This is a genomic window from Maridesulfovibrio ferrireducens, assembly GCF_900101105.1.
Lineage (GTDB): Bacteria > Desulfobacterota > Desulfovibrionia > Desulfovibrionales > Desulfovibrionaceae > Maridesulfovibrio > Maridesulfovibrio ferrireducens.
On sequence record NZ_FNGA01000005.1, the window covers coordinates 115,343 to 173,013 of the forward strand.

Here is a 57,671-nt window from a genome sequence, read left to right on the forward strand (position 1 = left end):
CATTTTAATGAAAGCATTATGTGAAAGTTGCGGCACTGCCGAAGTGGCCATCTCCACTTGTGAAAATTCACCTGAAGCAATTGCCGAAGCAATAAAAAGACACTCAGCCTGCGACCTGATCATCACCACAGGGGGAACAGGACCGGGGAACAGAGATTTTGTTTTTGATTCGATACGCAACGCAGGCGGCACACCGCTATTCAAAGGACTTTCCATACACCCGGCCAAATCAATTTTTGCTTTCAAGCTTCAAGACACTGCCATATTAGGACTTCCGGGACCGCCGAATGCGGTTCAATTAGCTTTCCATACGGTTATAAAACCAACTCTCAATATTCTTCTGGGACTACCGGACATCATCAGCTCGACTTTCGCAATACTCGGAGCCTCTGTAAAAGGAGCCGAGGAACGCGAAAAACTAATTCTCTGCCATATTATTGAAGAAAACGGTTCAATTAAGGCGACCCCACTGAATAACCGCAACTTATCTTCAAGAAAATTAATGTGCCTCGCAAACGGCATCATCACAATCGCCCCGAATTCAGGAAAACTTAATGCTGGGGAACTTGTTCAAATTATCAAAACCGGTTAGCCGCAACAGGTTTATGACATCAAAAGAAAAGGCCTGACTAAAAGTAGTCAGGCCTTTTAAATATCAACTTAAATTTTAAAAATAAAATATTAATCTTTTCGGAAGAGCCGCAAAAGCAACTCATCTAAATTATCACCGTTATCTATTGCAAATTCAATTTCTTCTTCAAGTTCAGCAGCACCGGCTTTCACTTCTGAGACAGTACAATCCATATTCAAAGCAACCTCTTCAGGAGGGATGTCATATCTGGCACACAGGTAGTACAAGGCCCGTCTGGCCAGAACAGCATGGTCAGTTTCCTGCACCATAATTTCCCTGAAGCTTACAGCAAAAGCCTCTAGAACAGCATCAAGAATTGAATCAAAAGTTTGTGCTTCAAGTTCAAGCGCCGGCAATGGATCAGCCTCAATCGAACCAGATACATTTATGGACTCAAGCCCATACCGATTATGAACAATAGTTCGCAATCGGTTAATACTGCTTAAAATATCTTCAACAGCGTAATAAGCGGTCACATCTGTAATGAATTCACGGCTATTCGGCACACCTTCATCATTCGTACTAAGTGCGATTGTAACTCCAACCTCAGCGGAAAGCACTTCCTGCGCGGCATCTTTAATCGATCCCAGAAGATGTTCCTGCACCCAGTTCATAACAAATTCATTAGGCGCAGTAATTTGAACCACACCATCTTCATATCTGGCGGATAAGGGATCAACCCATACCCGAACCAAAATCGGATTTATGCGGACCTTTAATTTCTTTTTAATCGAATGCCACAAATCGGAATTCATTTCCTACCCCTGAAAGTTTCGTTTCAGTTTAAAACAAGGGGGCTGGTATTACGACAAATCAAAGCCGGATGCAATGAATATCCTTTAGCAACAAAAACGCATAAAGCGCCGTTCTGCTATGGAGTCAAGCGAGCTACGGTATCCTGCAACTGCCTTCCCAAAGGCGTTTGCAAAGAAATTTCCCGTTCAATATTAGTAATGCCTTTAATGACTGTGGAATGTCTGCGACAAAGCCGGACTCCGATATCTTTCAAAGAGAGTTCGGTATATTTGCGGGCGAGAAAGAAAGCTGTGTTTCTGGCAAGAACAATCTGACGTTTCCGACTTTTGGAACGTAACTGGTCGGCTGAAAGTTCATAAGAACGACAGATATGGTCTACAATTGAATCGTAACTTGGATTTTTATTTTCCAAAGAATAATTTTCAAGAACCTGCCAAGCTAAATCCTGAGTCAAATTTTTGTTGAGCAGTCTTGCTTTAAGTACGAGGTTCTGCAAACAGCTTTCCAACTGCCTTACATCGGTCGTAATTCGGTCTGCCAGCAGTTCCGAGATAGAATCCGGAACCTGAGTACCAAGACGGATAGCTTTGCTTTGTACAATGCGTTTTCTGGTCTCAAAATCAGGAGTGGCTATTACCGCGAGAAGTCCTGAACAAAATCTGGATACAAGCTGAGGATCAACTTTTTCAAGTTCACGAGGCAGAAAAGAACTTGTCATAACGACTTTTGAACCGCGCAATTGGAGGCATTTCAGAGTTTCGAGAATCTCGTCCTGCATCTTATGCTTGCCCTGAAAGAAATGAACATCTTCAAGAAGAAGACAGTCAACATTATCTCTGAATTCAGATTTAAATCTTGATATTTCACCTGCTTTAAGAGCCATTACCATTCTGTTTGCAAACTCTTCTGCTGTAAGGCAGGCAATGGAAACGTGCTGTTTATTACTTGTCGCACAAAGTCCCTTACCTATAGAATGCAGTAAATGTGTTTTTCCCAGTCCCGGAGTTGAACTCAGGAAAAGCTGATCACCGGGCAACGAGTTATCGCAAAGACTTCTCGAAGCGGCACATGCCAATTGGTTAGAATCTCCAACGATAAAGTCATCGAAAGAAAAACGCCAGCGCGGCATCTTTTTGGTTACAGCTGGGTGCATCATGGGAAGACCCATGCTTGTTTGGACCTGTCGAGGGGTTTTAGGGCGAACTAAACCTGCTGGTTTCTCAGCAGATTTTTTAACGCCGACTTCAACCTTCGGACGAGCTCCTAGGACCTGAGTCCCGGCTTCAGTAATATTGTCTATAAGACGGTCTCTAACCCATGCAGCAACAAATTCATTAGGAGCATATAGCTTAATGGAGTTGTTACTTACTTCAGCCTTCAAAGGTTTGATCCAAACTTTGAATAGACCGGGGTTAAGACCCTTCTCAAGAAAATTTAAAATTTTATTCCAGCTGTCTGTCATCATGGAGCGATAACTAAGACAAAGGACATCAATACATCAACTCGCAATATAGCACTGGTCACCCGATGTTTGAGTCTTCTTTTTCTACAAGATAAACTACTGTATTATTGATGATTTTTAACTATACAAGCGTTTATGGCTGGATATTTAAAATTCTGAAAACCTGCGTGTTTCTAAGGCTCCCGAGTGTCAACATCATTTTTATCAACACCTGTTGAAAACTTTTTAAACAGCTACAAATCAATTTATCTCGATTTTTCAAAGAATTTCGCTTTTTCTCTCGTTGTAGGTAAAATATCTTCTCATTATTATCATTTTGAACTTATACTGATAAAACATTTTATCACCTTGTAAAATTCTAATATAATTGAATAATTAGAAAATAACGCCATAAATCAGCATATCTTATAAAAAACAATCTTTAAATAACAGTGCGCTAAACCCAATAAAACAAAGGGCTGACAGATTTCGGACTTTAGAACATTTGTCAACTTACTGATTTAATTGAATTTACATTCACTTGACATCGCTAAAGGCATACAAATCAAAGGATCATGGGCATATAGATTTACACCAATCAATTTTAAACAAAAGTCTATCCACACCATAAATTTTATTTAGACAACACTATGCTGCGATTGCACACCCATCCAGTATGATTAAAACGACAAAAATGGTATTTCAACTAACAAAATTGCTAAAAAATCAAAAAAATGACGTTTGATTATCTTTTGCGAATAATAATCAAAAATATTTAATTAAAAATGAAAACAGCCCAAAACAAAAAAACCTGCCCAAAAATATGGGCAGGTTCAGTATAAGCTATATGCCTTTTATTTTTTTAGGCATGCTATATATAATGTAGAGATTACTTTTTCGCAGTCAGCTCTTTTAAAGTTGGATATTTACCGCAAGCAAATTTTTCAGCCTCTGGGCAATAACCCAATTGCTCACACCTTGCTCCGCCGTTGCGGAATATTGCAGGAAGACTTTCCTTACAAAGCTTCAACATTTTATCGGCCATAATGCGAACTTCCCACTGCGCCCTCTGGCAACAGCGCAAATTAAAAAAGTGCATAAGCGAACGGCAATTCATGGTTATCACTATTTTCGTTTCAGCAGCCTGAGGAAGCACAAATCTGGCATCTTCATTAGCTTTGCTTTCACGCCCGGCTGCAACGAGAATCTCGCGCAAATCTTTATATGCGCTGCCGACTTCTTCCATAAACTTTTCAAAACGTTCACGAGCTTCGGGAATTTTCTTTATTGCCGGAGGAATTATGTAATCCATATCATTCTCAGTAACGTAGCGCTGGCTCTGCTGCGAATAGGACGCTATGCGATGCCTGACTATCTGATGAGAACAAGCTCTTGAGATACCCTCAATTGCAAACGTAAAGCTGACATGTTCAATAGGGCTGTCATGCCCGGATTCAAGAATAGCGGAAACAAAGGCATCCTGCTTATCCTTAGCAATCTCGCCGCTTATAAGTCTTGGCCACATATCGGCAGTAAACCCTGCGTGATAGCACTGCCTGAACGATGCGTATATCAGTTCAAGGGCATTAGGGGTCATGGATAACAACTCTACTCGTAAATCTTTCTCAGGCATATGAGCTCCTTCAATTTATGGCTCTTCATAAAGTAAAAGATCTATGGGTGCAAGACAGCAATAATGGGTCAAAAAATACTTGGAAATTTCTACTCAAATCTACACTCTAAATTAGAAATAAAATCAAGAAGTTACACATCTGTCACAAAATTAACTTTTTTTTTACTTGCCATAGAAGGGAATATACCCTAACTAACCATCCCTTATCAAACCAACTCTATAAATCAAACCGACCGCTGATCTTCCGCATTCTTTTTTAGCATTGTAACCCGTTAAGGGAAACTAAGCTTGCGGCAGTAATGTGCCGGAGGAATCCGTGAACAAACTTACTATTAATGATAAAATCAGAAATATCGCAATCATAGCCCACGTTGACCATGGTAAAACCACACTGGTTGACGGAATGTTCAAGCAAAGCGGACTCTTCCGTGAAGGCCAGAAAGTCGATGACAGACTCATGGACAGCATGGACCTTGAGCGCGAACGCGGCATTACCATTGCAGCTAAAAACTGTGCTGTTGACTGGAAAGGCACAAAAATCAACGTCATCGACACCCCCGGCCATGCCGACTTTGGTGGAGAAGTTGAACGTTCCTTAAGCATGGCTGATGGAGCAATCCTTTTAGTTGATGCCTCTGAAGGACCTCTGCCTCAGACAAGATTCGTATTGAAAAAAGCTCTTGAAGCCGGTCTGAAAGTCATCGTTGTTGTCAACAAAATTGACCGCAGTGATGCTCGCCCTGAAGAAGTTCTTGACGAAATTTACGACCTCTTCATCGATCTAGACGCAAACGAAGAACAGCTTGAATTCCCTGTCATGTACGCAATCGGCAGAGACGGAATTGCACAGCATACTCTCGAAGAAAAAGGCGAAAATCTTCACCCTCTCATGGATATCGTTATCGAGCATATCCCCGGGCCTTCTTATGATGAAAATGAACCTTTCCAGATGCTTGTTTCCGACCTCGGATACTCCGACTACCTCGGTCGTCTCGCAATCGGTAAAGTAATTCACGGCTCCACTCAACAAAACGTGCCTCTTGCTTGTATCAATGAAGAAAATCAAGTCGTCCCTCTTAAACTGACCAAAGTTCAGACCTACGAAGGTGTCACTTTCACCGAAACAGACATCGCTCACCCTGGTGATATTGTTGTTGTTTCCGGTATCGAAGGAATCACTATCGGTGACACAATTTGTACAAGAGAAGCTCCTAAAGCTCTTCCAAGAATCACTGTTGATGAACCAACAGTATCCATGCGCTTTGGAATAAATACTTCCCCAATGGCCGGACTTGAAGGTAAACTCGTTCAGTCTTCTAAAATTCGTGAAAGACTCGAAAAAGAAACTCTGTTGAACGTTGCTATTAAGATCGAAGAAAGCGAATACAGAGATAGCTTCATTGTTAAAGGACGCGGTGAATTTCAGCTCGCTATCCTTATTGAAACTATGCGCCGTGAAGGTTTTGAGCTTACTGTTGGAAGACCTGAAGTTATCTTCAAAAAAGTAGACGGCAAAAAACTTGAGCCGATGGAACAGGTTTTCATCGACTGTGAAGACGCCTTTATGGGTGTTGTAACTGAAAAACTTTCTTCCAGAAAAGCAAAAATGACCAACCTCGTTAACAACGGCAAGGGCCGTGTTCGCATGGAATTTTCTGCACCATCACGTTCACTTATCGGTTACCGCGATGAGTTCCTTACCGACACTAAAGGTACTGGAATCATGAACACTCTGTTCGCCGGATACGACGATTACAGAGGCGATTTCCCAGCACGTTACACAGGTTCCTTAATTTCTGACCGCGCAGGGAAAGGTGTTGCTTACGCAATCTTTAACCTAGAGCCTCGCGGTGAAATGTTCGTTAGACCAGGCGACCCTGTATACGAAGGAATGATTGTAGGTGAGCACAACAAGGATACTGATATCAATATCAATCCTACCAAAGAAAAAAAGCTCACCAACATGCGTGCATCAGGTAAAGATGAAGCTGTTATCCTTACTCCATGCAAACCTATGAGTCTGGAAAGAGCTATGCACTTCATCACCGACGATGAAGTAATTGAAGTCACCCCGCTTTCAATCCGTCTGCGTAAAACAGAACTGAATTCTGCCAAACGTCACATGGAACGCGGTAAAGAACTCAAAAAGAAATAATCAGCTGAACTAATAAAATCACTCAAAAAGCCTCTTGGACTAATAAGTCTGAGAGGCTTTTTTATTGCCAATTAAAGTTTGGTACGCTACCTGACTTGCTCAAAGTCTAAATACATTTCCGGAGATAAAAAATGGTTGCGAATAATATTTCAGGCGAAGTTGTCCTCATATTCACCGGCGGGACAATTGGAATGAGTGAAAAGCCTGATGCCGGAGGAGTTGTTCCCGACGACAACTTCAACAAATTACTTTCAGAAATAACTCCTGACGATAAAGACATTAAAATCCGTCCTGTGCTGTGGTCCGATGTTCCCAGCCCGCACATGTCTCCTGAAATGATGCTTAAACTGGCGCATGACGTAGACTCATACCTTTCCGAAGATCAAGTCCTTGGAGCAGTCATTCTGCACGGCACAGACCTTATGGCTGAAACAGCATATGCACTCGACCTGACCGTAAACTCCCCGAAGCCGGTAATTCTGACCGGAGCCATGCGCTATTTCAACGAATCAGGATATGACGGAATACGTAATCTGGTAGATGCCGTCAGAGTATGCCTGCTGCCGCCGCCCAAAGGAACAGACGTTATCATCCAAATGGCGGACAAGCTTTTTGCAGCCAAGAACGCAATCAAATCAAGTTCCCTTAACGTGGACCCATTTATAGGTCAAAACACAGGCAGAATAGGTTTTATAGCCGGAGAATCAGTAATCCTGACAAGAGCCGACTCCTACAGAAGACCGAGATTCTCTTTTCCGGTCACAGGCGTAAGTAAAAACGTACATCTGGTCGGCTGTCATCCGGGAATGAACTCCACAATTTTAGAAAAATTACTAGAAACGGATGTGAAAGGAATCGTGCTTGAAGGATTCGGAGCAGGAAACACACCTCCCGAACTGGTCGCAGGCATTGAAAAATGTATTGAAGCAGGTGTACTTGTAGTTCTATGCACCCGATGTGTGGAAGGCGGAGTATGGCCCATCTATGCTTACCCCGGAGGAGCCGCGAATTTAAAACAGAAAGGTGTCATAACAGCCGGAGGTCTTTCCGCGCTGAAAGCGACACTGCTGTTACAATTACTACTCGGCAGCAACTGCCCGATAGACCAGATTAAAACAATTTTCGCAGAAGAAAGCGTTTAAAAACATAAAACAAAAAAATTCTAATCTAACCCCCTCCCCCTTAAAAGGGAGTCCAGAGGGCCGCAAGCCCTTTGGTCCAGCCGAAGGCGAAATCCCAAATAACATCAGTCTTAAAAAAAGCGCCGCAGGTAAATCTGCGGCGCTTTTTTATTAAATATCTTCCAAATCGATTCGCGATATAATTTCTATTAAAGTTCTGACTCCGAACCCCGTTCCGCCGGCTGTCAAAGTTGCCGTCTTCTTCTTTCGCCAGGCCGGTCCGGCAATATCCAGATGCGCCCAAGGTACATTTTCGGGCACAAACTCTTTCAAAAACATTCCGGCATGAATGGTCATACCTTCCCGTGACCCGATATTTTTTAAATCTGCCACATCACTTTTAAGCTCTTCTTTATAAATATCCCACAGCGGCATGGGCCAGAATCTTTCACCGACTCTCATACCCGATTCAATAATAATATTCTCAAGCTTCGGTGAATTATCCATAACAGCAGCAACATTCCAGCCGAATGCAACTATGCACCCCCCTGTGAGAGTCGCAAGGTCTATTATGGCGGCGGGTTCAAACTGTTTCGAATATGCCAGAGCATCGCAAAGTAAAAGGCGACCCTCGGCATCAGTATTTAAAATTTCGATAGTCTTACCGGAAAAAGAAGTCACAACCTCACCGGGGCGGGTTGCTAATCCATCCGGCATATTATCCGCGCATGGCAATATCCCCACAACCGGCAAATCAGGATTCAGCTCGCCCAAAGCATGAAAAAATCCAAATATAGCCGCAGCTCCAGCCATATCACATTTCATGTCTTCAATGTGTCCGCTAGGCTTTAGCGAGATTCCGCCGGTATCAAAAGTGACCCCTTTACCGACCAGCACCAGAGGTTTATCCCCTTCTCTTCCTTTAGGGCAATATTCAAGAGTAATCAGGCGCGGTTCATCAATACTTCCTTTAAAAACGGAAGCATAAGCCCCCATCCCCTTATCAATGATTTCCTTGCGTTTCATGGCCTTAAATTTAAAGCCGTATTTTTTTGCAAGCTTCTTTGCTTCTTCGGCAAGAAAAACCGGATTTGCAATATTCGGAGGAGAATTAACCAAATCACGGGCATAGGAGACCGCTTCTCCAACAGTCTGTCCTTTATGGATAGCTTCAATAAAAGTCTCGGAAGGTTCAGCGTCTGTCAACATTTTAACGACTTCGGGCAGCGCGGCATTATCTTCTTTTTTAGTCTTAAACTCATCATATGAATAAAGCCCGCTCATTGCAGCAGCGACGAAATGTTCGTGCATATCCTCAAGAACGATACCTTCAAAAGCGGACAGCGGAGCACCGACAATTCTGAATTTCAACTCCCGGCATTTACAAAAAGCCGAGGACACAGCCTGACTGAACTGCTCAATTCCAAACTCATTCTTATCGCCGAGCCCTACAATCATAACCCGCTGAATTGAAGTGGAAGAACCGTAAATTACAGTTGTACTGCCGAGTTCTCCAGTAAAATCAGTGAGCCCCGGAGAACCTGCCACCCAGTCTGCCTGCGTCGTTATCCATTTGGAAAATCCGGGCAGAAACTCTTCTGAACCCTTAAATGCGAAAAAAATTACAGCATCAGCAGACCATGCGGACGCTGGTTCAACTACAATATTAAATTCCATTTCCCTCTCCGGCATTTATTTGATGAGTGAACAAAAAATCCATTTTAATTGGGAGAAACCTGCTCAACAAAAGAAAAAGTTCCATTGCTAAAACGTACAATATCAACAGTTTTATTAGGAACTCTTACACCTTCAGGATAACTGATATCTCCAGTAACACCCTTAAATCCGACAGTTGCCGATAAAGCGGCCCTGATTGCTTCCGTATCGGTAGAACCGGCTCTTGTAATAGCCTGAGCAAGCAGCATGACGGTGTCGTATCCAAGTGCGGCAAAACCGCTCTCCGGCGCAACTCCGAACATCCTTTTGTAGCTATCCACAAAATCACGGACTTCAGGATCAGGATTATCAAACGCAACATGGGTCGCAAAATAAATTGAATGAGCATATTCTTCAGGAATCTTTAATAACCCCGGAGTATCAAACCCGTCACCGGAAACAATCGGCTGGTTAAATCCGGCTTTACGGGCTTCTGTCACATACCCCGCCGCATCAGGCGGTGTGATGGACATAAAAAGCAGGTCAGGCTTATCCCCTTCCTTTGGTAGCGGATAAGTGGTGTCTCCGGCATTATACCAGACCTCGTCAACAACAACTCCACCATATTTGCGATATCTACGCTTAAAATACTTAGAAAGAGTTTTGGCAAACTCACTGGAAACATCTGTCCCGACAAAACAGCGTTCAGTTTTCAATCTGCGCTTTGCAAACTTAGCAATAGCACGGGCCTGCATATTGTCACCAAAAGCAGTCATAAAAAAGTTTTTGCCGTACATATAAGGTAAATTTTGCATCGTGGCGCCAGCCGTGATGAACACAAGCCCTTTAGTTGTTACAGCAGGAGCCGCCGCTGTGACGTAGTCAGTATCATTAAGTCCTAAAACCGCGACGATTCCATCCTCATCAGCTATAGATTCAGCTGCGGTTGCAGTTGAATCAAGATTCGAACGGCAATCTGAGATTATTAAGCTTAATTTTTTACCAAGCACACCGCCTTCACTGTTTATCACATCCCTTGCGAGCTCCATTCCGTGCAGGCCGGGCTGATCAACTGCCGCCATAGCCCCCGTAAGATTATAAAGAACTCCGATTTTAACGGTATCATCGGCTGCGAATGCGCTACCGAAGCAAAGCCCCAAAGTAATCAGACATAAAAGTACTATTTTTTTCATATTGCCTCCAAATATTTACAATGCGAAAGCCACACCTGTTTTTACTGCCCACATAAGTAGCAGATATACACATGATATTTTTCCAACATTGCAACTGTATTACAAACTCAGCAAATTTAGCAGCTATAATTTAACCGCCAAGCTTAATTCTTTGTGCCGAGCTTGGCTTGTTGAGCTTCAAGAAACCGCTGGAATTTGTTTATTTCTTCTTCTCTTTTTTCAGGAACAGTCGGGGAGTCTGCTTCCTGACGATATCTTTTATCAGCGAGACCTCTACTGACTGCGGCTTCAGCTCCCAGCCCCTGCCAGCCCGAAGTGTCCTGAGAAAATTTTTGAATATAACTTATCCCCATAAAAGCACGGGTGATTTTAGTATTATCACGTAATTTCCGCATATCTTTAAATTCAGCTTTTGCAGAAACCTGCCGGATTGATTTATCAAGTGAAACCATTTTTTCCGGCATTTGAAGCGGCTCGAAAACAGCGCCGTGATTATTTAAAATATGCCCTTTGTCTCCGGCTGTGGCAGGATCGATATAAAAACCGGCATACAATCCGGCTGGATCAAAGACTGAAAGATCACACGATAAATCAACACCTACCCCGCAAGTAAGACAGGTAACGTTCCGGTGTCTCGGAATGCTGTCCCGACTCCACCACTCCCCGCTATTAAGGGGATCGATAATAGTCCTGCCGTTCGCAGGAGCAAATTCATCTATAGGAGAACGCATCAAAGTTCCTGCCATCAACTCGCTTACCTGCGTCCACGCCGCTACACCTATTATCCCTTTGAAATCCCTGCGCCGTCTTCTAGCCAGCAAAAAAAGCCCTCTATAAAGCTTATCCAGAGTTGTGCCGCCTTCTTCCGTGGAATTAAACATCACATACTCGTTAAATCCCCCGGAAATAGTCAAATTGAAAGGAGTCCTGATAAGCACGGACCCCGTATCGTTTTGAGGAACCAGAAAATCTGCCAGATCATGTCCATCTGTCGGAAGCCAGGCCATAGTTCCGCCGATAGTAATCATCGCGCCGAGAACCTTCATATAATCTTCTGGAACATCTCCGAGTCCGCCTACTCCGAGAGAATATTCGGTCTGTGAAAATCTACGGGAGAACATGCGCTTTTCAGTTACCCTTGAATGCAGAACCTCCGCCACCGAGCCTATAACTTTGAGTTCAGCCTGACTGTTCTCGCCCGGAATAAACTTGAACCCTCCGATGGGAGAATCCATACTTTCGAGATTATCCCAGTTTTCAAGAGCCTGCCGTTCCCATTGCACGGATTGCAAAAAATTCATGGCCTCACTTTTTGAGACAAAAATATCTAAAGAGCGAGTCATACCGGCAGTATCAAGAACATTTTTACAATATGAACGCAGACCGCAAAGAGCTAACGCCCCTTTTCTAAGGCGTAAAATTTTAAGAGTTCTCACTATGCTGCGAATTCCGGCACTGCTTAAATAACGGACATCGCTCATATCAAACGCCATACAGGCCAGTGATTCTTCCGCTAAAAGATCTGCAAGTACTTTATCGAGCTCTACTGCACCGTAAGCATCTATCCTTTCTCCTATGCTGACTACAACACTCTCACCGTGTCTGCGAACTGTAATTTCCATTCTATCACTCCTGCAAAATATCTTTATCTCTCATGATATCAGGTACAAGTGCAACATAGGCATAACCCGTTCATCTTGTGAAGTTACTTCGAGAAAACCTGTACTATTTTTTCAGGCTCTGCTAATTTAGTTTATAAGAGGACCAGACATGAAGAAAGTTATAAATAAATTTATTCCGGACACTGGAACCGGAAAATTCCTCAAGAAAGCCCTTGAGGATAAAAATATGACCATCAAAGATGTTCTTCATGGTTATATGTATATACGTTGGCCTAAAGCATATATCGGTGCCGCTTTGGGTGAAAACAATCTTGCCCCGATTGCAGACTTTATTTCAAGTCTTATCGCCAACCCCGCCGATAAGACAAAAAGAGAGCAATTGAAAAAAGACTTTGCAGACACGTATCACGGCAAAATCATTATAACTGAAGAAGCCATTAAACTTATACATATCGGACGCGAAGTTTCGACAACCCTGCCTGAGAGAGTTTTGCCCTACAGCAAGGCCAGAGACATCGTGCTTAGTGACCCCGATCATATCGTAGCCCTTGAATGTCCTTGCCGCGCATCCAGAAAGAACCCGTGTCACCCACTCGATGTATGCTTAATTATTGGAGAACCTTTTGCTTCATTTGTTGTAGAAAATCATCCGGATAAAGCACGGAGCATCACAATAGATGAAGCTGAAAGAACCCTTGAGGCGGAAAATGCAAGAGGCCATGTGCATCACGCATTTTTTAAGGATGTAATGCTCGGCAGATTTTATGCAATCTGCAACTGCTGTCCTTGCTGCTGCGGCGCAATGGAGGCGATGAAAAATGGTATTCCCATGCTGGCCCCTTCGGGATACATCGCCATTGTCGACCCGAACAAATGTATCGGATGCGGTCAATGTATGGAATATTGCCCATTCGGAGCTATGAAGGTCCGCGACAAGCGCATGCACATTGACCCCAATAAATGTATGGGTTGCGGTGTTTGTGTTAATAAATGTCGAAAGAGTTCGCTGTACTTGGCGAGAAATAAAAAACATCCCGAACCGTTTCTCGTAGAAAAACTGCTCAAATCATCCTGACTACTGTTTTCTCAAAAAAAAAGGCATTGAAATTATTTCAATGCCTTTTAAAATTTATATGAATAAAAAAATTTAGCCGTCAGGGTACATCTTACGCAGTTCAAGAATTTCTTCAAGATTTTCAAAAAATAGATCCGTTAAAACGGGATCAAACTGTCTACCCTTTTCCTGCTCGAAATAACCTTTGATCTTATCAATTGACCACGCCTTCTTGTATACCCGGTCACAACCCAGAGCATCAAAAACATCGGCAATTCCGGTTATCCGCCCGTAAATATTTATATCTTCTCCGGCAAGCCCGCGAGGATAACCCTTACCATCCCAGCGTTCGTGATGCTCATAAGCAACGATTGCAGCGGCTCTAATAATAGGCCGTTCTGAATGCTTCAAAATTTCATGACCGATAGTAGTATGCGTTTTAATCAAATCAAATTCTTCTGAAGTTAACTTACCGGGTTTGTTAAGCACAGTATCCGGTATGCCTATCTTTCCTACATCATGCATAGGAGCGGCAAGCTTGAGCAGATTTGCCTCTTCAGGACCAAGCCCAGCCCGCAGTGCCAGAATTCCAGTATATTCAGCGACTCTGCGAACGTGTTTAGCTGTTTCATTTGAACGGGTTTCAACAACTTCGCCAAGAGTCATAATAATTTCTTTCTGAGTCTCAATGACCTCAACCTGTAAAGCCATCAAGGCATCTTGAGTTTCTTTTCTAACCTTTATTTCACTGCGCAGATCTTCAGTTCTTTTAAGAACTTCTGACTCGAGATGCTCTTTGTATAATTTATTTTCTTTGATTAAAGCGGCTCTCTCAAGTCCCTGTTTCAAAGCATGTTCAAGAATGCTGAGATCTACAATAGGCTTGGTGACAAAATCCCAGGCTCCGAGACGCACAGCTTTTATGGCATCCTGAATAAGACCCGCACCGGAAACAACAAGGATCGGAACATCAGGCTGTTCTTCGCGCACGGCTTTAAGAACTTCGAATCCGTCAACGCGAGGCATATTTAAATCAACGAGGACGGCGTCAGGTTTCTTTTCCCTGAAAACTTCAAGACCTTCCTCACCATCTCCGGCATTTAATATATTGAAACCGGAATCGCTGAGATAATCGCTGATTGTTTCGCGCACAAAAGTTTCGTCATCAATAACCAGGATTGTCAATTCAGAATTATCCAACTTCTACCTCTGCGACTTATTAGACTTAATAATTACGATTTAGACCAGTATCAAAACTTATACCAAAAAAAGGAAACTTTTCAAAGAACATATCTATCACGTTCACTTTAGAACAGGATAAAAAAAAAACGCCGAAAAGGATATTCCTTTTCGGCGTTAAAAACGAACTTGTCAGTAATAAAGAATTAATCTTCAAAACGGACCATAGAAATGATGCTGATAGGTTCAACTGGCACATCATCCATAGGGCCGTGACTACGAGTGCGCACTTTCTTAATTTTATCTACAGCTTCCATTCCATCAACAACCTTACCGAATACACAATATCCCCAACCCTGAGGGTTCTTTGCGGTGTGATTCAGGAAACCGTTATCTTTCACGTTAATGAAAAACTGTGATGAAGCGGAATGAGGGTCCATGGTACGAGCCATAGCAAGAGTTCCCACTTCATTTTTCAAGCCGTTATCAGCTTCATTCTCAACAGGAGGATTACTTTTCTTTTCTTTCATTGAAAAGTCAAAACCGCCGCCCTGAACCATGAAGTTATTAATAACTCTATGAAAAATGGTTCCAGCGTAAAAATCTTCGTCCACATATTTCAGAAAGTTTGCAACAGTTTTAGGAGCCTTATCTTCGTAAAGCTCAATTAAAACGTCACCTTCAGGTGTTTCCATCATTACCATAGGATTAGCCATATCGTATTCCTCCAATTTTTTATTTCTTAACCTCGTAAGGTCTGAGTGTACTACACCAAAACGAAAAAGTACGCTACTCCCAGACACAGCAAAGCAAGGCTGGGAACCACTATCCTTTTCCATGCTGAAAACAAATCTACCTTAAAATACTCACAGGTCAAAAGAAAACATATATGAAGTGGAGAGGCCATCAAGCCTGCAAAACCGGAGAACATGCAAAGCATAGCCCATGCCGGAAGCTGTGAGGTAATCCCCATAGAATCAACCAGTCCCACAACGAGCGGCATTGCAGCCCCTACAAAAGCCATCGTAATACCTGCAATAAAGCCTATCAAAAACGGAACAAAAACCGCGGCTGCAATCAAAGCCGCTTCTCCGCCTGCAAGGCGCGAAAGTTCCCCGACCAATCCACAATCACCGAGTACATCTTTAAATATAAACACACATAGTATCAAAAAGATCATGCTTATAAATCTTTTTTGAACCAGCAAAGAGCAAATAATTGCAAATGATCCTGAATTAGAAAATGCCGCACAAATTACAGCTAAAAATAATGCAACAACAATCCCTGCTTCGAATGGAATGTTTGGAGATATAAGAGAAAAAACACCTTCAAAACACAATGCTCCACCAATTGCCAAAAGAAGTGGCATCCCTTCTTTTACAGCTATTAAGGCGCTGCCCGGTTTAATTTCTACATTATCATGAACGCCGTTTTTAAGAGGTAAAATGGAAGGTCTTAAAAAAAAGAAATACCCTAACAGGATACAAGCTAACGATCCGGGAGCAGTATAACTGATAAATTTAAACACCGGCATTCCGCTTAAGGCCGCCCCGAGAAGCATTCCGGGATATAGCGGCCATGCTAATTCCCACACATGCCTGAACCAGTAATTAATTACGACCTTATCTTTATCAGTAACATCAAGCCCTTCTGCGGCTTCACGAATCATAGGTGCAGAAAAAATTGCTCCGCCCGGCATAGGAAGCAATCCGATCAAAGCCGGAAAAAAGACCAGCCGCAACCGGGGACTTTTAAGGTATCCTGTCAAAGAGTCCATAATTCTTCCGGCCTGCCCGGTACGCTCGAGCAATCCGCTGAGAAGCATGATCAAGGCAACAATTAAAGCCAGATATATAGTTTTTTCGTCTGTCACCGCGGACTGAACAGTCTGTAACAATGCATCCATTTTCATATCAGTTACAAGCGCCAGAACAAATCCACCGATAAGCACCGACAACCCCACCCCTAATTTAAATCTGATGCCTATCAGCATACAAATAAAAACAAACAAAATTTTAAATAAAGGCAGCATGTTAATGAGGGAATCCATGAAGTGTCTCCAATAAAAAAGTGCGTAAACAATAGTCGTTATAACTCACGCGAAGATAGCACATCCTGATCAGGCTACTGAACAGTAGCCAGACATAAAAACCAATAACTACTGAACTAAGCTCAAATTTTTCCGGGCTGCTTTATTATCGGGATCGATATCAAGAGCCTTGCGGAACATCGCACGCGCTTCCGAATTTTCTCCGCGCATGTAATAAAGTATTCCCATATTCACCATTGAATCAGCCAAGCGGGGATCAAGCTCCAAGGCCTTCTTGTAATCGCGCAGGGCTTCATCCAATTTTCCCTGTTTATGATTAACAATCCCCCGGTTTGCATAGGCAGTAGAATAGTCAGGATTAACCTGTAAAGCCCGATGATAAAGCTCCATAGCGCTGACCAGCTCTCCGCGTTTACTGTAAATATTCGCAAGATTTGTCATAGCCTTGTAGTGCGAGGGATCGGCTTTTATTGCAGCTCTGAAATGCTGCGCCGCCTTACCGGATTCTTTTTTACGCTCAAGAAGATTTGCGTAGTTGTAGTGCATATGATGGTTATTTTCGGTCACGGACAACGCACGCTCATAAAGAGATTCACTGTTCTGCCAATATCCGGCCTGAGTATATGCTCCTGCCAGCAGAACCAGAACAACTATCGCTCCGGCAGACACTGCAACTTTCGCAGGTATGCACCCTTTTTTTACCAGACAAGCAATCCCGAAACAGATCGCCATATAAAGCCCGATAAAAGGGATATACGCATAACGATCAGCCATAGCCTGATCACCGACCTGCACCAGTCCGATAACAGGAACGAGCGTTCCCACATACCAAAACCAGCCCACAGCGACAAAAGGAGCCTTCTTTATATAGCGGATACAAACAGCCGAAACTGCTATTATAAAAAGTGCGGCACAAATAGGTTTCCATATCGCAATGTCCTGCGGATAAGGATAAAAAACTGCCAGATCAACAGGAAACACAAGCTCACGCAGGTAGGAAACCCACGAAACAAGCGCATTGGAAAATCGCAAGCCCAAAGGAAATGATTCACTGGACTGCATGGCTCCGTCGCCCTTCTGCGCCATAAAAGTAAGAACTGAAGACAGCACCGAAAGGAATACCAATGGCAGCTTTTCAACGGCGAGTTTAATAAATTTTGCAACAGGATTCTTTTTCAGATCAATCCTGCCGAGAGGCCAGAAATCCAAAAGAAGCAATGCGGCGGGGAGAGTTACAACCATAGGTTTGGCGAGTATGCCCATACCGGTAAAGAAAAATGTCAGAGCGTAACTGCTCATATTTTTGGACTTCACCCAGTCAAGCCAGCTGATCATACCCAGCAGCCAGAAAAAAGTACAAAGCACATCCTTTCGCTCAGAAACCCATGCTACAGATTCAACATGAGCCGGATGCACAGCAAAAAGCGCGGCAACAAAAAAAGACGGAATAAGTCCGCCCTCTTCAAGCCCGGATGTTGCTTTGAGCAGAAAAAAGAAAAGCAGCAGCACATTAACCAGATGCAGAAAAACATTCACCAGATGGCGCGCTCCGGCAGAATCGCCGAAAAGCGAGGTGTCGATCATATGTGAAACAACGGTCAGCGGATGATAATTGGAAAGTTGAAAGGAACTGAACGCCCAACTGACATTTTCAGCTGAAACGCCCTGCATAACCCTTTCATTATCGGTGACGTAACTTGTGTCGTCATAAGTAACCAATTCGAATTTTCCGCACTGGGAATATACAATCAAAACAAGCGCAGCCAGAATAACTGCCGCCGCCATTCCTTTCCTGAAATCATTATCCGCTATAAAACCGGGCATATCTAGGCCTATCTGTCCTTACGAAATTCTACAGACTTAAGAAACTCACTTTTCATCCAGCCCAGCCTGTGCAAAGCCGTTTCAACGGAACACCTGAGCACTCCTATTCCGTATTTAACCGAACGCTTAAAACTTATGGACGAAGAATCATCCATATACCGTGTGGGACAAGTCACTTCACCGATATCGTAACCAGCGTAAATAATCTGACAAAGCATCTGATTATCGAAAATAAAATCATCACTGTTTACACCGTACGGAACCTTTTCCAGCAGTTCACGAGAAAAAGCGCGATAGCCAGTATGGTATTCGGAGAGATGGTAACCGACCATTACATTCTGAAAAACGGTAAGAAACCGGTTTGAAATATATTTATAAAGAGGCATTCCGCCCTTGCGCGCTCCGGTTCCGAGGATACGTGAACCCAGCATACAGTCGAAAACACCGTTTGCAATGGGAGAAACCATGGCTGAGATAATAAGCGGAGTATACTGGTAATCCGGATGAACCATAACAACAACATCCGCACCCATTTTAAGAGCGGTGTCATAACAGGTTTTCTGATTACCGCCGTAACCGGTATTGCATGTGTGAGCGACTATTTTAATACCAAGACTTTCAGCCTGCGAAACAGTGTCGTCTCTACTGCAATCGTCTACCAGCAAAATCTCATCAACAACGCCGTCAGGCAATTCGTCCAAGGTTCTTTTTAATGTTGATGCTGCGTTATAAGCAGGCATTACCATTACAACTTTTTTTCCATTAACCATCTGTTCATTATCTCCTGTGAATGAAACGGCCTTACGCATCCGAATATCTATCAGTATAAAATTTCAAAAATTTAGTATAGTTGATTACAGCTTCAAGCGGCTTACCACCAAAACACAGACTCAATCAACAGCTATCACTGCGGTTGCCTGCGCAGTTGCCTGTAAGGAAGCTTTCTAGTAACCAGTCCGCAAGGTAAATAAGTAACAGCAATAGTAATTTTGCAGCATGAGGTAATATAGAAATGGAAAAAGCAAAAATCAGAGAATATATTCACGCGATCATAATGAAAAAATGTACTCACGATGAATCTGCCAGACAGAATGCCATCGGTGAATTCATAACTATGACCATGCCCAATATTGATGAAGGATCTGCTAATAATATAAAATTAATGATCCCCACCATTGCCGAACTATACGATAAATGGGCCGTCATGTTCATCGACAGACTGCTTGAAACTGTACCTGAAAATCAGATTGAAGAACTTTGCAGCGGAACCCCTGAAAACGATTCTGCGCTCGTCCTTGTATACATCATGTTCATGGAATCGGAACGCATGGAAAAACAGATTGCAGAAGATATTTCCACCTACGCCCCCACTCAGAATGACGAGCAGGGAAACATTGCCAGCGAATATATCCGCGCAAAACTTTCGCAGATTGCCGCTGATCAGGAAAAGGAAAAAAAAGGGACTCCGATTCAATAGCGTAAAAATAAAATCCGTCAGATCATTTAATATCTCTACATTAGAAAAAGAGCAGCCTGTGTCATTTACACAAGTTGCTCTTTTTTAATATATTAAATCTATTATATTTTAATCTGTTTCTAAAAAAAATACCGAACTGCCGCTACCATCCCCATACCGAATGCAACTGTCCCGAAGAAATTTCGTGTAAACATTGCCAGAGCAAAAGTAGGGACCGCAACCCACAAATATATATTGTCGAAGCCTAAGTTTATCACCCCTTCAGGGGCTAAAAGCGAAGGGACGAGCATTGCAGACAATACCGCAGTAGGAACATATCCCAACCAGCGTGTAACTACAGGTGAAAGTTCTCTCGAACTTAAGGTCAGAACAGGAAGCAGACGCGGCCCGTAAGTCACGACCATCATACCGATAATTATAAATAAAACTATTTTTTGGTCCACGACAATGCCACTCCAAGACTTGCGCCGATAAGCGTTGCGATTATAACATTCCACTGCCCTGCACCGCCGAGAGCAAGTGCTGTGGAAAGCAGACCCGTGATCACACCTACTATGACATGACTTCTGTCTTTAATCTGAAATATTAGCAGAGCAATAAACATGGCCGGAAGCGCGTAATCAAGCCCCATAGGTTTAATGTCGGCAATCAGCGAACTCGAAATAACTCCCAGAACAGTCCCGCCGACCCACGCCAACTGGGAAATACTGTTAATAAGATAAGTTTCGCTTTTTCCAGTCTCTCCTTTGCCGAATCTGATCGAATTCACTGCAAAAGTTTCATCGGTAAGCTGAAAACTGAATGCAACCAGCTCCAGCTTGCTCCACTTACGTAAGTATGGAGAGAGAGCCGCCGACATAAGGAGATGTCTAAGATTAACTACAAAGGTTGTTACTATAATAGAAACGGCTGAAGCGCCGGATGCAAAAAGTCCGACCGCAATAAACTGTGCTGAGCCAGCAAAGACCAAAAGGGACATCAGCACGGTGTTATCAACCGAAATTCCAGTCTTGCGGGCCAGAACTCCATAAGCAAATCCGACGGGCAAATAGCCAAGCACAATAGGCAGAGCCTGCTTCATTGCCGACATCAATACGTCATTAAATCTCATTTTACGGGAACTCATTACGGATTCCACACTTACCTCCAGCGACATTAATACTCAAAAAATCAAGACTAAAATTTTCCTTGAAGACAACTATAAAAGAACATACAATCTGTAACCAGTACAGACACAGTTTATATAAATCTGAATCATAACAGATTAACAAAACAGGACTCAAAATATGACAAGTCAGCGTGGCGAAGACGAATACAGATACAAAAAGGTTGAGCAGGAAATCTCCAAACATATCATTGCTGGAGATTTAGTTCCCGGAGACAAGCTTCCTTCTCTGAGACAGATGAGTACAAACCTCAAAGTATCAATTTCAACGGTCAGCCATGCTTATGAAGAGCTGGAAAAAAGAGGATTAATAGAATCCCGTCCCAGATCCGGATATTTTGTACGCAGCGAATTCCGCAAGATTCCTACGCCTTTGGTTAACACAGCCCAAAAACTTGAACCGCACACCGTCACCAAAAACAAATTGATTCAAACCGCTCTTGAGACTGTAGGGAATAAAAATTTATTGCCGCTGGGAGTTGTCTGCCCCAGTAGTGAGCTGTTGCCTACAAAACACCTCTCGAAGATAATGAGCGCTGTAATCAGAGAAAACCCGGATCTCTCAATAAATTACGAATCCATTTCCGGTAATATGCAACTGCGCAGACAGATTGCCTTCCGCTCGGTGGACTGCGGTTCCAATTTAACAGCCGAAGACCTGATAATCACCACCGGAGCAATGGAAGCACTATATATATCCCTGCGCACACTCACCCGCCCCGGTGATTTAGTCCTTATTCAGTCGCCCACATATTATTGTTTCCTGCAACTGGTAGAAAGCCTTGGACTGCGTGCAATAGAAATTCCTTCGTGTCCTAAAAACGGAATAAACACGAAAGAGTTCTCCGCGGCAGTAAAAAAATTCGACCTGAAAGCCTGTATTCTTTCACCCAATTTCAACAATCCTGACGGCGGCCTTACTCCCGACCATGCAAAAAAAGAAATAGTTGAACTGCTCGCTGAAAAAAATATTCCACTGGTTGAAGATGATGTTTATGGAGATATTTATTTCGGAGATACCAGACCGCGAACCTTCAAATCTTTTGACCGCAAGGGCGGAGTACTGCTCTGTTCCTCTTTTTCCAAGACCATTGCCCCGGGATACCGCGTAGGCTGGCTGGCTCCGGGCCGTTATCTCGAGAAGGCCATGGAAATAAAAGCCACTACAAACGTATCCTGCGCCTCCCCTACTCAGATGGCTATAGCCAGATACCTGAGAGAAGCTCATTTTGACCGCCATCTCAAAAAACTGCGCTCGGCCATGAAAGAACAAATGAATAAAATGCGCACGGAGATAGCCCTGTCATTCCCCAAAGGGACAAAGGTCACCGATCCGAAAGGAGGCTCTGTTCTATGGGTAGAACTTCCTGCCGGAACAGATGGTATAGATCTTTTTTTCAAGGCCAGAGAGGAAGGAATCGGAATAATACCCGGCTCTGTATTTTCAACCCGCGATGCTTTTTCAAATTACATCAGACTCAGCAGCGGAGCCCTCTGGAGCGACAAAATTCAGAAAGGTCTTAAACGGCTTGGCGAACTTGCCACGAAGTAAAACTATCCGAGACTTTCGCTTAAGACTTTTTCAACCATATCGGCGGCGTCTTCCAGTGAAAATTCAGGATCACTTTCAATTAGTGCCATCTGCAAATTAACTTCGCGCTGCACATCAATTTTTTCAGGATTAAAATATCCTTTCCATACAGACAGAACTTTATCCCCGTTGCCGATACGACAAAAAACTAAACCTAAATATAGTGAAGAAAAATTATCTTCACCTAATATTTTAATAGTCCGCTCAAGCTCCACCTTCGCCTGAATAAACTTTCCGCACAGGTACAGACTGTGCCCGTATCTTTTTCTGGCATTTGCATTGTGAGGCTCTGACTTAATAAAATCTTTATATTTATCTGCGGCTTCAGAATACCTTTTGCTTTCATAAGCAACATTTGCGGCGGCAAGAACATCAAGGTCAACTTCAGTCGCAGCTATAGGCTTTGCCGCACTCTGAATCTGTTCCTTGTCATCCTTGGGCCTGAATCCGCCGAAAAGAAACCCTCTTCTGGATAACTTTTGAGGCTTTTTAACTCCGGACATCTAAATACCTCCAATTTTGTAACAAATCGGAGTGTAACGACAAATCCATTCGGGGCCAAGCCTAATATGAGTGTCAGCAGTAGACTTATTTTCATCCTCAATGTAAATTGCAGATATCACAATCTATACAAAGGATTACCGATGAAAAAATTACTACTAATACTGCTCGCGTTAATGACGTTTATATCCTGCACAGCCGCAGCCGGCTATGACACCCCTTTCGAGACAGGTGGTAAAATATATAAGGTTGCCCTTCTGCCGTGGCGGGCAGACACTATGGACTTTACAATGAAACACCGCTGGACAATGACACAGGCTTTGAAAAAAGCTTGTAAACAATCCGGCGCTTTTGTTTTCTCCAACTCAGCCTATTCAGTTAACGGGGGCAACATTCCTGTTCTTGAAAACGTGGATAACCAAAAGTTGTGGGTAAGAAAAAAATACGGTAAATATGAACCGAATATTGATGAAGTTTTAAAAGTTCTCGGCAATACAGATGCTGACTTTGCATTGCTCTATGTTATCAGCGCAGACAACGGCGGCACTGTGGATCAAGGTTCTTCATATTCCAGATCGGACTACATCAGAGCCTTTTTGATCAATAGAAAATCAAAACAGATGATAGTCGAATTTATCAAGACAGATTTTTTGCGGGGACAAGCTTTTGCTGATGCGAAAAAAATCAACCTGCTTGCATTCAGTAAGTGGTTGTCTGAAAAGAAATAGACCTAAAAAGGAGCTTTTAAGTGCTTAAGAAAGTTAGTTTGAAATTATTAACATTACTCTGCCTGACCATTCTGGCAGCAACTGCTGCATGTGCTTCCGATATGGACATCAAAGGATGGGAAAAAGGCGGAAAATACGACAAGCTTTACGACAATACAGATCGTGACGTTTTCAAAGGAAGATTGCTTAAAATTGTCGACATCACCCCCTTGGACGGAATGGCAGAAGGGATCGGAATATTAGTCAAAGATAAAGAAGACGGAGAAAAAGTCCTTGTCCATCTAGGACCTAAAGATTTCGTAGAACCAAGAATCACGGACCTGAGACCGGGCGTAACCGTAAAAGTTTACGGAGTGTTAATAGAAATCGACGGTGAATATGAATACGTAGCCGCAAAGCTCAAGGCCGGAGAAGAACGTAAATATAAATTCCGCCTGACAAAGAACGGAGAACCTTTCTGGTCTCTCAGCCCGGAAGAGCTGGCAAAAGAAGAATCTGACATAGAATAGATCTCAATATTTAAATCGCTTTCAAAAAAACAGCCCCGACGCATTATGTGTCGGGGCTGTTTTTTTTGATCTTTTTTAAAGCCCGGACCTGAGTCGGCTTATTCATGTCCGCTTTGTCCAATATCCTTTCTTTATAGGCGAAACCGCCATGCCGTTTAAACGCAGAGCAGGTCTGTGTTTTGTCGGGCAGGCAATAAAGAAAGGGAGAACCTTGTGAACAGATTAAACTCTTATTGGTTACGTAAAAAAGATCGCGGAGAATTGTCAGCAGGTGCTCGCTTGTATGGCAAATCCATGAAGCCGGAAGCCCAACTCGAAGAAATGTATGAGGTCATGCAAAACGTAGGACTTGGTGAAGAGCTTGATCCTGAAGACATGTCGAGCCTTTTTGCAGAATTTTCCAATGATGAAAAAATGTATCCAAGCATGATGCCACCTGAACGCCGAAGTCTTTGGGAGCAACGAAAAAGACAAATGGAACAGATTCAGGAAAGACAGAAGAATGCTAAACGCCAACTTCACGCGCAGTTCATGATGAAAAATCCAGAACTTCCACTCGCTCAGGAACTTCGCAAAACTGAGTACGGGCAAGAATTGCTGACTGAAATTGCAATGAATCAGCCCCGTCAACCCGAGACAGGCACGGGGCAAAATATTGTAGATGAGCAGAAACGAGATTCCGTGGATATGGAAGCGGTCGAACAATTTGAAACTAAGCCGTTTATTGTTCCCGGAATGGAAGCTCCTTTTTCTTTGCTTGCAACTGAAAGAGATGAGAACGGCAGAATTATTCAAAAAGCACTGGCACTCGCCCCTAAAGCCATAATGCGCGAATATGAATACGACAATGGCGGTAGACTCAGCAAAGTTCTTTGCGATGAATCCATCATCGAGCAATATCAGTACGGTAAATATGGTGAAAGGCTTACCTCGGAAACTCGGCACACAAAACCGCAACTGTTAAAGTATAACAGCAGATTACAACTTATCGCAGATGGCAACGTAAAATATTTCTACGACAACCAAGGCCGTATGATTGAAAAAAACGAGCTTGGAAAGATTACTCGTTATTCGTACTTGGAGTCAGGGCCGTTGCATGAAGTTGTATTGCCGGATGGGCGCAGGGTTGAATATACCTCTGACCCTGCGGGAAAAAGGATTTCTAAATCAATTAACGGTAAAACTGTAGAAAAATATCTCTGGCAGGATTTGACTACTTTAATCGCTGTCACGGATGCCGAAGGCTTACGCCCCAAAGTATTCACGTATGACGAAGAAGGCGATCCAGTTGCAATGACTTACGAAGGAAAAACCTTTTATTTCGCGACCGATCAGGTCGGTTCAATCTTCATGGTTGCGGATGAAAGGGGTAATGAGGTAAAGCGGATTATATATGATTCGTTTGGCAATCTGCTATTCGATAGTAATGAAAAATTTGATACTTGCGTGGGGTTCTCCGCAGGATTGATCGATAAAGACACTGGATTGATTCACTTCGGATATCGTGAATACGATCCAGCCATTGGTAGATTCATAACTCCTGACCCAATCGGCTTTGCTGGCGGAGATGTGGATGTTTATGGTTTTTGTTTGGATGATCCTATTAATTTTGTGGATCGGACGGGGTTGGCTCAAGTTTATGAAAGAAGATTAAAAGGGCTTGAATTTTTAGATGATTCCGTTGTTAAAAACCTAAAAAAAGCACTTAAAAGAACCCCACAGGGGATGATGTTAGCTCCTTTTGAAGACGTCGCAGACCAAATTGTTGATGCTGCAAATATTAAACTTAAGCATGAATATATAAAATATGACAAGGCGAATGAAAACAAAGGGGAGGAGACTAATTCAGGTTTCTCTAAAAGAGGCATTATTCATGACGAAACGGGCAAGGACACACCTATAGGAAAACACTATGATGATGTCATCATGCGGCAAGCAGAAAAAAACATCGACAAAACGGGGCAATATAAAAAAGGTAAATATATAGGACTGGGGCATAACTGCCAAAGTTATACTGAAGCTGTAGCAGAGGAAAGTAGCAGGCTACAGCAAAAAAAATAATCGCGAAATGATTTCGCAACATAAGGGGGAAGGTCACATAACCTCCCCCCATGTAGGAGGTTATGTGAAGCGTTTTGCCGTTTTAAGCGTTATCTTGATTGTAATGTCTTCCATTTATAACACTAATGTTTTCCAAGCATACTTTATGTCTGACCAGTACTATAAAAGCATTTTTGAAGGTTCTTTTGATGCGTCCATAAAAGGGGAGCGTTTGCTGATACCAATCAGCTTTAAATATAAGACAGAGTATGACCTTTTAATATCAATACCTAAAAATGATAAAAAATGTTTTTTTTCAGAAAAGGGTGCTTTAAATTATAAATTTACATCTAGAGGAAAAATTTTAGAAGAAGGAATAACTAAATCCCCTTCAAACACAGCCCACTATTGCGCATCTAGTGAAGGGCCCCTTTCTGCTCTCCTGTTGAGGTTTAATTTACCTTTTCCCGAAGCAGGAGATGATTTAGTTTTGGTGCTGGAAGCAGTCAATCCGTTAAAGTCTTTTAGTAAATATTCAGGTTCTATTATTTGCACAGTTGAACCAGCTTTAATGAACTAGTTTTTAAACGAATACGACCCCGCCATCGGCAGATTCATAACTCCTGACCCAATCGGCTTTGCTGGCGGAGATGTGGATGTTTATGGTTTTTGTTTGGATGATCCTATTAATTTTGTGGATCGGACGGGGTTGGCTGGGGAGAGTGAGGAGAACGAAAAAGATGATCAGACTAAAACAAATACACGTAGCAAGCTTGCCGGAGCTGATCGAGATTACAAAGAAAAAAATCGGAAGAAAAATACTAAAAAGAAAGGAAGAGAAGATTCTGAAAAAGACGATTCATATTTAGTTAAAGAGCTTCGTGCTTATCACGGAAATAAAACCCTTGAAATTTATTCTGACGATGGTCCCCGAGAGACTTACAAATATACTTCAGGACGGCCCGGTGAAACGGATCAAACAATAAAAAACAAAGGTCCGATCCCAAGTGGCGAGTACGAAGCTGATCCTAAAGAAATCTCTGAAGTTGAGGGACTAAGTTATTTGAAACGAAGAATTATTGGAGGAGACTGGGGGCATGGACGAGTTCCACTCCATCCTTCTAATGAAACAGACACTCACGGAAGAGACGGCTTTTATATCCATGGAGGGGACACAAAAGGATCAGCTGGGTGCATTGATATAGGTGATAAGGATAGGACTTTTTTTAAAAATTTCAGAAAAACAAAAAATAAAGTTAAAGTAACAGTTCACTAATAACGCGGGGCAGGCTGTGCTAGCATGGTCTGCCTTTAGGATAAATTGAATGGATATATTGTTATCATTTTTTATAGGAAATTTGGGAAAATTTAGTGGTCATCTATTGTTTCCCCTTGAGGAAATAGAATTTATGACCACATTTCCATTGAGTTGCATTGTCGTTTATATGATATCTAAAAGACGTATATGGGCTTATTTAGCAGCAGCTTTAGGGTTTGCTGGGCATGAATATATATTCTCATCTGTCGGAGTATCTATGGGACTAGTTTATCAACAGTATCCTTGGGATAGTTTTGTGTTGTCTTTCGTTTTTTTCCTAATTTTACAGATAATTGTCCACGGTATATTTGTATTTGGCAGGCGTAGTTTCCATTTGATCAGAACTCGTTTGAAAAAGCAGAAACCATAACCGAGACCTTTTTGCAAGAGGCCATCGGCAGATTCATAACCCCCGATCCAATCGGTTTCGCTGGCGGGGATGTTGATGTGGATGTGGATGTATAAACAACATTGACTGAAAACGGTTAACAAGCGAAAGTGATTGGGTTGACTGATTCTGTATCAATACTCAATAAACAACTAAAAATGGCTGAATAAATGACCACTGCTAATATATCTCGCATCGCTTCCGAACTGAATCTACCTGTTAAAAATGTACAAGCTACTGCTGCTCTTCTTGAGGAAGGCGCTACTATTCCGTTTATCTCCCGCTACCGTAAAGAGGCTACGGGCAGTATGGATGAAGTCGCAGTGGAGGCTGTCAGCGATCTTCTAGGTAAGCTTAATGAACTTGATAAAAGACGTGAAACCGTTCTTAATTCGATTGAAGAGCAGGGAAAACTTACTGATGAGTTACGCAGTAAAATTAATGCAGCCAAGAGTATGCGGCAATTGGAAGATTTGTATATGCCTTACAAGCCCAAGCGTAAAACAAAAGGGCAAGCTGCTATTGAAAAAGGTCTTGAACCTCTCGCTGTTAAAATTTTTGCGCAAAAATGTGAGCCCGAAAAAGAAGCGGAAAGTTACATATCCGCCGATAAAGGGGTAGAAACCATTGAAGACGCATTAGCCGGAGCGCGCGACATAATAGCGGAACGAATAGCCGAAAATATGGGATTGCGACAATCTATACGTTCTCTTTTTGAAAGCAAGGCTACACTTGAATCCCACGCTACGAAGACTGCACTTGCCGCTGAATCCGCAGATAAAGCTTCCAAATTCAGAGACTGGTTTAACTGGCACGAACCAGCGCGAAAGGCTGCCGGACATAGAATCCTTGCCATGCTTCGCGGTGAAAGAGACAAATTTTTAAAAGTATCCTTCCGTCCCCCCGAAGAAGAAGGATTTGATACCCTTAGCCGCAACATTGTGAAGTCTACTTCTGCGGCATCAAAACAGGTGGAAAAAGCCGCTGTCGACAGTTATAAACGGTTGCTTGCTCCGCAGATGGAAACAGAGCTTCGTTCCAACCTTCTGGAAAAAGCTGAAACCGAGGCCATCAAAGTTTTTGCCTCAAATCTTAAAGAAATATTGATCGCCCCGCCGCTCGGCAGTAAAAATATTCTCGCTCTCGACCCCGGATTCAGAACAGGCGCAAAGCTTGTCTGTCTGGATGCACAGGGCGGACTTAAGCACAACGATACTATCTACCCCGTAACTTCAGAAGGCAAAAAGAAAGAGGCGGCTGAAAAAGTTGTAGCTCTTGTTAAAAAATATTCCATCGAAGCAATCGCCATAGGCAACGGTACTGCCGGACGCGAAACCGAGCAGTTCATCAAAGGGCTGGATCTACCCGAATCACTGCCGATCATAATGGTTAACGAATCCGGTGCATCCGTATATTCAGCCTCGCCCATAGCGCGAGAAGAATTTCCTGATTATGATATCACAGTGCGCGGCGCAGTCTCCATCGGACGCAGACTTATGGACCCGCTGGCTGAACTGGTTAAAATTGATCCTAAATCCATCGGAGTCGGACAGTACCAGCATGATGTTGATCAGAAAAAACTGGCTGAAAGTCTTACCAGAGTTGTTGAATCCAGCGTAAATATGGTCGGAGTTGAATTAAATACGGCCAGCGCCAAACTTTTGGAATCAGTTTCGGGCCTCGGCGCAACCATTGCCGCGAATATCATCAAATGGAGAAACGAGAACGGACCTTTTGCTTCCCGCAAGGCTCTTATGAAAGTCCCGAGACTCGGACCTAAAGCTTATGAGCAATGCGCCGGATTCCTGCGCATCAGAAATGCTGAAAACCCACTTGATGAAACCGCCGTTCACCCTGAACGATATAAGACTGTCGCGCTTATGGCTAAAGATCTTGATGCCAGCGTTTCCGACCTTATAACATCACCGGAACTCAGGAAACAGATCAATCTTGAAAAATATATCTCCGACGATCTGGGACTGCCGACTCTCGAAGACATTCTGAAAGAACTTGAAAAACCGGGCCGCGATCCACGCAAGCAATTCGAACTTGTCCAGTTTGATGATGACGTAAAAGAAGTTCAAGACCTCAAAGAAGGCATGATGCTGAATGGCATTATTACTAATGTAACAAACTTCGGAGCTTTTGTTGATGTGGGAGTACATCAGGATGGACTGGTACATATCAGCAGATTGACCGACGACTTCGTACGCAACCCTTCCGATGTAGTCTACCCCGGTCAGGCCGTTCTTGTTAAAGTAATGGAAGTAGATCTCGCACGCAAAAGAATAGCCCTGTCCATGAAAGAATCAGACAGATAAACTAAAAATAATCACAGCTAGACCCAGTCTGCGGCGCGTGCTATATAACCTGCACGCATCTTTAAAACACTGTTAACAATTTTTTAACAGGAACTGCCGGAGGCTGGGTATGAAATTTCTCATTGCAGACGACAATGAATTACACCGTGAGCTCATAACAAAAACAATACAGAATCACGGTAAATGTCATATTGTCAGTGATGGAGATGAAGCGGTTAAAGCTTTCACAGATTCTTTAGAAAAGAATGATTTTTTCAGCGCTATTTTCATAAAATCTAAAAGAGGCTCGCTGGACGGACCGCATGCTTTGCGTAAGATAAGAGAAATAGAACAAAAAGAAGGTTTGGAATTAAGCAAAGAAATTCCAATAATCATGACAGTTCTGGATGACGAAGAACAGATATCGGAAACATATCTGCGAGGAAACTCAACAAGCTTTATAATTAAGCCTCTCACTAAAGACAAGATTGTGGAAGAAATGACTCTTTTCGGCCTGCTTTAACGGACAACGGCTGGACCGCCTACATACCGGGCAGCATCAGATGATTTTTCTCAACCTGCCTTTTTCTCCTTCTCTTAATCGTTCTGGGATGAACCCCGAACCGGTAAGGACGGAGAACACATTCCTTTTCAGGACATGCTCGAATAGCCTGCCTGTCTCCCACAGTGCAAGCAAGACAATGCCTTCTTATTGTACGCAGACAAACTCGCTCAGCTTCATCGGATTTAGGTCCTCTAAGCTGATAAAGTGCGCAACTCTCGTCCAGACATTCTCTGACAAGCTGAGAACTTCCACCCATGCACCACAAACAGTGTGCTCGAATGCTCTGCTGAGGATTTCTTTTACGCTCGCTCAAGTAAGGCTCCATTAATCATACGGTTAGTAATGTGAAAAAAATCAAAAATTCGTCGCGAAGTTCATCCTTACGTAAATCATCTGAAAAAATAAAGAGGTTGAGAGAGGATTCAAAAAGTATTTCTTGATTAATTAAGCCTGTGCTGCTTTTTCATGTAAAAAACGTGCTCCGCAACCGGAACACGCTTCATATTCTACCGTTATCTGAAAAAATATTCTCGTTAACTTTTGATATTTTCCCATTCAATAGTAACTTCCCTTTTGCCCCAATCCTTAGCGGCTTTGGTATCAAGTCCCATGTATATATCAATCTTATCAGTCCAGCGCTTATTCATTTTATCTTTAACTAAATACTTGCCTTCGAGACCTTCAATTTTAACAGCAGTTCCGCGAACCAATCCTTTTTTAATCAAATCCCTTGAAACTGCGATAGCCTTCATACCCGGTTTCAGTTCATCGCCCCACGCACCTATAAAAGGAGTGGAAGAGGTTTGCGCAACATGCGAAGTATATGCGCTTGCAGCTACTTTCATAGTCATTTTATTATCATCGGAACAACCGGATACAAACAAAAGCGCCACAACAACTAATAGAAGCAATTTAAACTTGGACATACATTTCCCCCTTAAATAAAACTACACTTTGCAATTCATATAACTCTTATCTTTGCTGAATACCGAGGCTTCCTTAAGCACAGCGCCATCATGACAAGAATATTCCAGACTGGTAACTTTCTTCAAGAAATTAAGATCATGCGAAACAACAAGCATAGCGACATCCAGCGAACATAATATATCAGCAAGCCTGTCCCGCATCGAAGGATCAAGATCATTAGTCGGCTCGTCGAGCACCAAAGCTTCCGGCTGCATGGCAAGAACCGTCGCAAGTGATACCAGTTTCTTTTCACCGCCGGACAAACGGTAAGCCACTCTTTCTTCATACCCCGAAAGACCGAGCAGGCAAAGCACATATTTTGCAATTTCGCGAGCTTCGTCAGGATTTTTCCCCAAATTCAAGGGACCGAAGGCAACGTCTTCAATAACTGTAGGACAAAAAAGCTGATCATCCGCCTGCTGAAAAAGAAGCCCCACACCTTTACGCAGTTCTCTGAAATCTTTCTCGGTTTTCATTTCGCGATCTTTAAAAAGAACCTGCCCGGATGTAGGCTTCAACAGCCCCATAATAATATGAAGCATAGTTGTTTTACCGCTTCCGTTATGTCCGGTAAGCGCAACTTTTTCGCCGCTGTGCAAATCAAAATTTACGCCCTTTAAAACTTCGTTCCCACCGGGATAAACAAAATTTATATCACGCAAAGAAAAAATCGGATAACTCACCAAAACACCTCAACTTTATACAGCTCAAGAACAATAGAAGCACATGCAAATAGAACGGTCATCCCCAAAAGTAACCAATCAGACGGCCTGACTTGAAAAACATTAAGAGTATAAAATTTTCCGGTGAATCCGCGGCAAAGCATTGCCTGCCACACAACCTGCGCCCTGTCCCAGCTTCGCACCAAAAGCATTCCCAGTAGCCATGCATAGGTGCGGTAAGTCCTCATGCTGTTACGCGGGGCAAAACCGCGCATAACGGCAGCGCGCTTCATCTTGTCATACTCTTCACCCATGACATGCACATATCGCCATGTGAATAAAAACAGTCGACAAAGTTTATCGGGAAACTTCACAGACTGCATACCTGCCCCCATCAACTGCACAGGCATGGTTGAAATAAGTGATGTGACCGCCAGAACAACCCCGTTCGATTTCAAGGTGATAACTGCGGCATATAAGATGCCCTCGGCTGTAGCTGTGAAAGGCCCCACAGAAAAAACAGGATCGCCGGGACGGGAGAAAGGTAGAAACAGCCACAGAAAAAAAATAAATCCGTTCACATAAAGCAAACGTTTCATAAGGCTGAACATGGGCAGACGGGCAGAAAACACGAAAAGGATACCGGAGATAAAAACCATTATCGCGGCAGGAAGCGTCATAACCAATGCCCCGACAAGGGAAAAAAGCAATGCACAAATAACCCGGAATCCGGGATGAGAAGCATGAATTAAAGATTCACCTGAAACAAAAGGTTCACTGATATGTTGCAAAAAACATCTCCTGATTAGGGAATTTGGAGTAGCACGCATTAAAAAACCATGCAATCCGAATCAGGTTCTTGAGTTACTATTGCAATACAGTTATACCCAGAATCGGAAATTAAACAGAACAAGAAGCAAACGCCTTGAGTTCTATTAAAAAAGCACGCACCTCAGCTAAAAAACAGAGATTATATATGACTCCAAATGCCGAAATTAAAAAAATTGTAGAAGAAGTGGGACAGGACATAATCTGGAGACCTCTTTACGACTTTGAAAGAAACAAACTGAGTGGCGGAGTCGGGCATGATATTGACGGAATAGATCCTGAATTTACTGAGCTTGATTTCACAGGAAAAACAGTATGCGATCTAGGGTGCAACCTTGGACATTTCACTTTCTATGCACACGAGCGAGGCGCAAAAGAAGTCGTGGGTTATGATATGGAACCTAAAGTTATCAAGGGAGCAAAAAAACTCGCGGCGCTCTATAATATTGAAGGAGTAGAATTTGAAACATGTAACTTCGCTTCCGAGCCGGCTACACGCACTTTTGATATGGGCATGCTTATCGACATTCTCGGCAAAATTAATATTTCAAATGGCTTTTTAATCCCCATACTCAAAGGTCTTGAAAGTAGAAGCAAGTCAGAAATGCTTTTAACTTTCCGCCCGCTGTATCTGGTGAAAAGACATTTCGGCATGTCTGAAGACGAATTTCTGAAACTATACCCGCAGGCGCAAATCAAAAACGGATTTTTCAGCCTGCTTGATTTCGCACAAAACTTTTTTGCCAAAAAATGGAAGGTAACTTATCTTTCAAAAGAACTTCCTGATGACGAGCAATACAAACGCACAGTACATTTCATTCGTAAAGCGTAACCCCTTAAATAGAATATCAGTCTTGCCGCGCCTAAGTGAAATGATTAGACAGTTGCGAGCAAACAAAAATAATCCGCATCAGGAGCCATACCATGACAACACCAAATGAAATGATCGATATTGAATACCAAATAGGTGAGCCTAAAAGGGAAAAAGTTCTTTTTTCCGGCAAGGATAAAGACATAGTTATAGGCGGGCGGGAATCTGGAAATGTTTTCATTTTTTCGCTGAATGATGACCTGAGAAAATCCATCGCGGCGGATATTGCTAAAAAACTTGGCAGAGAAGTTGTTATCATTAAAAGAAATGACGGAAATCCTGCCATCATAGAAGCGGCGGCTAAAGACAACCAGATTGTCAGCCTCCCCCGCGGAGCCGCTCTTTCAGAAAAAAATCGCAATCTCCTGAAAGACAATGGAAAAGTACTCTACATCATGTCTGATTTCATGACCTTACTAAACGCTTCAGACAGATCCGAAGATGCACGCGAACAAATTTCTCTCATGCTCAACAGATTTGAGCCGAGCTTCATGAACGCAGCGCATCACATTGTCCGCTCAGATCAAAGTTATGAAGAAATTTTGCAGGACGCTCTTGAAAAAATAGTGCTCTAACCTTTCAGGCTACCAACGCAAAGAGAGACAGGTCAGTCCACCGTCCATCTTTCTGAATTCCGACATATCAATATAGTCGGGACTGAACCCGTTTTTATCAAGCATTTCAGCTGAGGCAGGGAAACCTGCCGGGGCCAGCAAGCAATTACCCATATATAAGCAATTGGCGGCATATTCCTCTCCAGTGGGAACAACCAGCCTTCTATACCCTGAAAACTCATCCCGCATGGAAAAACGGTTGCTCATAATAAGGGTTTCATCGTCCAGAGTGGATAATTCAGTCTTAAGATGCGGCATTCCGTTATCGAAGGGAACAGGAACGCATTTATAACCGAATTTACGAGCAACTTTTTCAAACTGCTCAAATCCTGCATAATTAGTACGCGAATCTATACCCACAAAAAAAGTATTCCCCATGAGAAGGATATCGCCGCCCTCCATGAGTCCGTCCCCTTCCATCTGATAAACTTCATCAGCAATCGATGAAAGAACAGGCTTAATCCGTTCCACTTCGCCGCGCCGTGACTGCGCCCCCGGGCAAGTCAAAAAAGCCGCAACTCCGCCATCTATAGGTATCATTACAGCTGTATCTTCTACAAAAACCGAATCAGGAAAATCCTCCACGGCATCAAGAACCGTCACAGCAATCCCTTTGCTTTCGAAATATTTTATATAATCCCGGTGCTGAATATGAGTAAGCTCCATATCAGGACAGCCTAGTCCTGCCTCGGTCAAACCATGTCCCAAATTATGAGCCGGAGTTCTAACTATCGCTTTACTAAATATATTTTTCATTCTTTTAAGGCCTCCGACAGCACAATTAACTTTAATTAATAAAAAATCTACTTAACATTACTACTAACCCACTAAAATCTACTTCCCCCAACCGCCTCCGCCCGGAGTTTCTATGCGGATAACATCGCCCTTTTTAAGCGGGGTGTGAAACTTACCGGGCTTCTCGATTTCCTTACCATCACTAATGAGAACATTGCGACCGGGCGTACCGTTTCCGCCACCTTGCAAACCGTACGGAGCATTGATTCTACGCTCGGAAAGTACCGTTATTTCACAACTCGATAATAATTCAATCTCACGCACAAGACCGTCACCACCGGGGAACTGCCCCTTTCCGCCTGTATTTTTACGCACGCAGTAAGTCTTTACGCGAAACGGATAACTATATTCAAGAGCTTCAACGGGGGTATTAAGTGTGTTGGTCATATGTGAATGAACCGCATGCTCACCACGGCAGGACGCGGAACCGCCCATACCTCCGGCCAGTGTCTCGTAATAGGCAAAAGGTTTGCCCGTACGTTCATCCATACCGCCGATGGTCATATTGTTCATGGTTCCCTGACTGGCAGCGGGGATTCTCTGCGGAATAGCTTCTGCCAACGCGCCTAAAACAACATCCACAACCCGCTGGGAAGTTTCGACATTGCCTCCTGCGACAGCGGCAGGAAAATTTGCATCGAGGATAGAACCTTTACGAGTGATTATTTCGAGCGGCCTGAGAATACCCGCGTTGGTTGGCACGTCCCCTTCTATAAGCGAACGGAAAACATAAAGCACAGCTGAAAGCGTAATTGAGCGGACAGCATTAACGCTGCCTGTGACCTGATCACCGGAAGCTGTGAAATCAAGCTTTGCCATATCTCCCTTCACTTCTAAAATCACACTGATGGGCACATTAAAGCAATCCATGCCGTCGCCGTCCATGTAATCAGTGAATTTGTAGACACCGTCAGGAATGGATTCGATTGTGTGCCGTGTAATTTTTTCAGCATAATCATTAAGACTTGCTGCATAAAAATCGACCGTATCAAGCCCGTACTTTGAAATAAGCTCGTTCAGCCTGCGTACACCTGTAATATTTGCCATGATTTGCGCTGAAAAATCACCCTCACGTTCATCAGGAGTGCGTACGTTGTTTAAAATTAAAGCCATCACGGATTTAACTATTTCACCATTCTCAACAATCTTAATAGGTGGAATAATTATTCCTTCCTGATAAAGTGTAGTAGAAAGAGGCATGGACCCACTCGCCATACCACCCACATCAGAATGATGGGCACGGTTGGCAACGTAAAAATCAGGTTTATCTGAACCGCTGAAAAAGACAGGCGCTACGAGAGTTATGTCAGGCAGATGAGTTCCGCCCTTGAACGGATCATTAAGCATAACCATGTCGCCTTCAATAAACGTGACATTATCAATGGCACTTTTAACCGAAAGAGGCATGGAACCTAAATGAACCGGAATATGAGCCGCCTGCGCGATCATATCGCCCTTGCTATCGAAGACCGCACAGGAAAGATCACGCCTTTCTTTTATATTGGGAGAAAAAGCAGTTCTTGTGAGCGTTACCCCCATTTCTTCGGAAATTGCCGCAAACCTGTTTTTAAACACCTCTAGGAGGATTGGATTCACATTCATTTTAATATACCTCCCGGATTACTCAATATCAAAAATTAAATTGCCGTAAGCATCAACTTCACCTTTTGCGAAAGGTGGAATAACTAAGGTGGAGCTGTATTCAATAATGATGGCAGGCCCATCAACCTTGTTACCGGGCAGAAGCTTTTCTCTATCCAGAATGCGGGTTTTCATAAGTGTAGAATCAAAAACAGTTTCGGTTGTCCCTATTACAGCATCATCCGGCATCTGCGCAGTAAGTTCAGCGGCTTCAGGAAATTCCGGTTTAGTCGGCATTCCCCTCGTTCTAAGCCTGATGTTGACTATTTCTACGGTTTTAGCATCATTACGATAGCCGTAATTATGTTCGTGAAGCTGAGAAAATGCTTCAATCCAGTCACCGCCGAAAGGCACAATTATCTCAAAAGACTGCCCTTGATAGCGCATATCCAAAAATCGTTCGACAGTTATATCCTGCGATGCGAACCCTTCATCTTCAAGTGCCGCACGCCCCTGATCTTCAAGCGGAGCAAACAAATTTTCAAGATCATCCGCAGTGGTATTATGCTGATTACGCATAACCGTCAGCGAGTAATCCTTAATAACATCAGCCATAACCATACCCACTGCTGAAAGAATGCCCGGATTATTCGGAATAAACAACTTAGGAATCGAAAGCATCTTTGCGAGAAAAGCGCAGTGCATTCCACCCGCTCCGCCGAATGCAAACATGGTAAATTCACGAGGATCGTAACCGCGTTCAACCGAAATAACTCTGATCGCACGTTCCATGTTAGTGTTGGCGATATCGAGAATTCCTTCCGCAAGCTCAACGGGACTGAGCCCCGCCTCCGCAGCCATTCTTTCCATTGCACCATTCAGTTTATCGGTCTTAAGTGACATTTCGCCGCCTAGAAAACGGTCAGGGATAAGTCTTCCGAGATATAGATTGGCATCTGTAACCGTGATTTCACTGCCCTTACCATAACAGATAGGACCGGGATCAGCTCCGGCACTTTCAGGTCCGACAGTCAGCGAACCACCGGCATCAATACGGGCAATGGAACCGCCACCTGCGCCGACCGTGTGGATGTCGATCATGGGAACTTTAACAGGATAATCTTCAATCGCAGATTCAAGAGTCAAAGGCAGTTCGCCGTTTATAAGCGCAACATCAGATGAAGTGCCCCCCATATCAAAGGTAATAAGCTTATCATACCCAGCCATTTTACCTATGGCATGTGCACCGACAGCTCCCCCGGCAGGGCCGGACAAGATCGTCCTTACCGACTCATTCATAGCAGTTTCAGCGGAGATAGATCCGCCGTTACTCTGCATAATCCGTAATGAATATCCATCAAGAAAATCTTGAAGCAGCGTCAGATAACGAGTCATTTTCGGTGAAACATACGCATTGATAACAGTAGTGGATGTGCGTTCAAATTCACGAAACTCTGCTAAAATTTCATGCGAAACTGAAACAGGAATATCAATTTCAGAAAGTAAAGAGCGCATTCTGTTCTCATGTTCTGGATTTAAATATGAAAAAAGAAGACAAATTGCGACAGATTCAACTTCTGAATCTTTGATTACTTTAAGGATATCTTGAACATTATCTTCAGAAAAAGGTTCTACTTCATTCCCATTATGGTCAATTCTTCCTGTAATCCCGAATCTTAATTCAGGCGGAACAATGTGCGGTTTCTTACAAAATGACAGGTTATAGAGTTCCGAACGATTCTGACGCCCTATCTGAACTATATCTTCAAACCCTTCATTACTAATAAGTGCAGTCTTAACGCCTTTGCGCTCGAGTATTGCATTTGTTGCGACAGTTGAACCGTGCACAACCTGCACGCGGCGATCACCTGCAATATATTTAAGACCATTAATTACGGATTCAGAAGGATCGTGAGGAGTTGAAAGACGCTTATGTACGCCCCAAGAATTGCCATCTTTGTAAATAAAATCTGTGAAAGTTCCGCCTGTATCAACGCCTACGATTAACACTCTTCTTCCTCCGGCATATGTAAAAAAAACATTATAAACACAACCAATCATGCTTCTTATACTAATAATTCAATTAAAAGATTTGCAACTTTAACCAAACACAGACCGAATTAATATGTTTTATTTTCATACAAATCATTGTATATACCCTCATTAATTATAAAAATACCCAAAAAAAAGACTTAATACTGCAAGCTCTCGGCAATAAATTTATTCAATAAAATAGATGGGATTCTAAAACTAATTTCCATGTAAGTTTGATGGAATACCTACCTAAAAAAAGGTTCCCGGACAGACTGTCCGGGAACCTTTTTTGCTTTAAAAGAATCTATAATTACTACTAAAGCAATTTGGGAACTATTTTTTCCTGAAAATATTTCAGGCTGAGTTCGAAATCGTCACGATTATGAGGCTCAAGAGTCATTGACGGCAAAGGGTCCAGCTCTTTCACGCGGGAAATAATATGTTCCCAGTTCATGGTTCCATGCCCCAAGGCGAGATGCTCGTCTTTAACGCCATTATTATCATGCAGATGCAAATGTCTGAGATATGGCGCAAAGGAATCAAACCAGAAATCAAAATCATTCTTTTCCGATCCCTTGGAAAAAGCATGCCAATGTCCTGCATCAAAACATATACCAACATTATCGCGGTCCAGATCTTCCACAATCCTTAAAAGCGGACCGGGGTCATACTCGTAAGTATTTTCGAGACAAAGCACAGGATGATCAGGCCATGAATCACTCAACAGCCTAATACCTTCCAAACAATTTTTATAGGAAATTTCAAAAAGAGGCTCTTCAAGCCACGAAGTAAAGGAGGGATGCATGACCATCCTTTCTGGAGAAAATATTTTTGCGAGTTCGAAAGCTCCGCATAAAGTATCAATAGATGCCTGCCTGATAGCAGAATTTAGGCTGGCTGGTTTCAAATCCAAAAAAGGAAGATGTACGGTGCACTTAAGTCCCGCATTTGCAAGCCGGTCTCCAATAGATTGCAACCAGTCTTTGCTAAGACATTCATTTCCAAAACAATCAAGCCCAAGTTCAGGCTGAATTGATTTCTCTATAAATAAATCTAAATACTCAGGCTGATTATAGATATATATAAGAGGAAGATTAACATAACAATTTTCAGGTACAGCTTTCATATTATTACCCATATTTAACAGGTTCACATACGGTTTTCTAAAATCAATCCAATGAAGTCTGTAACAGAGATGCCCCTCTGAAGATCATACCGCCGACAGGTTCAAATGTTGTTGAATGGCGAAGAGTTATCTTCACGTCTTTTCCTGATTCAACATCAAAAGATTCACCCCATGAAATAGGAATACGATCAATGAACGGCTGAATTTTATCAAGCTTTCCATTGCTCCAAGCTTCATTAAGCACATAACGATCCGCAGGAACTTCACGGACAGCGTCGCTTTCCCATTTTACAAGCATATCAGGACCATGCGTGCGGCTGAACTCAAGAGCTTTTACTATACGCGGAAAAACTGAAAGGTAAAACTCTGCCCCGCGCTTACCCGGAGTCTCTCTGGCTATCCTATAGCGAGCTCCGCCATCATCACTTTTAAGCTTGTATTTATCCATAAAATTGGAAGGTTCTATAATAATTTCATGCCCGATATCCTGTCCACTGTTAACCTGCGCCGAGGCAACAAACCCCTTTAAATTTAGCACTTCTTCTCTATTGCTCCCGAGAACGCCTTCAATAATGAACTGATCCCCTTCCAAAACACTAAGAACGCCTGAAGCAGACACAAAATGAGGGTCACCGTTGAGCCAGCACAAAAAAACAGGACCGTGCGGTTCCGGTGAATTTTCATTTTGTCCGGTCCAGCGAACTTTGGTGGTTGTCATCTTACTGCCGTCAAGGCTAACTTCAAGAGCGGGAAAAGAAGACAATGCCATACGAGGTGCTGTCAAAAGATTAAGATTTGGACGATCACTTGCGTACACAGCTACAGCAGGCTCCAAAGTCAAACCAGTCATAACATCACTCTGACCGGAAGTGGAAACAGGCCCGCCCCGCACAAGATTTACACTCTTCCCAGAGAGAGGACTGCCGTTGATCATTATTTTTAGGCCGGTATTTTTTCCTTCTGCAGGAAACGAGAATTCGGGAATTTCAACTTTTAATCCAAATTCCTCAAGTAAATAGACAGTTGCCTTCAGTTGCTGGCGAACCTTCCATTCAAGATCCATGATATCTTTGCTTACTTCGACAGCCATGGCCGGAATTCCACGTTCAACAAGAGCATAGCAAGTCAGAGATTTCAACATCTCAGGATAATGGGTAGCTTTATCAAAAGTATCGGTATTGAAAAGTGTAAACCAATATGATTTATTGGGAATTTTGGAATTAAGACTATCAATTGCCCGCTGACACAAATCAGCAAGCGGAATATTTTTGTATACTGCCGCATCAATGATCATTGACTGACCATAACGCTTTGGATTTCTCATCTTACTGATATATTTAGGATTATAGAAACCACTACCTTCATGTAGATGGATAAAACCATCAGCATCATTGAGCAGGAAACGGATAGCCTTGGCAAGACGATCCTCATAAAAATTATTATATTCTTTATCGAATCTTCTGTTTAGATCCACATTTATCTGACGGGCACGGCGGAGAATTGAAGGTTCATTTGCACGCGGAATAATAATCAAGTTACCCTTGCGAAGCTTACAGCGGGTCAGCAGCTGTCCTGTGAAAAAGCCGGAAAGTTCATCCCCTTGAACTCCGCCCTGAACCATAATAGTCGGTCCGGGCTCATCTCCGAAAACCCATGTAACACGTAAGGGATACTGTGTTCCCTGAAAAAAAGTATAACTACGCACATGCTGAGCCTGTGCGGGGGACACTGCAAAAATTAGCGCAAAAAGGCTAATTAAAAATACGCGACAGAGGATATACTTCACTGAATATTAACTCGTTATTAGTGGTACTTATCATCAAACGAAGGCCGTACATGTCTTTTAAAGACATCCCGGAAGGCATTGCGAATCTTGTTCTGACAACTTTGAATCTTTGTATATGGAAAGACATATCATTAGAATTTGCCTTGATATGCTCCCCTTTGCCGTTACTCCCGATAAGCTCAACCTTTGCAGATCCGCTAAGCGAAGAGGAGGTTTGCAAATTATTCAGGTCAAAGCTCAAAGCAAGACTCCCTCCTGAATAACGGAGTTTTACATTTTCAACTCCGGCGCGCATAAGATTTTTGTAAAAAAGTAATTTTTTTAGATCAGTAAGAGGAGCTGGTTCGACTTTTTTTTCTTCCACGGGTACGGAAGCTAAAAGAGATTGTACTTCATTGGGATCATAGGAATCTAAAATTTTATTTACATTTTCCAACCGCTCAAGCTGAACAGAAGCCTCATTAAGGGTTTTCTGTAATTCCAACTTATCCTGCCGAAGTTCCACATTTTGATTCCAAAATTTATATCCAGACCATGCCCCGACACTGGCGCACGCTGCCAATAAAACAATAAACCAAACAAAAACTCCCAGCCAGAACGGACTGAGCCTGTACCGTTTAACGGTATCATCATCCCGCATAAAAAGAACATTGTACTTGGTATTGCCCATTAGCGCCTGCTCCATTGTTCATCAACGATGCGCCATCCACCATTCACAGGACGAATGACTAATTTCTTACTTCCAAAATCGCTATAACCTGAAACATCAGAATACGATTGCTTGAAGGCAACTTCCAACCCATCAGGATGTTCTTTTAATCTGACTTTACTAATTTCGACAACGGAAGGCTTTCTTTCCGTCCATATGGATTTTTTGTGTTCTTTAATCGCATCAATTCCGCGTATCTTTCCCTGCCTTGCCTTAGAATCATACAAAGCAGAATAGGGAACGAGGTCAGCAGAAAGCCAGAGGGATCTCCATTTATCAAGAAATCCGAGAACACTTTTTCTTTTTGTTCCAATATATTCATCTGTAAAAGATTTGGAAGCAGGGCCATACTCCCGCCCTACAATTTTCCAAATTCCATCAATCTTCTGCCAATACAGTCTCTTAGCTGTAGAAGAAGAAAGACGGCCTGATCTATAATACTGATCAAACCAAGTGACCCAGTAATCAGGACCGGGCAGAGCTTTTAAGTTAAAAACTGAAACATCAATCCACGATGTATTGGAAAAAATTCTCTTTTTACGCTTTTTAAAATATTTGAAAGGTCTGCTTTCAGTTTTACTGAACAATTTATCTGAATAAGCTTCAAAAAAACCGTCATCTTTGTTCGACCAGTCTGCAGCCCACTTATTAACCAGAGTCTTAAGTTCCGCAGATTCTACTACCTGCGTTCCCGTAGCATTTACCCATGAGACGGTCTCGCCAATAACAACCGGAGTGCCTGAACGTATCCGAGAATCAATAAAATTTATATCTGTATTTTCAAGAGCTACGCAACCTTGGGTATCCATTGCTACTAACTGCTTGCCCCGCCCGTGTATCCATATTCCATACCCTGTTTTTCCATTAATACGATCAATCGGATTAGGAAAATCAAGAGGAAAAGCCAAATCTCCATACAATTCAAAATCTTTTAAGCCAGTTCGCTTACCTTTAGTAAAATATACGCCCTCAGGAGTTCGCATGTCTCCTTCAACTTTTTTATCACCGGCTTTTTTCCCCGTAGCACAGTCAAAAGAAAGTTCAGCGTGCAAAGGACTTTTATGAACAAGAAGATGGAGCTTCTGAGATTCTTTATCAACAGCAACGACCACCCCGGGAACAAGCGGAGTACTTTCCAGCACAGGCGCCCACCCCTCGGCAAGACAATAAGAGCTTAAGCTCGCACTGAATATAATAACTATAAAGAATAATCTTAAAAAATGCATCATACCAAAGCCAGGACTCCATCGTTCAGAATAACCGGAGTAAAAAGCAAGCATCATCCACACTCAACTCAAAATCATACTCACACTACTAAAAACATTGATTCACAACTTAAAGCAACTATAAATCAACACTTTTTTTGAAACACTAGCACGAAAAACTAAGACCTGCAAAAAAGATCACCCGGCTTTGCTGAAAGGTCAAAGCCGGGTGATATATTAATTTAAACCAACATGTTCAGGCTATTCACCGAAAACACGTTTAATAATAAAATCTTCATATCTAGTATAGTATCCAAGATCAAAAGCATCATCCAATGCCCCGTCGGCCAGAACAGATTTAATGGTCTCATCCTTGCGAACTTCATCAGGGAAGGAAACTTTATTTTCCCAGCAATACATAGCAACCTTCTGCACCATTTCATAAGCTTTCTGTCTTTCAAGACCGGAATCTACAAGAGCAAGCAAAACTCGCTGTGAGTAGAAAAGCCCATAAGAAGCCATCAGATTGCGATCCATATTATCGCCGTTGATTTTAAGTCTTTTGAGAACTCCGGTCATACGGCCGAGAATATAGTCTGCAAGAATAGTGGAATCAGGCATTATAACTCTTTCAACAGAGGAATGACTGATATCACGTTCATGCCACAAAGGCATGTTTTCCATTGCTACCAAACCGTTGGTACGCAGGAGACGGGAAAGTCCGCTGAGATTTTCAGCAGAAATAGGATTCTTCTTATGCGGCATGGCGGAAGAGCCCTTCTGGCCAGCGCTGAATCCCTCTTCAACCTCAAGGACTTCAGTGCGCTGTAAATGCCTTAGTTCCACGCCGAGACGCTCAATACCACCACCAAGCAAGCCTAGAGAGGTAAAGAAGGCGGCATGACGGTCACGCTGAATAATCTGAGTGGAAATAGGATCGACATTCAAATTGAGCAATTCGCAGGTAATACTCTCAACTTCAGGATCAAGCATTGCGTAGGTTCCGACAGCTCCGGAAATTTTACCGACACTAACTCCTTCCACAGCCTTTTCAATACGCTCACGATGACGTGTAAATTCAGCATAAAAACCGGTCATTTTAAGACCGAAACTGGTAGGTTCTGCATGAATACCGTGCGTACGGCCCATGCACATTCTACCTTTATACGTGAAAGCCATTTCTTTAAGAGTAGCCAGAAACTCATCAAGAGCTTTCAAGATCATATTCCCGGCGCGATGGAGAAGAACTCCGTTGGCAGTATCAACAATATCAGAGGAAGTGCATCCTAAATGGATAAAGCGGGAAGAAGGTCCGACTTTTTCTTCTACAGCTGTAAGAAAAGCAATAACATCATGTTTTGTCTTTTCTTCAATCTCCAGAATACGGTCCAATTCAAAATCAGCTTTATCACGGATATTTTTCATATCTTCAGCCGGAATGCGTCCGAGCTTATGCCAAGCTTCACAGACAGCAACTTCAACTTCAAGCCATACCCTGAAGCGATTCTCCAGAGTCCATAACGCACTCATAGCAGGACGGGAATATCTTTCGATCATTTTTTTAATTCCGGTTTTTTGTTTTAAAAATATATTTAAAAAAAGGCCGACAGGCCCAGACTTTATTATAACTAACAGATTTAAACAATAACAGATGGATTAAGCAGATGTTACAAACAGCAGAACAAAAAACAAACGGCCCGGTATATACCGGGCCGTCAGGCCGTAATCAGCTTTTTGCTGCGTTGTCAGAACTAGTGGAAGTCGAGACTGAAGGCGCGGACGCACCTGAATCACTGCTCACAGATTTTGGACTGCCGGAGCTTCCGGCAACAGAATCAGTTTTACAGTATCCAGAAGAATACCATCCTCCGCCTTTAAGAACAAAAGTTGAATTAGAAAGAACCTTAGTGGCTAAACCGCCACAAACAGGACACTCTAACTCTTTGTCTTCAAAGTTTGTCTGCCACTCTTCAAAAATTTGCTGACAATCATGACATTGATATTCATAAATCGGCATAGTTCCCTCCATCTAAAAAAAAAAAGGCACCCGCCATACCCCGAAAGGCAGGCGGACCTATCCCCGAAAAAAGTGAGGGCATTACTAACCATCCCGGCTTCAGAAGTTACAACTGGTACCAGGAAAAGAAAGCACTACTTAAATGTTTATTTTTTTGCTGCTTTTGCTTCAGCTATACGAGCTTTAACTCTTTTAGCTCTGCGATGACGCTTACGCTCAAGTTCTTTCTTCCGTTCGATCTTTTTCTGTCCACCCATTTGGCATTCCTCCTAAAATATAAGATTTCGCACTTGCCGCACGAATATATGCTGCAAAGAACGTGGTATTACCTCAAAAACATCAAGATTGTAAAGTGTTTGAATAAAACACACAACAACAATGTAACGTCTTAAAATAAATACATTTTAAATCAATAACTCATAAAAAAATACTAAAAAATTATTTTTTGCAAAGCTTTGCCCCTTGACTACTCCCCCTATCATGAACATATACAGTTCACTTCGCTGCCAATATATCTGGTCCAGCAAATAAATACTGCAAGGAGCCGCCATGAAAAATAAAGCGTTTGATAGAGCTGTCGACGATGTTTCCGAAGTATTCATGTTCGATAACTGGATGAGATTTTATTTCATCTTCGAAGAAGGGAAAAAGCTGATCGTCAAAGTTCCGCAAGATGTTGTGGACCAGATCGAAAAAGACTTTCCTACAATGCACGGATTAGTTGAACTCTTCAACAACGAAGAAATTGATCAGCAAAAATCTACTCAGAACGTCTGCGCTTTCATCGGAGCTCGCTTTGACGGAACTAAGTACTCTGACAAAATCGTTCCTAAAGTTTTTGATTCAAAAGAATTCAAAATTGAAACCTATCTCTTTAATCTCTGGATTAAAGGACACGAATCATATCTTGAAACTGAAGTTATGGGATTCGCTGACTGGAAAGAACTTTATGCAGGCTGGAAAGAACAGGATGAAGTTAAAGACTACATCTCCAGACTCAAAAACGCAGGAAGCGGAGCGGCTATCCAGCCTCCAACCTGCACAACTATTCAGTAGCTTTTTAGAGTGATCACAATCACATTATAGGAGTCTCAATTTGAGGCTCCTTTTTTTTGCCCTGAATATCAAAGAACCCTGCGCGCGCCGACAAAATACTTCCGCCAGTAAGCCTTATTCATAGATTCTTCACGGACATAGTGACCACTCTTAGGACTATGCACAAAAAATTTCCCATCCCCGGTATAAATACCGGTATGCAGACTTTTACCTCCACCCGGAATTCTGAAAAAAACTATATCTCCGGCCTTAATCCGACTTAGATGAACAGGTTTTCCCGCATCAATCTGCTGCCACGAAACACGTGGAATCCTCACTCCATGCTGATTGTAGACCCACCAGACCAACCCCGAACAGTCAAAACCTTTTGCCGGAGAAGCTCCTCCCCATTTGTAGGGTTTACCTATCTGAGAGCGGGCAACACTGACAACAGAACTCCCTTTCTTGGAAGAACCCTCTGTAGTTATAATTCTACCGCTACGTGGAATAGAAACAGTTTTCTTCCCGCAACCCGCCAAGAAAACAGCTAACCCCAAAATGACAGCAAACAATATAATTTTGCGTGAGCTATTCCTAAGTGTGATCATACCAATAGATTTTATCCTGAAATAATATCTTGCACAATAGCTTTTCTCTCTATCAAAGCACTAAGTCGTTGATTTCAGGCTATTTGAATTTAATTATCAGCTTTTCGGATAGGTTCTAAAAATCAAATCCCATCAATTAGCTATTGACTTTTCTTCCATTTTTGAAGACAAACTTCTACGCTTTAGGTGATAAATGTGAAACATATTGATGAGTTGCACAAAACCTAAAAAGATAACACGGCTGAGGTATGGTTTTCTAAATCTGGCACAACATCGCGTTACAGTGAGGTCCGTATGTTGCCCATGATGCTAGCGTTGGTCATCTTGTTGCCCTTGATGGCTGCTATAGGCTGCTACTTTCTGCGTGTAAGTACGATCAGATCTATGATCGTTCTTGTCACAGGAGTTTGCATCGCTGTTACTTCTCTTGTCCTTCTCGGGCAGGGATCATTTACTTATTCTCCAGGTACATTACTTGGAATCAGTTGGGATTCCCTCGTCACTTTGGCGGACTTTTCCCTGCTCTTCGTAATCCTTTATTACGCATTCAAACTGAAAAATCAGCTGATCAAAGTATTTGCAGTATTGCAGATAATTCCATTAGCTGTGTTTGAATTATTCTTCGTTGACCATGCAGCAGAGGTTCCGGCATTTTATGCTGACAGCCTTGCACTAATCATGGTTGCGGTTATTTCAATTATCGGTTCGCTCATCTGCATCTTTGCGATCCCTTACATGAAAGAACACGAAGAGCACTTGCACCTTGTAAATTCTCGCCAGCCGAGATTTTTCTTTTATCTTGTTCTGTTCCTCGGAGCTATGAACGGATTGGTGCTTTCTAATAACATTCTTTGGCTCTACTTCTTCTTCGAAGTGACTACCTTCTGTTCCTTCATGCTTATTGCGCATGATGACACAGAAATCGCAGTCAAAAATGCCACCCGCGCCTTGTGGATGAACTCCCTCGGCGGTGTTGCTTTTGTCTTCGGAATGATCTGGGCGTACACTGAAGTGGGTTCCCTAAGTCTTCAGACTATTATCGAAGCCGGACCAATGGGCGGAGCAATGCTCGTACCGATTGGACTGCTTTGTTTAGCTGGATTCACTAAAGCCGCTCAACTTCCTTTCCAGAGCTGGTTGCTCGGAGCTATGGTTGCTCCTACTCCGGTTTCCGCTCTACTTCATTCAAGTACTATGGTTAAAGCCGGTGTTTACATCGTGCTCAGACTTGCCCCTGCATACGCAGGCACTTTCCTCAGTGAAGGTATAGCTCTTTGCGGAGCCTTCACTTTCCTTGCTTGTGCTGCAATTGCAATCAGTCAGAGTAACGGTAAAAAAGTTCTTGCTTACTCTACCATCAGTAACCTTGGATTGATCATCTGTTGTGCAGGTCTCAACACACCTTGGGCCATCACAGCAGCAATCATTCTGATCATCTTCCACGCAGGTTCCAAAGCTCTGTTATTCTTGTGCGTAGGCACAATTGAACATGGTATCGGCAGCCGTGACATAGATGACATGCATGGCCTTTACCTTAAGATGCCTCGTACCGCGATTATCACGATCATCGGTGTCTTAACTATGATTCTGCCTCCCTTCGGTGTTCTGCTTGGTAAATGGATGGCTATTGAAGCTGCATCCGGCGATATTTTTGTTATCGTGATGCTCGCTCTAGGTAGTGCTCTTTCTCTCGTATTCTGGGCTCGCTGGGCAGGTATCCTGCTTACCGCTCCACTTCGTGATAAAGTTCCTGCTGAAATTCAGAGCCCATTGACAAAGTTCACCTTGACTGCACTTGCTGCAGGCACTGTTATCCTGTCTTTGTTCTCTCCAGTCATTTACACAGGTTTGATTGAACCAATGATCGGTAAGACTTACGAAATTACTGCCGGTGTATTTTCTTCACCTGTCGGTGTTTTTGCAGTCTATCCAATATTCTTTATACTTGCAGCAGCGTTTGTGTATGCATGGATAGAAACTAAGAAATCTGGAAACATCCAGAATGCTCAATCCTACATGTGCGGAGCAAACGTTAAAGAACCTGGAGTTCAGGCCTTTATCGGTCCTATGAATCAGCCGGTAGCACTCAAGGCTAGTAACTACTACCTTAAGTCTTTCTTCGGCGAAGAAAAGCTTACCCTCTGGATCAACTTTGTTGCTCTGGCTCTCATCGTTCTTATGTTGGGAGGAGCTCTCTAATGGAAACGATAATTCTTATGATCTTCGGTGTAGTTGTGGCTCCCATTCTCGGTGGTCTGATTTCAGGTGTTGACAGGAAAGTTACTGCTCGCCTTCAATCCCGTTTCGGTCCTCCGATTCTACAGCCTTTCTACGACGTTGCTAAATTATTTGGTAAAGTTAAAGTCATCAACAACTTCTGGCAGGTTTTCTGTGCATGGGTTTATCTCATTGCCGCAGCTCTCTCTGTCGCCCTGTTGTTTGCTCAGTCCGACCTGCTTCTGATCTTCTTTGTTCAGGCAATCGGAGCCGTCTTCCTGGTTATGGGTGGACTTGCCAGTTCCTCCCCATACAGCCAGGTTGGAGCACAGCGTGAATTGATTCAGGTTCTTACTTATGAACCGCTCATTATTCTGGTTTTCGCTTCCATCTTTATGGTAACCGGAAGTTTCAGAATTGATGAGATTCTAGCTTATGACCAACCGCTTTTAGTTAAATTGCCTCTCATGTTTATCGTGCTTGGCTATGCTCTTACTATCAAACTTAGAAAATCGCCTTTTGACTTCTCCACTTCGCATCATGCGCATCAGGAATTAGTCAAAGGAGTGCTCACCGAATTCTCCGGTCCTTACCTCGGCATCATTGAACTTGCCCATTGGTATGAGACTGTTTTCATTCTCGGAATATGCGCACTCTTCTGGCACACCAGCCTTGTCGGTGTAGTACTCCTGCTTGCCTCTACTTACTTCGCAGAAATACTGATTGATAATACTATGTCACGCATGACTTGGCGTTGGATGCTCAAATACGTTTGGAGTGTCGGTCTGGTTATGTCCTTTGTTAACCTCATCTGGCTGCACGTGGGTTAAGCTTATGTTCAAGAGATTCATTGATAAATCACGCGCCAAGTCTCCGTGGATCATGCATTTTGACTGCGGAAGCTGTAACGGCTGCGATATTGAAGTTCTGGCATGTCTTACACCGATGTATGATGTTGAACGCTTCGGCGTAGTCAACGTCGGGAACCCTAAGCATGCTGACGTCCTCCTTGTCACCGGAACGGTTAACCCCCGTAACGCCAAGGTTTTACGCAACATCTATGATCAAATGCCTGACCCTAAAGGCGTAATTGCCATCGGCGCATGTGGTCTTTCAGGTGGAATTTTCCGTGAGTGCTACAACGTACTCGGCGGAATCGACAAGGTAATCCCTGTGGACGTTTACGTTCCCGGGTGCCCTGCTAAACCTGAAGCTATCATCGACGGCGTGGTCACTGCCCTTGCCAAGTTTGAAGGCCTCAGAGGCTAAACATTACGAGGGATAACAACGTGATAGAAAATCTGAAAGAAATCACAATGGAAACTATCGTCGGAGAAGTTTCCAAGTTGAAAAGCGACGGACAACATTTTGTCGCTATAAGCTGCACCGAACTGGATGCAGACAACTTTGATCTGATCTATACCTTCGACAAAGAGTTAGTTCTTACCAACTTGAGAGTTACCGTTCCTAAAGGAACAAAATGTCCTTCAATAAGCGGTATTCTTTTTGGCACCATGCTAGTTGAAAACGAAATTCAGGACCAGTTTGGCCTCTTGTTTGATGGCCTTGTTCTTGATTTTGGACGCACTCTCTATTTGGACGAGGAAATTACTACAATCCCCTTGTGTAATAACACCAAGGCGATGACTGTCAAAAAATAATTCGTCTTCCCGGATTAAACCAAGACGAAAACAACTATAGGGTAAATTATGGCACGCACCATCATACCTTTCGGTCCGCAGCATCCGGTTCTTCCGGAACCGTTGCATATGAAACTTGTCGTGGAAGACGAGATCGTGCTGGAGGCCATTCCTGCGCTTGGATACGTTCACAGAGGGCTTGAAAAGCTAGCTGAGATTCGCGATTATCATCAGATGATCCAAGTCGTTGAGCGTGTTTGCGGTATCTGTTCTATGATTCATTCTCTTTGTTACTGTCAGGGTATCGAAGAAATGATGAAAATAGAGGTTCCTGAAAGAGCGAAATACCTCCGCACAATATGGTCAGAACTGCACCGTATGCACAGTCACTTGCTATGGCTCGGCCTTTTCGCCGATGCTTTTGGCTTTGAAAGCCTGTTCATGCAGTTTTGGCGTATCCGTGAACGCATCATGGATCTTAACGAAGCTACCACAGGTAGTCGCATAATTGTTTCCGTCAACGTTGTCGGTGGGGTCCGTCAGGATCTAACTCCCGAACAGTGTTCATGGATTCTTACCGAACTTGCGCAAGCCGAAAAAGAACTGAAGACTATTCAGTCTACAATTCTTAACGACTACACAGTCTGCAAACGCACAAAAGGCATTGGCGTTCTCACAAAAGAACAGGCTTACGAACTCGGTGCAGCCGGCCCTACCCTTCGTGGTAGTGGTATTGCACAGGATATGCGTCAGCTTAAATATGCTGCTTTTGATAAAATTGACTTTGAACCGGTTGTTGAAAACGACGGTGACAGTTTCTGTCGTTCTAAAGTCAGATTCAGAGAAGTTTTACAGTCAATAGATCTCGTTCGCGCGGCTATAGCAGGACTTCCTCAGGGTGATCTTGCTGCTCCATGCAAGGGTAATCCAGAAGGTGAACTAATCACCCGTGTGGAACAGCCTCGCGGTGAATGTCTGTACTACATGAAGGGTAATGGAACCAAATACCTCGACAGGGTACGCATCAGAACTCCTACGTTCGCGAACATTCCTCCGCTTATTGCAATGATGCCCGGCATCGAACTAGCGGATGTTCCGGTTGTAATCTTGTCGATCGACCCGTGCATCAGCTGCACGGAACGCTAGGAGGTTGAGACATGCTTAAGATGACTCCAACGGTACTAAAGAACCTCTTCTCGAAAAGTTCTACAAGAATGTACCCCTTCGAAATTCGTGAACCTTTTCCTCTCTACAGAGGCGAATTGTTCAACGACATCGATAATTGTATCTTCTGTAAAAAATGTGAAATTAAATGCCCTTCACAGTGCATTACTGTCACAAAAGACAAAGAAAGCGGAACTGGAACTTGGACATGCGACCCGTTTGCCTGCGTATATTGCGGCATTTGTGTTGATGTTTGTCCAACTCAGAGTCTGCGCATGGAACCTAATCATCGTAAGCCTTCCGCTAGCCGCGAAATGATTGAGATGGTTGGTAAAATCAAAATGCCTAAAAAGAAAAAAGCAGCACCCAAAAAAGCTGAGTAGTTTATACACTACATAGCTTGTCTGCTTGATCAGAAATTAAAAAAATCCCCGGAGTCAAAGACTTCGGGGATTTTTTAGTCACAAATAAAATTTTATGATCAGAGCAGAAATTTTTCTGCCAAATCAATATGCTCCTGACGCAAAAAATCATCACCCCAATGCGGCGAACATTGCGCAATAAACCAAGGAGTCTCGATTCTCCAACAATGCAACTTCATAGCACCACTACCACCGCCGTATTTTGAATCCCCGACAATCGGAAATCCGCGCGATGAAAGCTGAACACGTATCTGATGAGTTCTGCCAGTATGTAATTTGACCAGAAGAAGTGTCTGATCTTTCAATTTTCCCAAACTTAAAACAGATGCATGCGCTTCTTTACCGGAACCTGTTACCATCTTTTCAGTCCCATTCTCTTCTTTCTTTTCAAGAAGATCATGCATCTCAAACCAACCGTCATCACCGGTTTCTTCTGAAATCCAATTTTCTCTAACGAGAGCGAGATAATACTTTCCACCTTCTCCGCTCGCGAACATATCGGAAAGAGCTTTCTGTCCATGATGGCTTTTGCCGGCTAACAGAACACCGGAAGTATCACGGTCAAGCCGATGTGCCGGGGCTGGTTTAAACGGAAAATCTGCATACATGGATAAAAGACGGTCAACAACACTGTCATCATGTCCTGTTCCGCCCTGTGAGGGCAATCCGGCAGGTTTATTAATGGCTAAGTAGTTCTCGTCTTCATAAATTATTTCGAGCGGTTCACGTGAAATCTTTTCAGCAGGCTCATCAGCCCGATATGGAGGAATTCGTACGATCTGCCCTTCTTTAACCAGATCAAAAGGCTTACAACGTCCTTTATCAACGCGCACGTTCCCCTTGCGAATCCAACGCATAACAGCGGAACGCGGAACCTCTCCGTCCACTCTTCGTTCAAGAAATCTAACAAGCTTTTGACCAGCTTCAGCGCTGGTAACTGTGACAAATTCTGCTGGCATAACTAATACGTCTACCCCATCAGTCTGGGCAAAAATGTTACTATTTCCGGTGCGACCAAAAGCAATGCAATCAGCGCAACATATGCGATCATGAAATAGCTTACCCCGAGAAAAACCCTGTCGATGGAGACATCCTCCGCCATTGAGGCAACGATGAACGTTGTGACCCCCACAGGCGGCGTAATAGCACCCATGGTAGTAACAAGAGTAATCAACACACCGAACCAGATAGGATCATATCCCATGGCTATAACCATAGGAAAGAAAATCGGAATAGTAATCAGCAAAAGAGCAAGAGCGTCCATGACCATTCCGCCGATTACATAGATCACGCATATCAGCAGAATAATTAACGTCGGAGGAATAGGTAATCCCGCAACCATGTCCGCAGCTTCAAAAGGAAGCCTTGTTATGGCAAGAAAACGTCCAAAGATAATCGCACCGACAATAACGACCATAATCATGCAGGACACTTTTAAAGTATCCGAAACAGCGGCAGCAAAACGTTTAAAGGTCATCTGCCGTGAAACTATACTTATAAGCAGAGCAAAAGCAGCCCCGGCAGCACCGGCCTCTGTAGGAGTAAACCAGCCTGCAAACAATCCGCCCATAACCAGCATAAAAAGAATTATCATCTCGATAGAACCGGGCAGCGACATCATCTTTTCTTTGAAGCTGACTTCCGGTCCAGCAGGACCCCAGTCAGGATGCCGCACGCACATGCAGAAAACCGTCACCAAAAACAAGCAGCATAAAAGAATACCGGGAATTACTCCGCCGAGAAAAAGGCGCCCTATGGATTCTCCAGTCTGGAGACCGATAATAATCAGGACCACACTGGGCGGAATTACTACACCAAGCGTTGCGCCGGCGGCAACGGAACCGGTACTAAGGATGGGATTATATCTAAATTTCTTCATTTCCGGCAAAGCAACAGTACTCATGGTCGCGGCAGTAGCAGTATTGGAACCGCAAATCGCTGCAAAACCGGCGCAGGCAAGAACGGTAGCCATCGCTATTCCGCCGCGGATATGTCCCATCCACGCATAAGCTGATTTATAAAGCCGCTTATTAACTCCTGAGTAGAAACAAATCTGCCCCATGAGAATGAAAAGCGGGATTACTGTCAGTCCGTATGAAGAAAAAACATTCCATACTTCAGTGCCGAGCATACCATATGCGGCTTTAAGATTAAGAACTTTTGCAAACCCGATAAACCCTATGATCCCCATGGCAAAGCCCACGGGAATTCGTAAAGTAAGAATTACCAGCAGCAGACAAACAATACCGACAAGGCCTATAGTTATTGGTTCCATATTATATAATAAACTGCCCGGTTAAACGAGCTTAAGAGGTTCTTTTCCGGAAAGAGTTCTGACGAAATCCAGCAACAGGACCCAAGACATCATCGCGCACCCTAAAGCTACAAAGAAAACAAAGGGGTAAAATTCAATTCCGAGTGTTTCAGAAACTTCACCCAGATCATATAAAAACATCCCCCACTTTGCGGCTTCTATTGCACAGAGAGCAAAGAAAACACAAGAAACACCCACGCTCAGAGCGTCCAGAAAAATCTGCATGGGTTTCGGAAATTTATTAAAAAACAGGCCGACTGCGATATGACTTTTGTATAACTGAGAAAAAGCCAGTGAAAACCCCGCGGCAACAGCCCCTAGAAAACCCATAAGTTCAAAAGTGCCCTTCACAGGAACCCATGTTGCACGAAAAACCATATTAGCACAGGCGAGCACAACCATTGCCGTAAGAGCTGAGCCTGCAATCCACGCTAAAATGCGGCAGAAAAGGATAGAAATTTTTTCCAATTTATTGATCATAAGCTGATTTTAATGACTCCCCGCCGCTAAAAGACGGGGAGGTTTTTCAAAACTTTAATTATTTTGCAGAATCGTATTTGACGCGGGAAGTTTCAACTTCAGCAAGAACAGCATCGGCATCAACACCTGAATCAACAGCTTTTGTTTTCCAGTCATTGATCAGAGGCATAGTCTTTTCTTTGATTGTCTGCATGTCAGCTTCAGGCATGGTGATAAGCTCAATGTCATATTTCTCTTTAGACCATGCAAGAGAATCTTTCACATGCTGATCCATATACTGTCCTGTCCATTCAGCCTGTTCACGACCGAGATCATTCATAACTTTTTTAACATCATCAGGAAGAGCTTCCCATGAACTCTTGTTCATTATGATTGCAAAAGGATAAACAGCGGTATTGGTCACAGTTTCATAACGGCATATTTCAGCGAAATTCATATCTTTCAACACATCAAAAGAAGAGAACAGCCCTTTAACTACACCCTTCTGCAAAGCTTCAGGAGTTGCAGACATAGGCATGGAAACAGGAGTTGCCCCGATGGAATCAAGAATTTTAGAAAGAATACCTGACGCGCGGAGTTCAACTCCCTTCAAATCGCTGAGAGAGCGGACAGGTGTCTTAGTCATCAAGTTTGAAGGAGCTGAAGCAAACATAGTCAAAACTTTAAATTTCTTAAATTCTTTTGGCTGATGTTTCTGGAAAAGATCCCACAGCGCGAGACTCGCGGAGGTAGATGTAGTGAATCCCAAAGGAAGCTCAAAAACAGAACTCAACGGAAACACACCGGGATGGTAAGCAATACTTACACAACCTATATCAGCCTGCCCCTGCATAACTCCGCGCAATGTATTTTTAGCGCCCAGCAATGTTGAACCGGGATAAGTTTGAACCTGCACCTTGCCGGAAGTCCTTTTTTCAACTTCCTGCTTCCAGCGTTCCATTTGCACACAAGGAAACGTCTTCGCAGGAGGAAAATTTGCATAGCTTAGGCTTATTTCTGCAGCTTGCAGCTGAGAAACAGAGCAAAACAATATAGCAAACATCATCAAAAAAGCGAATAGACCACTTACTCTTCCGGCTTTATTCATAATCATCTCCTCCCGTAAGGGCTTACTTTTTATTCAACCAAAAAAAAGACCTCCCGCATAAAGCAGGAGGCCGAATTCAAACTATTTTTTTCCGAGATTCAATTCATAGGCAACAATTAAAGTTTTTCTGAATCTAACACCCAGAGAACCGGGGAAACTATTCAAAATACAATAAAGTTCTTTCTCGCCGTCATTATCAATGTCTGCGATTCCGTATGCAGTCACACTACCTTTAATACGACGTGTTTTCCAAGCAAGGCTAAGACCGACACCATCCCAGTATTCAGAATGGAGCTCGCCTTGTGAGAAGCTTTTATAGTTGGAAAAAACCTGTGAAGCAACAGAGATATCTTTATTCAAAAGAACCTCAAGCTTGGTCGGATCAGAAATGGAAGTGATGGTTACAGCCATGGGAACAAAGTAATAATGTTCCATTTTATTCTTTTTATTCTCGGAACCGAATCCTCTAATCTTAGCGGTCGAGTCAAATTTTACATCAACCGAGTTATACGAATTCTGACTTTCATACAAAGGCTCAAGAGCTTTATTATAAACAGTCATTCTACCGTACTTATTAAGTACTAAGACTTTATAATCTTCCTTTTCAGGAAGA

Annotated in this window: 56 protein-coding genes (2 of these 56 running past the window's edge); 23 read left to right on the top strand and 33 right to left on the bottom strand. The window is 43.0% G+C overall.

What is annotated here, in order from left to right; translation table 11 throughout:
* A protein-coding gene (locus BLT41_RS15110; RefSeq protein ID WP_092162627.1) for a molybdopterin molybdotransferase MoeA crosses the window boundary here: on the top strand, positions 1-592 show its 3' portion. The gene continues 650 nt to the left of window position 1, outside the view; 592 of the gene's 1,242 nt are visible here — the last part of the coding sequence; its start codon lies beyond the left edge, outside the window; it ends in the stop codon at positions 590-592.
* Positions 593-681: 89 nt separating this feature from the next.
* On the opposite strand, the gene BLT41_RS15115 is transcribed toward BLT41_RS15110, so the two are convergent.
* From BLT41_RS15115 to thyX, 3 genes are all read right to left on the bottom strand, one after another.
* The gene (locus tag BLT41_RS15115) at positions 682-1,386 is read right to left on the bottom strand and encodes a DnaA N-terminal domain-containing protein (RefSeq protein ID WP_092162629.1); all 705 of its coding nucleotides are present in this window, start codon (positions 1,384-1,386) and stop codon (positions 682-684) included.
* 116 nt (positions 1,387-1,502) lie between these two features.
* The gene (locus tag BLT41_RS15120; protein WP_092162631.1) at positions 1,503-2,852 is read right to left on the bottom strand and encodes a chromosomal replication initiator protein DnaA; all 1,350 of its coding nucleotides are present in this window, start codon (positions 2,850-2,852) and stop codon (positions 1,503-1,505) included.
* Positions 2,853-3,717: 865 nt separating this feature from the next.
* Positions 3,718-4,461 (bottom strand): FAD-dependent thymidylate synthase, encoded by a 744-nt coding sequence (thyX, locus tag BLT41_RS15125; RefSeq protein ID WP_092162633.1) that lies wholly within the window; start codon positions 4,459-4,461, stop codon positions 3,718-3,720.
* Positions 4,462-4,777: 316 nt separating this feature from the next.
* Here thyX and typA point away from each other — a divergent pair, with 316 nt between their 5' ends.
* Both typA and BLT41_RS15135 read left to right on the top strand, forming a co-directional pair.
* A complete protein-coding gene (gene typA / locus BLT41_RS15130; RefSeq protein WP_092162635.1) occupies positions 4,778-6,616 on the top strand; it encodes a translational GTPase TypA in 1,839 nt (612 codons plus the stop codon).
* Between the two features lie 131 nt (positions 6,617-6,747).
* On the top strand, positions 6,748-7,758 hold the full coding sequence (locus BLT41_RS15135) for an asparaginase (protein ID WP_092162637.1): 1,011 nt from the start codon (positions 6,748-6,750) through the stop codon (positions 7,756-7,758).
* 150 nt (positions 7,759-7,908) lie between these two features.
* Here BLT41_RS15135 and BLT41_RS15140 read toward each other — a convergent pair whose 3' ends face one another.
* From BLT41_RS15140 to BLT41_RS15150, 3 genes are all read right to left on the bottom strand, one after another.
* A complete protein-coding gene (locus BLT41_RS15140; protein ID WP_092162639.1) occupies positions 7,909-9,414 on the bottom strand; it encodes a leucyl aminopeptidase in 1,506 nt (501 codons plus the stop codon).
* 44 nt (positions 9,415-9,458) lie between these two features.
* A complete protein-coding gene (locus tag BLT41_RS15145; RefSeq protein WP_092162641.1) occupies positions 9,459-10,586 on the bottom strand; it encodes an ABC transporter substrate-binding protein in 1,128 nt (375 codons plus the stop codon).
* 143 nt (positions 10,587-10,729) lie between these two features.
* Positions 10,730-12,208: an STAS domain-containing protein gene (locus tag BLT41_RS15150; protein WP_092162643.1), complete on the bottom strand. Its 1,479-nt coding sequence runs from the start codon at positions 12,206-12,208 to the stop codon at positions 10,730-10,732.
* A 148-nt stretch (positions 12,209-12,356) separates the two neighbouring features.
* On the opposite strand from BLT41_RS15150, the gene BLT41_RS15155 reads away from it, so the two are divergent.
* Positions 12,357-13,283 (top strand): 4Fe-4S binding protein, encoded by a 927-nt coding sequence (locus BLT41_RS15155; RefSeq protein WP_092162645.1) that lies wholly within the window; start codon positions 12,357-12,359, stop codon positions 13,281-13,283.
* Positions 13,284-13,355: 72 nt separating this feature from the next.
* Here the strand turns inward: BLT41_RS15155 and BLT41_RS15160 are convergent, their stop codons facing one another.
* From BLT41_RS15160 to BLT41_RS15180, 5 genes are all read right to left on the bottom strand, one after another.
* Positions 13,356-14,462: an HD domain-containing phosphohydrolase gene (locus BLT41_RS15160; protein ID WP_092162646.1), complete on the bottom strand. Its 1,107-nt coding sequence runs from the start codon at positions 14,460-14,462 to the stop codon at positions 13,356-13,358.
* Positions 14,463-14,647: 185 nt separating this feature from the next.
* On the bottom strand, positions 14,648-15,157 hold the full coding sequence (locus BLT41_RS15165) for a peptidylprolyl isomerase (protein ID WP_092162648.1): 510 nt from the start codon (positions 15,155-15,157) through the stop codon (positions 14,648-14,650).
* 50 nt (positions 15,158-15,207) lie between these two features.
* The gene (locus tag BLT41_RS15170; RefSeq protein ID WP_092162650.1) at positions 15,208-16,491 is read right to left on the bottom strand and encodes a DUF401 family protein; all 1,284 of its coding nucleotides are present in this window, start codon (positions 16,489-16,491) and stop codon (positions 15,208-15,210) included.
* 108 nt (positions 16,492-16,599) lie between these two features.
* The gene (locus BLT41_RS15175; RefSeq protein WP_092162652.1) at positions 16,600-18,315 is read right to left on the bottom strand and encodes a tetratricopeptide repeat protein; all 1,716 of its coding nucleotides are present in this window, start codon (positions 18,313-18,315) and stop codon (positions 16,600-16,602) included.
* An 8-nt stretch (positions 18,316-18,323) separates the two neighbouring features.
* On the bottom strand, positions 18,324-19,124 hold the full coding sequence (locus BLT41_RS15180) for a glycosyltransferase family 2 protein (RefSeq protein WP_244512303.1): 801 nt from the start codon (positions 19,122-19,124) through the stop codon (positions 18,324-18,326).
* Positions 19,125-19,327: 203 nt separating this feature from the next.
* Here BLT41_RS15180 and BLT41_RS15185 point away from each other — a divergent pair, with 203 nt between their 5' ends.
* Entirely contained in the window at positions 19,328-19,792 is a 465-nt protein-coding gene (locus tag BLT41_RS15185; protein ID WP_092162661.1) for a hypothetical protein, read from the top strand.
* 119 nt (positions 19,793-19,911) lie between these two features.
* Here BLT41_RS15185 and BLT41_RS15190 read toward each other — a convergent pair whose 3' ends face one another.
* Positions 19,912-20,235, bottom strand: coding sequence for an AzlD domain-containing protein (locus tag BLT41_RS15190; protein WP_170830387.1), 324 nt, complete (start codon positions 20,233-20,235; stop codon positions 19,912-19,914).
* Positions 20,220-20,930 carry an AzlC family ABC transporter permease gene (locus BLT41_RS15195; protein WP_092162671.1) on the bottom strand — a complete coding sequence of 237 codons (711 nt, stop codon included), beginning with the start codon at positions 20,928-20,930 and terminating at the stop codon, positions 20,220-20,222. The genes BLT41_RS15190 and BLT41_RS15195 overlap by 16 nt, the downstream gene beginning before the upstream one ends.
* Positions 20,931-21,078: 148 nt before the next feature.
* Here BLT41_RS15195 and BLT41_RS15200 point away from each other — a divergent pair, with 148 nt between their 5' ends.
* Positions 21,079-22,509 carry an aminotransferase-like domain-containing protein gene (locus BLT41_RS15200; protein ID WP_092162672.1) on the top strand — a complete coding sequence of 477 codons (1,431 nt, stop codon included), beginning with the start codon at positions 21,079-21,081 and terminating at the stop codon, positions 22,507-22,509.
* A gap of 2 nt (positions 22,510-22,511) precedes the next feature.
* Here BLT41_RS15200 and BLT41_RS15205 read toward each other — a convergent pair whose 3' ends face one another.
* Positions 22,512-23,051, bottom strand: a complete 540-nt coding sequence (locus BLT41_RS15205; RefSeq protein WP_092162673.1) for a tetratricopeptide repeat protein — start codon at positions 23,049-23,051, stop codon at positions 22,512-22,514.
* Between the two features lie 141 nt (positions 23,052-23,192).
* Here BLT41_RS15205 and BLT41_RS15210 point away from each other — a divergent pair, with 141 nt between their 5' ends.
* From BLT41_RS15210 to BLT41_RS15250, 8 genes are all read left to right on the top strand, one after another.
* Positions 23,193-23,777, top strand: a complete 585-nt coding sequence (locus tag BLT41_RS15210) for a hypothetical protein (protein WP_092162674.1) — start codon at positions 23,193-23,195, stop codon at positions 23,775-23,777.
* A gap of 20 nt (positions 23,778-23,797) precedes the next feature.
* Positions 23,798-24,286, top strand: coding sequence for a MamS/MamX family magnetosome protein (locus BLT41_RS15215; protein WP_092162675.1), 489 nt, complete (start codon positions 23,798-23,800; stop codon positions 24,284-24,286).
* Positions 24,287-24,499: 213 nt separating this feature from the next.
* Entirely contained in the window at positions 24,500-26,347 is a 1,848-nt protein-coding gene (locus BLT41_RS15220) for an RHS repeat domain-containing protein (protein WP_092162676.1), read from the top strand.
* A 64-nt stretch (positions 26,348-26,411) separates the two neighbouring features.
* On the top strand, positions 26,412-26,906 hold the full coding sequence (locus tag BLT41_RS15225) for a hypothetical protein (protein WP_092162677.1): 495 nt from the start codon (positions 26,412-26,414) through the stop codon (positions 26,904-26,906).
* Between the two features lie 24 nt (positions 26,907-26,930).
* On the top strand, positions 26,931-27,602 hold the full coding sequence (locus BLT41_RS17710; RefSeq protein WP_280141314.1) for a tlde1 domain-containing protein: 672 nt from the start codon (positions 26,931-26,933) through the stop codon (positions 27,600-27,602).
* Positions 27,603-27,651: 49 nt separating this feature from the next.
* Positions 27,652-28,014 carry a hypothetical protein gene (locus BLT41_RS15240; protein ID WP_092162678.1) on the top strand — a complete coding sequence of 121 codons (363 nt, stop codon included), beginning with the start codon at positions 27,652-27,654 and terminating at the stop codon, positions 28,012-28,014.
* Positions 28,015-28,202: 188 nt separating this feature from the next.
* Positions 28,203-30,353 carry a Tex family protein gene (locus BLT41_RS15245; protein ID WP_092162679.1) on the top strand — a complete coding sequence of 717 codons (2,151 nt, stop codon included), beginning with the start codon at positions 28,203-28,205 and terminating at the stop codon, positions 30,351-30,353.
* A 109-nt stretch (positions 30,354-30,462) separates the two neighbouring features.
* Complete coding sequence (locus BLT41_RS15250) at positions 30,463-30,855, top strand: response regulator (protein WP_092162680.1); 393 nt, start codon at positions 30,463-30,465, stop codon at positions 30,853-30,855.
* 19 nt (positions 30,856-30,874) lie between these two features.
* On the opposite strand, the gene BLT41_RS15255 is transcribed toward BLT41_RS15250, so the two are convergent.
* From BLT41_RS15255 to cbiQ, 4 genes are all read right to left on the bottom strand, one after another.
* On the bottom strand, positions 30,875-31,210 hold the full coding sequence (locus BLT41_RS15255) for a restriction endonuclease (RefSeq protein WP_244512304.1): 336 nt from the start codon (positions 31,208-31,210) through the stop codon (positions 30,875-30,877).
* 220 nt (positions 31,211-31,430) lie between these two features.
* Positions 31,431-31,823: a 3D domain-containing protein gene (locus BLT41_RS15260; RefSeq protein WP_092162689.1), complete on the bottom strand. Its 393-nt coding sequence runs from the start codon at positions 31,821-31,823 to the stop codon at positions 31,431-31,433.
* Positions 31,824-31,844: 21 nt separating this feature from the next.
* Positions 31,845-32,546, bottom strand: a complete 702-nt coding sequence (locus tag BLT41_RS15265; protein ID WP_092162690.1) for an energy-coupling factor ABC transporter ATP-binding protein — start codon at positions 32,544-32,546, stop codon at positions 31,845-31,847.
* The gene (gene cbiQ, locus BLT41_RS15270) at positions 32,543-33,316 is read right to left on the bottom strand and encodes a cobalt ECF transporter T component CbiQ (RefSeq protein WP_092162691.1); all 774 of its coding nucleotides are present in this window, start codon (positions 33,314-33,316) and stop codon (positions 32,543-32,545) included. Before cbiQ ends, BLT41_RS15265 begins: the two co-directional genes overlap by 4 nt.
* A 185-nt stretch (positions 33,317-33,501) precedes the next feature.
* Between cbiQ and BLT41_RS15275 the strand changes: the two genes are divergently transcribed.
* Both BLT41_RS15275 and BLT41_RS15280 read left to right on the top strand, forming a co-directional pair.
* Positions 33,502-34,185 carry a methyltransferase domain-containing protein gene (locus BLT41_RS15275; protein ID WP_092162692.1) on the top strand — a complete coding sequence of 228 codons (684 nt, stop codon included), beginning with the start codon at positions 33,502-33,504 and terminating at the stop codon, positions 34,183-34,185.
* 92 nt (positions 34,186-34,277) lie between these two features.
* Entirely contained in the window at positions 34,278-34,799 is a 522-nt protein-coding gene (locus tag BLT41_RS15280) for a shikimate kinase (protein ID WP_092162693.1), read from the top strand.
* Positions 34,800-34,808: 9 nt separating this feature from the next.
* Here the strand turns inward: BLT41_RS15280 and BLT41_RS15285 are convergent, their stop codons facing one another.
* From BLT41_RS15285 to BLT41_RS15325, 9 genes are all read right to left on the bottom strand, one after another.
* The gene (locus BLT41_RS15285; RefSeq protein ID WP_244512305.1) at positions 34,809-35,594 is read right to left on the bottom strand and encodes a dimethylarginine dimethylaminohydrolase family protein; all 786 of its coding nucleotides are present in this window, start codon (positions 35,592-35,594) and stop codon (positions 34,809-34,811) included.
* Positions 35,595-35,672: 78 nt separating this feature from the next.
* Positions 35,673-37,235, bottom strand: a complete 1,563-nt coding sequence (locus BLT41_RS15290; RefSeq protein ID WP_092162694.1) for a hydantoinase B/oxoprolinase family protein — start codon at positions 37,233-37,235, stop codon at positions 35,673-35,675.
* Between the two features lie 18 nt (positions 37,236-37,253).
* Complete coding sequence (locus BLT41_RS15295; protein ID WP_092162695.1) at positions 37,254-39,224, bottom strand: hydantoinase/oxoprolinase family protein; 1,971 nt, start codon at positions 39,222-39,224, stop codon at positions 37,254-37,256.
* Positions 39,225-39,564: 340 nt separating this feature from the next.
* Positions 39,565-40,374 (bottom strand): sugar phosphate isomerase/epimerase family protein, encoded by an 810-nt coding sequence (locus tag BLT41_RS15300; RefSeq protein ID WP_092162696.1) that lies wholly within the window; start codon positions 40,372-40,374, stop codon positions 39,565-39,567.
* Between the two features lie 43 nt (positions 40,375-40,417).
* The gene (locus BLT41_RS15305; protein ID WP_244512306.1) at positions 40,418-42,079 is read right to left on the bottom strand and encodes a M99 family carboxypeptidase catalytic domain-containing protein; all 1,662 of its coding nucleotides are present in this window, start codon (positions 42,077-42,079) and stop codon (positions 40,418-40,420) included.
* 46 nt (positions 42,080-42,125) lie between these two features.
* On the bottom strand, positions 42,126-42,830 hold the full coding sequence (locus BLT41_RS15310) for a hypothetical protein (RefSeq protein ID WP_092162698.1): 705 nt from the start codon (positions 42,828-42,830) through the stop codon (positions 42,126-42,128).
* Positions 42,830-44,011 (bottom strand): L,D-transpeptidase family protein, encoded by a 1,182-nt coding sequence (locus BLT41_RS15315; RefSeq protein WP_244512307.1) that lies wholly within the window; start codon positions 44,009-44,011, stop codon positions 42,830-42,832. Before BLT41_RS15315 ends, BLT41_RS15310 begins: the two co-directional genes overlap by 1 nt.
* A 324-nt stretch (positions 44,012-44,335) precedes the next feature.
* Positions 44,336-45,631 carry an adenylosuccinate lyase gene (gene purB, locus BLT41_RS15320; protein WP_092162712.1) on the bottom strand — a complete coding sequence of 432 codons (1,296 nt, stop codon included), beginning with the start codon at positions 45,629-45,631 and terminating at the stop codon, positions 44,336-44,338.
* Positions 45,632-45,800: 169 nt separating this feature from the next.
* A complete protein-coding gene (locus BLT41_RS15325; protein ID WP_092162713.1) occupies positions 45,801-46,091 on the bottom strand; it encodes an FmdB family zinc ribbon protein in 291 nt (96 codons plus the stop codon).
* 549 nt (positions 46,092-46,640) lie between these two features.
* On the opposite strand from BLT41_RS15325, the gene BLT41_RS15330 reads away from it, so the two are divergent.
* Positions 46,641-47,147, top strand: a complete 507-nt coding sequence (locus BLT41_RS15330) for a hypothetical protein (RefSeq protein WP_092162714.1) — start codon at positions 46,641-46,643, stop codon at positions 47,145-47,147.
* A gap of 68 nt (positions 47,148-47,215) precedes the next feature.
* Here BLT41_RS15330 and BLT41_RS15335 read toward each other — a convergent pair whose 3' ends face one another.
* Positions 47,216-47,734 (bottom strand): NlpC/P60 family protein, encoded by a 519-nt coding sequence (locus BLT41_RS15335; protein ID WP_092162715.1) that lies wholly within the window; start codon positions 47,732-47,734, stop codon positions 47,216-47,218.
* 294 nt (positions 47,735-48,028) lie between these two features.
* On the opposite strand from BLT41_RS15335, the gene BLT41_RS15340 reads away from it, so the two are divergent.
* Genes BLT41_RS15340 through BLT41_RS15365 form a run of 6 tightly spaced genes read left to right on the top strand, consistent with a single transcriptional unit; the run spans position 48,029 to position 53,138 of the window.
* A complete protein-coding gene (locus BLT41_RS15340; protein WP_092162716.1) occupies positions 48,029-49,933 on the top strand; it encodes an NADH-quinone oxidoreductase subunit 5 family protein in 1,905 nt (634 codons plus the stop codon).
* A complete protein-coding gene (locus BLT41_RS15345; protein ID WP_092162717.1) occupies positions 49,933-50,781 on the top strand; it encodes a respiratory chain complex I subunit 1 family protein in 849 nt (282 codons plus the stop codon). Before BLT41_RS15340 ends, BLT41_RS15345 begins: the two co-directional genes overlap by 1 nt.
* Positions 50,782-50,785: 4 nt before the next feature.
* A complete protein-coding gene (locus BLT41_RS15350; RefSeq protein ID WP_092162718.1) occupies positions 50,786-51,220 on the top strand; it encodes an NADH-quinone oxidoreductase subunit B family protein in 435 nt (144 codons plus the stop codon).
* A gap of 20 nt (positions 51,221-51,240) precedes the next feature.
* Positions 51,241-51,612: an NADH-quinone oxidoreductase subunit C gene (locus tag BLT41_RS15355; protein WP_244512308.1), complete on the top strand. Its 372-nt coding sequence runs from the start codon at positions 51,241-51,243 to the stop codon at positions 51,610-51,612.
* Positions 51,613-51,660: 48 nt separating this feature from the next.
* Positions 51,661-52,737, top strand: a complete 1,077-nt coding sequence (locus BLT41_RS15360; RefSeq protein ID WP_092162727.1) for a hydrogenase large subunit — start codon at positions 51,661-51,663, stop codon at positions 52,735-52,737.
* Between the two features lie 11 nt (positions 52,738-52,748).
* Positions 52,749-53,138 (top strand): 4Fe-4S dicluster domain-containing protein, encoded by a 390-nt coding sequence (locus BLT41_RS15365; RefSeq protein WP_092162729.1) that lies wholly within the window; start codon positions 52,749-52,751, stop codon positions 53,136-53,138.
* A 98-nt stretch (positions 53,139-53,236) separates the two neighbouring features.
* On the opposite strand, the gene BLT41_RS15370 is transcribed toward BLT41_RS15365, so the two are convergent.
* The 5 genes from BLT41_RS15370 to BLT41_RS15390 all read right to left on the bottom strand — a co-directional run.
* Positions 53,237-54,136, bottom strand: a complete 900-nt coding sequence (locus tag BLT41_RS15370; RefSeq protein WP_092162731.1) for an RluA family pseudouridine synthase — start codon at positions 54,134-54,136, stop codon at positions 53,237-53,239.
* An 11-nt stretch (positions 54,137-54,147) separates the two neighbouring features.
* Entirely contained in the window at positions 54,148-55,452 is a 1,305-nt protein-coding gene (locus tag BLT41_RS15375; RefSeq protein ID WP_092162733.1) for a TRAP transporter large permease, read from the bottom strand.
* A 21-nt stretch (positions 55,453-55,473) separates the two neighbouring features.
* Complete coding sequence (locus BLT41_RS15380) at positions 55,474-55,971, bottom strand: TRAP transporter small permease (protein ID WP_092162735.1); 498 nt, start codon at positions 55,969-55,971, stop codon at positions 55,474-55,476.
* 58 nt (positions 55,972-56,029) lie between these two features.
* Positions 56,030-57,058 (bottom strand): TRAP transporter substrate-binding protein, encoded by a 1,029-nt coding sequence (locus tag BLT41_RS15385; protein WP_092162737.1) that lies wholly within the window; start codon positions 57,056-57,058, stop codon positions 56,030-56,032.
* 81 nt (positions 57,059-57,139) lie between these two features.
* Positions 57,140-57,671: the 3' portion of a hypothetical protein gene (locus tag BLT41_RS15390; protein WP_092162739.1), read on the bottom strand. The gene runs 1,112 nt beyond the window's last position; the window shows 532 of its 1,644 coding nt (coding positions 1,113-1,644); its start codon lies beyond the right edge, outside the window — the gene reads right to left on this strand; the stop codon is at positions 57,140-57,142.

Excerpts from the sequence above, each read along its gene's own strand:
- BLT41_RS15335 (WP_092162715.1), bottom strand. The coding sequence starts at position 47,734 with ATGATCACACTTAGGAATAGCTCACGCAAAATTATATTGTTTGCTGTC.
- BLT41_RS15115 (WP_092162629.1), bottom strand. The coding sequence starts at position 1,386 with ATGAATTCCGATTTGTGGCATTCGATTAAAAAGAAATTAAAGGTCCGC.
- BLT41_RS15330 (WP_092162714.1), top strand. The coding sequence starts at position 46,641 with ATGAAAAATAAAGCGTTTGATAGAGCTGTCGACGATGTTTCCGAAGTA.
- BLT41_RS15370 (WP_092162731.1), bottom strand. The coding sequence starts at position 54,136 with ATGCCAGCAGAATTTGTCACAGTTACCAGCGCTGAAGCTGGTCAAAAG.
- BLT41_RS15325 (WP_092162713.1), bottom strand. The coding sequence starts at position 46,091 with ATGCCGATTTATGAATATCAATGTCATGATTGTCAGCAAATTTTTGAA.
- BLT41_RS15365 (WP_092162729.1), top strand. The coding sequence starts at position 52,749 with ATGCTTAAGATGACTCCAACGGTACTAAAGAACCTCTTCTCGAAAAGT.
- BLT41_RS15300 (WP_092162696.1), bottom strand. The coding sequence starts at position 40,374 with ATGAAAGCTGTACCTGAAAATTGTTATGTTAATCTTCCTCTTATATAT.
- BLT41_RS15200 (WP_092162672.1), top strand. The coding sequence starts at position 21,079 with ATGACAAGTCAGCGTGGCGAAGACGAATACAGATACAAAAAGGTTGAG.
- BLT41_RS15120 (WP_092162631.1), bottom strand. The coding sequence starts at position 2,852 with ATGATGACAGACAGCTGGAATAAAATTTTAAATTTTCTTGAGAAGGGT.
- BLT41_RS15360 (WP_092162727.1), top strand. The coding sequence starts at position 51,661 with ATGGCACGCACCATCATACCTTTCGGTCCGCAGCATCCGGTTCTTCCG.
- BLT41_RS15140 (WP_092162639.1), bottom strand. The coding sequence starts at position 9,414 with ATGGAATTTAATATTGTAGTTGAACCAGCGTCCGCATGGTCTGCTGAT.
- BLT41_RS15175 (WP_092162652.1), bottom strand. The coding sequence starts at position 18,315 with ATGCCCGGTTTTATAGCGGATAATGATTTCAGGAAAGGAATGGCGGCG.
- BLT41_RS15245 (WP_092162679.1), top strand. The coding sequence starts at position 28,203 with ATGACCACTGCTAATATATCTCGCATCGCTTCCGAACTGAATCTACCT.
- BLT41_RS15260 (WP_092162689.1), bottom strand. The coding sequence starts at position 31,823 with ATGTCCAAGTTTAAATTGCTTCTATTAGTTGTTGTGGCGCTTTTGTTT.
- BLT41_RS15280 (WP_092162693.1), top strand. The coding sequence starts at position 34,278 with ATGACAACACCAAATGAAATGATCGATATTGAATACCAAATAGGTGAG.
- BLT41_RS15135 (WP_092162637.1), top strand. The coding sequence starts at position 6,748 with ATGGTTGCGAATAATATTTCAGGCGAAGTTGTCCTCATATTCACCGGC.
- BLT41_RS15385 (WP_092162737.1), bottom strand. The coding sequence starts at position 57,058 with ATGAATAAAGCCGGAAGAGTAAGTGGTCTATTCGCTTTTTTGATGATG.
- BLT41_RS15340 (WP_092162716.1), top strand. The coding sequence starts at position 48,029 with ATGTTGCCCATGATGCTAGCGTTGGTCATCTTGTTGCCCTTGATGGCT.
- thyX (WP_092162633.1), bottom strand. The coding sequence starts at position 4,461 with ATGCCTGAGAAAGATTTACGAGTAGAGTTGTTATCCATGACCCCTAAT.
- BLT41_RS15350 (WP_092162718.1), top strand. The coding sequence starts at position 50,786 with ATGTTCAAGAGATTCATTGATAAATCACGCGCCAAGTCTCCGTGGATC.
- BLT41_RS15275 (WP_092162692.1), top strand. The coding sequence starts at position 33,502 with ATGACTCCAAATGCCGAAATTAAAAAAATTGTAGAAGAAGTGGGACAG.
- BLT41_RS15205 (WP_092162673.1), bottom strand. The coding sequence starts at position 23,051 with ATGTCCGGAGTTAAAAAGCCTCAAAAGTTATCCAGAAGAGGGTTTCTT.
- BLT41_RS15165 (WP_092162648.1), bottom strand. The coding sequence starts at position 15,157 with ATGGCTAATCCTATGGTAATGATGGAAACACCTGAAGGTGACGTTTTA.
- BLT41_RS15380 (WP_092162735.1), bottom strand. The coding sequence starts at position 55,971 with ATGATCAATAAATTGGAAAAAATTTCTATCCTTTTCTGCCGCATTTTA.
- purB (WP_092162712.1), bottom strand. The coding sequence starts at position 45,631 with ATGATCGAAAGATATTCCCGTCCTGCTATGAGTGCGTTATGGACTCTG.
- BLT41_RS15290 (WP_092162694.1), bottom strand. The coding sequence starts at position 37,235 with ATGAATGTGAATCCAATCCTCCTAGAGGTGTTTAAAAACAGGTTTGCG.
- BLT41_RS15285 (WP_244512305.1), bottom strand. The coding sequence starts at position 35,594 with ATGAAAAATATATTTAGTAAAGCGATAGTTAGAACTCCGGCTCATAAT.
- BLT41_RS15150 (WP_092162643.1), bottom strand. The coding sequence starts at position 12,208 with ATGGAAATTACAGTTCGCAGACACGGTGAGAGTGTTGTAGTCAGCATA.
- BLT41_RS15240 (WP_092162678.1), top strand. The coding sequence starts at position 27,652 with ATGGATATATTGTTATCATTTTTTATAGGAAATTTGGGAAAATTTAGT.
- BLT41_RS15210 (WP_092162674.1), top strand. The coding sequence starts at position 23,193 with ATGAAAAAATTACTACTAATACTGCTCGCGTTAATGACGTTTATATCC.
- BLT41_RS15170 (WP_092162650.1), bottom strand. The coding sequence starts at position 16,491 with ATGGATTCCCTCATTAACATGCTGCCTTTATTTAAAATTTTGTTTGTT.
- BLT41_RS15155 (WP_092162645.1), top strand. The coding sequence starts at position 12,357 with ATGAAGAAAGTTATAAATAAATTTATTCCGGACACTGGAACCGGAAAA.
- BLT41_RS15250 (WP_092162680.1), top strand. The coding sequence starts at position 30,463 with ATGAAATTTCTCATTGCAGACGACAATGAATTACACCGTGAGCTCATA.
- BLT41_RS15180 (WP_244512303.1), bottom strand. The coding sequence starts at position 19,124 with ATGCGTAAGGCCGTTTCATTCACAGGAGATAATGAACAGATGGTTAAT.
- BLT41_RS15375 (WP_092162733.1), bottom strand. The coding sequence starts at position 55,452 with ATGGAACCAATAACTATAGGCCTTGTCGGTATTGTTTGTCTGCTGCTG.
- BLT41_RS15185 (WP_092162661.1), top strand. The coding sequence starts at position 19,328 with ATGGAAAAAGCAAAAATCAGAGAATATATTCACGCGATCATAATGAAA.
- BLT41_RS15345 (WP_092162717.1), top strand. The coding sequence starts at position 49,933 with ATGGAAACGATAATTCTTATGATCTTCGGTGTAGTTGTGGCTCCCATT.
- BLT41_RS15310 (WP_092162698.1), bottom strand. The coding sequence starts at position 42,830 with ATGGGCAATACCAAGTACAATGTTCTTTTTATGCGGGATGATGATACC.
- BLT41_RS15145 (WP_092162641.1), bottom strand. The coding sequence starts at position 10,586 with ATGAAAAAAATAGTACTTTTATGTCTGATTACTTTGGGGCTTTGCTTC.